Origin of the sequence: Campylobacter sp. CFSAN093238 (assembly GCF_012898015.1) — a bacterium.
GTDB classification, from domain to species: Bacteria; Campylobacterota; Campylobacteria; order Campylobacterales; family Campylobacteraceae; genus Campylobacter_D; species Campylobacter_D jejuni.
Genome location: NZ_CP040611.1, coordinates 228,889 through 286,559, shown reverse-complemented (window position 1 = coordinate 286,559; position 57,671 = coordinate 228,889). Strand labels below are relative to the sequence as shown.

The following is a 57,671-nucleotide window of genomic DNA, read 5'->3' as shown; positions in this document are numbered from 1 at the left end:
AGTTTTGATGATAAAGCATTTCCTTTTTTGCTAAAGCAAACTGTCTTTGAGTACCGCCATTTTTACGAAAATCAGGAGCTAAAAACTCTACTCCATAAGACTCACATTCTTTTTGTAAAGCATTTTTTAACTGTTCTAAATCTTTTTTAGGGCTGGTTAAAAGCGTAGTAGTAAGCTTTTTTTCTCCTATTTTAGCAGCAAATTTAACACTAGATCCCATTCTTACATCAAAGCAAATTTCACACCTTGCACCCTTTTCAGGCTCATCTTCATAACCACGCACAGCATTAAGCCATTTTTCATACTCATACTCACCTTTATAAAGCTTAATACCAAGTTTATCACAAGATCTTTTTACATCTAAAAATCTTAGTTCGTATTCGCTTAAGGGATGGATATTTGGATCATAAAAGTATCCTATAATTTTTTCATCAGGATAAGTCTTTCTAAGTTCTTCAATAAAATAATGACTATCCACACTGCAACAAATATGCACCAACATTAAAGACTTTCAAGCACTTTTAAAGCATGATCTTTTACACGAACATTACTATAAATTTGAGCAATCCTACCTATTTCATCAATAACAAAAGTAGAGCGAATAAGACCTTCGTATTCTTTTCCGTAATTTTTTTTAAGCCCCCAAGCTCCATAAGCTTTAGCAACTTCTTTTTCACTATCGCTAAGTAAAATATGTTTTAAATCAAATTTAGAGATAAATTTTTCATGACTTGCCACGCTATCAGGACTGATACCAATAATCACTGCATTTTTACCACCAAATTTATCATAATTTGCGCTAAAATCACAAGCCTCTGTAGTGCAACCTGGAGTATTATCTTTTGGATAAAAATACAAAATCACCTTTTTGCCAATAAAATCTTTTAATGCTATTTTTACCCCATCTTGATTTAAAAGCTCAAACTGAGGTGCTTTATCTCCTATGTTTAAACTCATTTAATTGCCTTTGCTTTGATAGCTTCAACGCTTTCTCCGCCAAAGCCTATGTCATAATTTTCTACATCTTCTAAAACCACCACAACTCTTTCTTTACTTTTATTATATTTCGTGCTTAAAAGTTTGGTAATATCAGCTATAAGCTCCGCTTTTTGTTCCTTGCTTAAAGACGGCTTTGCTAATTTAATATTTACTAATGGCATAATTTCTCCTTTTTAACGATAATTTTTCATAATTATTTCAAAAAATACCTAATATTTTTTTTAACAAAAAACCTTAATTTAATAAAAGCTTATTGTTAGTATATTTTTGATAAAATCCCGATTTATTCTTAAAATAATATTTTTTAAGAAATAAACAACTATAAAAGGTAAAAAAATGATCTCAGCAGATAAAATTTGGATGGATGGAAAATTAGTTGATTTTAAAGATGCAACTTTGCACTTTTTAACCCATTCTTTGCATTATGGCAATGCTGTTTTTGAAGGAACTAGAGCCTATAAAACAGATAAAGGCTTAGCAATTTTCAGACTTGAAGATCACACCAAAAGACTTTTAGAGTCTGCAAAAATTACTCTTTTAAATTGTCCTTTTTCTCAAAAAGAGCTTGAAAATGCACAAATTGAACTCTTAAAAGCAAACAATTTTAAAAGCAATGTCTATATCCGCCCTTTGATTTTCTTAGGCGATGGAGTTATGGGACTTTATCATATAAAAGCTCCTGTAAGAGTTGGAATTGCGGCTTGGGAATGGGGTGCTTACCTTGGAGAAGAAGGTTTAGAAAAAGGCATAAAAGTAAAAATTTCGTCTTTTGCAAGAAATAGTGTTAAATCATGCATGGGAAAAGCTAAAGCAAGCGCGAATTACCTTAACTCTCAAATTGCAAAATTTGAAGCTATTGAAGCAGGCTATGAAGAAGCTTTAATGCTTGATGAAGAAGGTTTTATCGCAGAAGGAACAGGAGAATGTTTCTTTATTGTAAAAGATGGGGTTTTAATCACACCTCCAAATGATTTTTCTTTAAAAAGCATTACTCAAGATACAGTGCTTAAAATCGCTCACGATCTTGGTATCACCGTGCTTCGCCAAAGAATTTCAAGAGATGAAGTTTATACTGCTGATGAAGCATTTTTTACCGGAACAGCCGCTGAAATCACACCTATTAACAACATTGATGCAAGAATAATAGGAAATGGTTTAAGAGGATCTGTAACTAAAAAACTTCAAGATGCTTATTTTGATGTAGTTTATGGACGCAATGAAAAATACGCATCTATGCTAACTTATATTTAAAAAAGGAAATAAATGCCAGCTGATTTAAATGATTATTTCAATAAAAAAAATAGAAATTCTAACAATAACGAAAACAACAACCGTCAAAATTTCAATTTCAAAGCACCAGAATTTAATTTTAAAGGTTTTGGAAAATTCTCTCCATTTATTTATGGGGTGATTATTATTATCTTATTTTTAATCGTTGCAAAACCTTTTATGGTGATAAATTCTGGGGAAATGGGAATTAAATCAACAACAGGTAAATATGACCCAAATCCATTAGAACCAGGACTTCACTTTTTCTTACCTTTTGTACAAAAAATAACCATAATCGATACTAGAGTAAGACAAATCAACTATGCTTCTATAGAGGGAAGTAATGAAAATTTATCTTCAGGTTCAGGTGTTATTAATAAAAATAGTATTTCTGTGCTTGACTCTCGTGGATTGCCTGTATCTATTGATGTTACAGTACAATACCGCTTAAATCCTCTGCAAGTTCCTCAAACTATAGCTACTTGGAGCTTAAATTGGGAAAATAAAATTATCGATCCAGTTGTTCGTGATGTAGTGCGAAGTGTTGTAGGAAAATATACAGCCGAAGAACTTCCTACTAATCGTAATACAATAGCCGCTCAAATAGAAGAAGGTATAAGAAAAACCATAGAAGCCCAACCAAACGAACCTGTAGAACTTCGCGCTGTACAACTTAGAGAAATTATTTTACCTTCAAAAGTAAAAGAACAAATCGAACGCGTACAAATTGCAAAACAAGAGGCTGAAAGAACTAAATATGAAGTAGAAAGAGCTAATCAAGAAGCCTTAAAAAAAGCTGCTTTAGCTGAAGGGGAAGCAAATGCAACCATAATCAGCGCCAAAGGTAAAGCTATGGCTGTTAAGATAGAAGCAGATGCACAAGCTTATTCTAATAAAGAAATCGCAAACAGCTTAAACACCCCTTTGCTAAATTTAAAACAAATTGAAACTCAAAAAGAATTTAATGAAGCCTTAAAAGTCAATCAAGATGCTAAAATTTTCTTAACTCCAGGTGGAGCAGTGCCAAACATTTGGGTTGATACCAAAGATGCTAAAAAGCAAAGTTCTGCCAACATAAACTAAAAGGATACGCAAGTGGAGAAACTAAGAGAAATTGTGCTTTTTTACACTACTCATTTATATTTAGTAGATTATATGCTGATTTTATTAGTTTTTTTTCTCTTCACTTGTGTTTTACTTCTTTGCGTATTTTTACGCCATAGACCTATAGCAGCACTTTTTATTATTGCATTTGATATTATTATTTGTTTTTTAGTTTATATCTATGGGTATAAACTAATAGACAATGAAGTAAGAACTCGAAAAATCGCTATTACAGATCAAAAAATGATACAAAGCTCAAATGATTTAATTGTTGATTTTAACATTACAAATAATTCAAAAAATAATTTTAAAGAATGTAAAATTACAGCTAAAATTTTTGCAGATAAAATACCTAATGATAATATCATAGAAGAATATAAAAAGAAATTTATCCCTTTTAGACAAAAAAGTAGAGAAATTAAAGATCTAAAGAAAAACGCAACCCAATTTCAAAGAATTGCTTTTGAAAATTTTAACTATGAAAATAACTATACCATACGCTTAGTTTCGGAGTGTTTTTAATGCATTTTACAATTTTTCATATTATAGTTTTTATCATTTTACTTATTTGCTTTGCCTTGATTTGTATTTTAATCTTTCTAAAAGTCAAACAAAAAGAAATGGCTTTGATTTCTTATACCATAGCTACTATTTTTACCGCACTTTTGATATATTCTATTTTTCTGACAATCAATCAATTCACCACTCAAGCCGATCTTAGCAAACTAACCTATACAAGAGATCTAAGACATGAAAGCGTTATAGTAAATGGAAAAGTTCAAAATCTTACTAAATTTGAAATCAAAAAATGCTATTTGATACTTAGCATATTAAACCAACAACAAGTAGGAGGTGAAATTTTCAATGATAAAAATATCCGTAACGCTAAAATGCAAAATACAAGTGTTTCTTATACTATAGAAATCATAGACACACTCCCGGGTAATACCTATAAAGAATTTAGAGCTAGCGTTCCTTTTCCTCCAACTTTTAATAATCCTGAATTTTATCACACCTTAAAATGTATTTGATATTGTTAAATAGTTTTAAAACATCTATAAAAAATAATTTTATATTAATTTTATTTTTTTTTGATATGCTAACGAGCTTTATTTAAATAAAATTTTTTATTACTTTTATATTTAAGTAAAAATCTAGATTTTTTAATTTATAATTCTAAAACTTTATGTAGATATCTCTATAAAATAATATTAGAAAGGAGCGCTTAAATTATGAAAAGTGTAAAATTGAAGGTTTCACTGATTGCAAATTTAATCGCAGTAGTGTGTTTGATAATTTTAGGTGTTGTAACATTTATATTTGTAAAGCAAGCAATTTTTCATGAAGTTGTGAATGCTGAAATAAATTATGTTAAAACGGCTAAAAATTCTATAGAGTCTTTTAAGGCAAGAAATTCTTTAGCTCTTGAAAGTTTAGCTAAAAGTATTTTAAAGCATCCTATAGAACAGTTAGATAGTCAAGATGCTTTAATGCATTATGTTGGAAAAGATTTAAAGAATTTTAGAGATGCTGGAAGATTCTTAGCAGTTTATATTGCTCAACCAAATGGCGAACTTGTTGTAAGCGATCCAGACTCTGATGCTAAAAATTTAGATTTTGGAACTTATGGAAAAGCTGATAATTATGATGCTAGAACAAGAGAGTATTATATAGAAGCAGTTAAAACAAATAAACTTTATATTACCCCATCTTATATTGATGTAACTACAAATTTACCTTGCTTTACATATTCTATTCCGCTTTATAAAGATGGTAAATTTATAGGGGTTTTGGCTGTAGATATTCTTGCGGCAGATTTGCAAGCTGAATTTGAAAATTTACCAGGTAGAACTTTTGTATTTGATGAAGAAAATAAAGTATTTGTTTCTACAGACAAAACTCTTTTGCAACAAGGTTATGATATTAGTACTATTGCAAATCTTGCTAAAACTAAAGAGGATCTTGAACCTTTTGAGTATACTAGACCAAAAGATGGTAATGAAAGATTTGCTGTATGCACAAAGGTTTCTGGAATTTATACTGCTTGCGTTGGAGAGCCAATAGAACAAATAGAAGCTCCAGTTTATAAAATTGCATTTATACAAACTGTGATTGTTGTTTTTGCAAGCATTCTTAGCGTCATCCTCCTTTATTTCATCGTATCAAAATACCTCTCCCCACTTGCAGCTATCCAAACAGGTTTAACTTCATTCTTTGATTTTATCAACTATAAAACAAAAAATGTTTCTACTATAGAAGTAAAAAGCAATGATGAATTTGGACAAATCTCAAATGCTATCAACGAAAACATTCTTGCTACTAAAAGAGGCTTAGAACAAGACAATCAAGCCGTTAAAGAATCAGTTCAAACCGTATCAGTTGTAGAAGGTGGTAATTTAACAGCAAGAATTACTGCTAATCCAAGAAACCCACAACTTATTGAACTTAAAAATGTTCTAAATAGACTTCTTGATGCTTTACAAGCTAGAGTAGGTTCTGATATGAATGAAATTCAAAGAGTATTTAATAGCTATAAATCTCTTGACTTTACTACTGAAGTAAAAGATGCCAATGGAGCTGTAGAGGTAACTACTAATGCACTAGGACAAGAAATCATTAAAATGCTAAAACAAAGCTCAGACTTTGCTAATGCTTTAGCTAATGAAAGTGGAAAATTACAAACTGCTGTTCAAAGCTTAACCACTTCTTCAAATTCTCAAGCTCAATCTTTAGAAGAAACTGCAGCAGCTTTAGAAGAGATCACTTCTTCTATGCAAAATGTTTCAGTTAAAACTAGTGATGTTATCACTCAATCTGAAGAGATTAAAAATGTTACAGGTATTATAGGTGATATTGCAGATCAAATCAATCTTTTAGCTTTAAATGCAGCTATTGAAGCAGCTCGTGCTGGAGAACATGGTAGAGGCTTTGCAGTGGTAGCTGATGAAGTTAGAAAGTTAGCTGAAAGAACTCAAAAGTCTTTATCAGAAATTGAAGCTAATACTAATTTACTTGTTCAATCTATCAATGATATGGCAGAAAGTATTAAAGAACAAACTGCAGGTATCACTCAAATCAATGATAGCGTAGCTCAAATTGATCAAACTACTAAAGATAATGTTGAAATTGCTAATGAATCAGCTATTATTTCTAGTACAGTAAGTGATATAGCTAATAATATCTTAGAAGATGTTAAGAAGAAAAGGTTTTAATTAATCATTCAAGCCCTTTCTTTGGGCTTGAATTTTAAAAATTTATGCTATGATTTTATATATTTTATAAATAAACACTTAAAAACAAAAAATAATTTTCAATATTCAAGTAAATTTAAACTTAAAGCCATTATTGCCATTCCTGCGATAAGTCCATATAAACTATCATGAGCCTTATCATAAGTTTTTGCAGCGGGCAAAAGCTCATCAAGAGATATAAAAACCATAATTCCTGCAATCACAGCAAAACTTATAGCTAAAGTAAGATCGCCTATAAAAGGCAATAAAATCAAAGCTCCAACAAAAGCACCCAAAGGCTCTGCAAAACCCGAAAGAGCTGAATAAATAAAAGCTTTTTTCTTATCTCCTGTAGCATGGTAAATTGGCAAACTCACAGCCAAACCTTCTGGGAAATTATGTATAGCAATAGCCAAAGCTGTAAAAATCCCTGTACGTTTTAAAGCTTTAGTATTGATCTGATGCAACTTTTCTCCAGGATGAAATTTCGGAGGATTTTGTCCTTTTTGAGGCAAGGGACAAATTTTTAACTCGCTTAAATCCTCTTTAGGCTCGTGAGGATTGACATCTTCGGGGATTAATTTATCAATCAATAAAGATATTAAAATTCCACCAAAAAAACAAGCCAATCCTAAAAGTTCGGCCCAATGTGAATTATAATAATTTTTAAAATCTTTAAGAGCAGTGGGTAAAATTTCCATAAAAGAAATGTATATCATTACTCCAGCTGAAAAACCAAGCCCTAAAGAAAGCACCCTTAAATCATCTTTTCTAGAAAAAAGGCTATTATAGAACCTATAGCCGTAGAAAAACCTGCAAAAAGAGTCAATAGCATTGCGATAAAAATTTGTTCAAATGTAAATTGCATTTATTAATTCTTAATATATAATTATAGTGTTTTATAATTATATATATGTAAAAAGTTAATAAATGGCAAAAAGTATAAAAAATACTAAAATTTTTAAGAATATTTATGTAAAAAAGTTCATTTTTATGCATTTCTTTCTCTATATTTCTGCTATAATAATAATTTTATTTCCAAAATATAAATATAGGAGTTATAATGCAATCAATAAATTCAGGCAAATCCGTTGGAGTTTCAGTCAAACTTACGCTGTGGGTTGGAATTTTAGTTGTATTAATTTTAGCAATCACAAGTACCGTTAGTTACTTTGATGCCAAAAATCACACATATGAATTGCTAAAAGAAAATCAATTAAAAACTATGGATGATGTTAAAGTAACTTTTGAAAACTATTCCAAAAGCAAGCAAAAAGCTATAGAGGTTCTAGCATATGAAAGTGCTAAAAAATTAGAAGATGAAAATATTTCACTGCTTCTAGATTCTTTTAAGAAGGCGTTTGATTTTGATATTGTTTTTATTGCGTTTGATAAAAACAACAAAATGCTTTTGTCAAATGGAACAATTTTAGATAAAAAATCAAATTTTGACATTACAAAACAAATTTGGTATCAAGAAGCAAAAAATAACAAAGGCATCACAATAACTCAACCATATAAATCCCCTATAGATCAAGAGATTGGTATAACTTATGTTTTCCCTATTTATAAAAATAATCAACTTATAGCTTTCGTTGGAGGCGATTACAATCTAGATAAATTTTCCAAAGATGTATTATCTTTAGGACACTCATCAACTACTTATGCTGCTGTTTATGACTCTGAAGGAAGAATTATTTTTCACGAAGTGCTTGATAGAATTTTAACAAAAAACACTTTAAGCGTTAATATTGCTAACGCCATAAAAGAAAACCCTGAATATATAGATCCAAATAAGAGAGATATTCTTTTTCCTGTATTTGATGATAAAGGTATCAAATATGAAACAATGTGCGATACAAGTTCCAATGGATTATATCGTATTTGTGCTGTAACTTTAGATAGTAACTATACTTCCGCTGTTAATTCCATTTTAATGAAACAAGCTATAGTCGGTATTATAGCTATAATCATAGCTTTAATCTTGATTAGATTTTTAATCAGCAGAAGCCTCTCCCCACTTGCAGCTATCCAAACAGGTTTAACTTCATTCTTTGATTTTATCAACTATAAAACAAAAAATGTTTCTACTATAGAAGTAAAAAGCAATGATGAATTTGGACAAATCTCAAATGCTATCAACGAAAACATTCTTGCTACTAAAAGAGGCTTAGAACAAGACAATCAAGCCGTTAAAGAATCAGTTCAAACCGTATCAGTTGTAGAAGGTGGTAATTTAACAGCAAGAATTACTGCTAATCCAAGAAACCCACAACTTATTGAACTTAAAAATGTTCTAAATAGACTTCTTGATGCTTTACAAGCTAGAGTAGGTTCTGATATGAATGAAATTCAAAGAGTATTTAATAGCTATAAATCTCTTGACTTTACTACTGAAGTAAAAGATGCCAATGGAGCTGTAGAGGTAACTACTAATGCACTAGGACAAGAAATCATTAAAATGCTAAAACAAAGCTCAGACTTTGCTAATGCTTTAGCTAATGAAAGTGGAAAATTACAAACTGCTGTTCAAAGCTTAACCACTTCTTCAAATTCTCAAGCTCAATCTTTAGAAGAAACTGCAGCAGCTTTAGAAGAGATCACTTCTTCTATGCAAAATGTTTCAGTTAAAACTAGTGATGTTATCACTCAATCTGAAGAGATTAAAAATGTTACAGGTATTATAGGTGATATTGCAGATCAAATCAATCTTTTAGCTTTAAATGCAGCTATTGAAGCAGCTCGTGCTGGAGAACATGGTAGAGGCTTTGCAGTGGTAGCTGATGAAGTTAGAAAGTTAGCTGAAAGAACTCAAAAGTCTTTATCAGAAATTGAAGCTAATACTAATTTACTTGTTCAATCTATCAATGATATGGCAGAAAGTATTAAAGAACAAACTGCAGGTATCACTCAAATCAATGATAGCGTAGCTCAAATTGATCAAACTACTAAAGATAATGTTGAAATTGCTAATGAATCAGCTATTATTTCTAGTACAGTAAGTGATATAGCTAATAATATCTTAGAAGATGTTAAGAAGAAAAGGTTTTAATTAATCATTCAAGCCCTTTCTTTGGGCTTGAATTTTAAAAATTTATGCTATGATTTTATATATTTTATCAAGGAAAATATATGAATTTATGGGATAAAAAGGCCAAAACTTACGCAAGATATCAAAACACTTTAAACACCATACAAAAGCAAACTTTTGAATATTTACAAAATTTAAATATTTCTTTTCAAAATAAAAGCATTATAGATATAGGATGTGGAACTGGGGTTTGGACTTTACACTTAGCTAAAGAAGCTAAAGAAATTTTAGCCCTAGATAGTGCAAATACTATGCTTGAAATTTTACAAGAAGATGCTAAAAAACTAAATCTTAACAATATAAAATGCGAAAATTTGAGCTTTGAAACTTGGATGCAAAACAATCCTAATGTTAAATTTGATCTTGCATTTTTAAGTATGTCTCCTGCTTTACAAAATGAAAAAGACTATAAAGCTTTTTTAAACTTAGCTTCTAAAAAAGTGTATTTAGGCTGGGCAAGTAGGCGTAAAAGTAGCTTTTTAGATCCTATATTTGAGCATTTTAACACTCATTTTAAAGGTTTTTATGAAAGTGATTTGCAAGGTTTTTTAAATACACAAAATATCCCTTATGAGTATGAAATTTTTAACGAAACTAGAGTGGTAAAAAGAGACAAACAAAGTGCGATAGAAAATGCTTTGTGGCATTTAAGTATGAATGGTATTAATACAAACAAACAAGAGTTAGAAAGCTTTGTAAAAGATGAAGTAGAAGAGATTATAGAAGCTAAGATAAAACTTTTAATCATTAGCTAGTTATACTAGCTAAGATTGATTTTTGAAATTTCATCTTGAATTTTTAAAGTTTCATCTAAGGTTTGTATGATCAAGGTAAAATGCTTATGATCTATGTCTTCTTCTTTGTGGCTTTTTAGGTATTTATCTAGCACAGCATAGCCGCCTATTTTAAACTCATAAATTTCAGGACTTACTTTATTAAAATACAAACTTTCGTTTATGAAAAGTTCTTTTACGTCTTTGTTGTATTTGATTTTTTGTATTTTGAAATTTTTATTTTTAATGTCTTTAAACAAGGCTTCACCTACATTAAAATCTAACTCATCATTTTTTAATAAATGTAAATTTACAAGTTTTAAGCCTAGTTTGCTTAAATTTTTAAAAGTATTTTTATCTTTTGTAAAAGGAATTTTTGGAAAATCAATTTTTAAAAAATCAAGATATTTTTCTCTATAAATTTTATGAAAAAGCACCGCATAAATATAGCCTAGTATGTCTTCTGGTGAGAATTTTTCTTTATAAAGCTCATCTATGAAAGTTCTAAAGCTTTCTTTGAAATTTTCTATTTTTGAGGTGAAATTTTCTTCGTTAAAATTTGGATTTTCTTTTTCTAGGAATTTTTTACTTCTAGTTGTAGGATAAAGATAAAGTGGAGAAACATAGCTATTTGCTCCGACTAAATGTTTATCTATAACTTTTGAGCTTATAAATAAATTTGAAATTTCTTTTAGATTAGTGCCTCTATCATAAATCAAACCTATGTTTTCATACCCCAAAAAATGTTCCATTATGTCAATTCTTGGTCTTTCCACTTTTTTTATATCATAATAAATTTTTTGCGTATCAAAAGGTTTATATGCTATTTCTTTGATGTATTTTTTATCAAATTCATTATAAAAATTATAAACTTGTTGTTCTAATTTTTTATTATTCGTTGAGATTAATATAGCATCCTTAGAGCTTGCAATTCCTACGCTTGAAAGCATAAAAATATCTTTTACGCTTATGCCCTTGTTGTATTCTTCTAATAAATCATTATTTTGTGGTAAGAAAAGATAAAAAGGCTCGTTGTTTTTTACCAAAGTCCATTTTATAGAATTTAAGTCATTTTCATATAAAAATTCGTATTTATCCTTTCTTTTGCCGTATAAATCATGATAATAAATGTTTGTATTTTTAGCTTTTGAATTTTGTTTTATAAAGATATTTATGCTCACACCTTGCATGATATCAAAGACATTATCATCTTTGCTTCCATCAGGAGCTTTTTCTTTTTTTCTAGTATCGCCGTGTAAATTAAGTATATAAATTTTATCAAAGCTTTGCATTAAAGAATATCTCATACCTCTAAAGGTAGGATTATCTAAAAAGCTATTATTTGAAATAAAAGCAAAAATTCCGCTTTCTTGAGAGTCGATTTTACTTTGGGCAAAGCGTATGAATTTTACATAGTCATCAAGCATTACTTTTGAATTTTTTTCATTTTCTAGTTTGTGTTTTTCATATATGGCTTTAAAAGTACTTGTGTTTTGTTTGGATTTTTCTTTAAAATACGAGCTTATCCACTTTTTTTGTTCATTATTAAGATTTGCTTTGCTTGGTTCTAAACCATAGCTTATTTTGATCTCATCTTCGTATAAGCCTTTGTTGCTACTTGCTCCACTATAAGGCGGATTGCCTGTGATGATTAGAATTTGTTCTTCTTTTATTTTTTGTGCTTTTTTGAATTCTTTTGTTAGATCAATGAGAGTAAAAAGCGTGTTTTGATCATTTTGTTCTTTGGATATGCTTTTAGAATATAAAGTATTTGTTAGTGCTATTTTAAGACTTTCATCATCGTTTAATGGAGAGTTAAATTCTTCTTTAAAACTTTGAGAAATTTTTAAATGTGCTATGGTGTAAGGGGCTATTAAAAATTCAAAACCACAAAATTTGTCTATCAAAACTTTTGGATTGTAATTAACGCTATTTTTGCTTATAGGTTCTAAAGCTTTTCTAAAAGCTTCAAGTAAAAAGGTGCCAGTGCCTGTGGCAAAATCAAGTAAGGTTATATTTTTATCTAAAGCTTCGCTTAAGCCTTTTTTGTGATTGAAATCTTGTTTTAAAGCTTCATCTATGGCATTTATGATGAAAATTACTACAGGCGCAGGAGTATAATACACTCCCCTTACTTCTCTAAGCTTTGGATCATAGCTTGCTAAAAATGTTTCATAAAAGTGCAAATAAGGATCTTTGTGAGTAGATAAAATAGTAGGACGATTAAATAAGTCTTTCTCGCCTGTTTTGTTTAATTCTTTAATAATGCTTGTAATGTCTATGTGATTTATAATGTTTATGATTTCTTCTAAAAGCCATTTTATATTTTCTAAATTTTCAAAACTATCATCTAAAAATCCACTCATAGAACGGATCAATGGAAATGATTTTGGTATGAATTTTTTAGCATTGTTTAGATCTATTTCTTTTGCGGTATCGTTATTTAATTTTGCTAAGAATAAGCTATAAGTTAAAGTTTGCGCAAAAGAATCGCGAAATTCTTCATAGGATAATTCTTTATAAAGTGTTTCTTTGAAAGTGTTAAATAAACTTAATAAAGTTTCATTTTTGCTTGATAATAAAAGCTCATCTTTTAAAATTCTTGTTCTTAGGCTTAGATGGTTTGCAAAATCTAAAGCTGAATTTATGGGATTTGGGATTTTAGAAAAAAATATGCTAAAAAGTTCGTTTAACTCTTGTGTTTTAGTATCTAGCAAAGATTGATTTTTAACAATGCTTTTAATCTCATCAAGAGAGCAAATTTTTACTTCTTTACAAATGATAATTTCATTTTTATCATTTAAACTTAATAATATAAATCTTAAATAATCTGTGAGAATGATATTTGGGCTTAATTTTGTGTATTTTAAAATTTGATCACTTGTTATGATGTTATCAAGATTTGCATTTACTCTTTTGTTTTCTATGTAACCTAGTGTTAAAAAATCTTTTGTAATCAAAAAATCCGGAGCACCTCTACCTTCTTTGTCGTTATTTGGTTCTTGTTTGATAGAGATTTTATTTTGCTTGTCTTGATTATCTTTTATAGCTTGCAATAAATTTTGCAAAGCTGTTCTATGGGTATGTTCTTTATCATTATATAGAAATATCTTTTATGTTTTCTAAATAAGTTTTTAGCATTAATTTCCTTTAATTTGCGACTTTGAAATTTAAAGTTTTCCCTGCCATAAATGGCACTACATCGCCGTATTTTTGCGCTACTTGCCATTCTTGTTTTTCTAAAGTGATAATTTTGTCATTTTCAAATTTAAGATTATGGATTTTGCAAGCATTATCTGAAATAAATTGTTGTAAATTTGTTTCATTTGAATGTTTTTCAAAAAGTTCAACTAATACAGGTAAAATCACCGGTGCGCTAAAAACTCCAGCCGCACAACCACAACATTCTTTAGTGTGCAATGGATGAGGCGCGCTATCGCTTCCAAACATAGCCTTTTCATAGCCACTAAAAGCAAGCTCACATAAAGCGTCTTTATCTTCATAGCGTTTTGCAATAGGCTTGCAAAATAAATGTGGATCCATTTTACCACCCACTACATCATCAAGCGTTATCATTAAATGATGCAAAGTGATAGTTGCGTATAAATTTTCATAATCTTTTAATAAATCACACAAAACCTTAGTGGTAATATGCTCCATTACAATTTTTAATTTTGGAAAGTTTTTAGCTAATTTTTCATATATTTTAGCAAAATTTGCTTCTCTATCCATGACAAAATCATTGGTTTCTCCATGCACAAGTAAGGGTATGTTTAATTCGCTCATAGTAATTAATGTAGGTTTTAACTTTTCTATATCAAAACTTGAAATTCCATTATCTGAGTTGGTAGTGATACCTGCAGGATAAAGTTTGATAGCAAAAAGCTCGTCTTTAGCTTTTTCTAAAAATTGCTCATCATAGTCTTTGAAAAACAAAGTCATCAAAGGCGTAAAATCTTCATTTTTACATGCTTTTAAAATGCGTTCTTTATAAGCTTTTAATACATCTATTTCAGTAAGTGGGGTGATTAAATTTGGCATGATAACCCCTGCCTTAAAGTCTTTTGCACTAAAAGGAGCTACAAGCGCAAGCATACTTTCATCGCGTAAATGTAAATGCATATCCAAAGGGTTTTTAAGTTTCATTTTATCTCCTATATTTTTAGCTGATAAAATCCATTTTTAAGACGCTTAAAAAGCTTTTTTTCTTCTAAAAATTTAAAAGTAGCGATGATAGTGGGCTTGCTTTGGTTTAATTTTTCTTCAAGCTCACTGATTTTAATCATAATAAAACCATTTTCATCGGCATTTTCGCATAAAAATTTTAACAATTCAAAACGCTTTTTTCCCAAAATTTCTTGTATTAATTTTTCAAATTTCATAAGTAAATGCTATATAAAATAAAACTCCAAACAAAAAGAGCTAAAAGCACACTAAAAAACACTGCCGTACTCGCACAATCTTTAGCAATTTTTGCCTTTTCATGCCATTCATTTGTAATCAAATCAACACAAGCTTCAATAGCCGAATTTAAAGCCTCTATAATTAAAATAAGCATTAAAACACTTACCAATAATAAATGCTCCAAAAAACTAACTTTTAAGAAAAAACTAAAAACTATCGCAGGGATAATAATACAAAGTTCAATTCTAAACGCCATTTCATTTTTAAATAAAGCAAAAATCCCTTCTAAAGCATATCTTGCATTATTTAAAAAATGATATTTAGGCTTCATGGATTTGCCTTAAGTTTAGGATTTAATAAATCATATTCTGGCTCATAAACACTTGTTTTTACATCAAAATATCCTAAAAGAGTACTAAAAAGATTATCTTGAGAAAGTTTTAAACCTTTATGCTCTTTAGCTAAATTCATTAATTTTTCATCATTGCTCCAAAAAATAGCAGGAATACGGGTTTGATAACTTGGCGCTATAGCATAAGGCATACCATGAAGATAAATACCATTTTCACCCAAACTTTCACCATGATCTGAAAGATAAAACAAAGAACTTTCATAGCTTTTTTGCTCTTTTAATAGTTTTATAATCTCACTTAAAAGATAATCTGTATAAAGTAAAGTATTGTCATAAGTGTTGATTAAAGCCTCGCTATCACATTTTGAAAGCTCATTAGTATCACAAGTTGGAGTGAATTTGTTAAATTCACTTGGATAGCGTTTATAATAAGTTGGCCCATGAGAACCTTGCAAATGAAGAACTATTATATTTTGATCACTTAAATGATTTAATTTTTCTTTAAAAGGAGCGAGTAAATTTTCATCCAAATCACTAGAAAGCTTTTGCTTATAAGCTAATCTATCACAAACCCCTTTACAACCACCAGAATTATTATCAAACCATGCAGTATCTACACCTGTTTTATAAAGCACATCCATCGCATTTTCTTGAAATTCTGAACTTGAATAATTTTCACGCTTAGAAATAGAAAACATACAAGGTAAACTTACCGCTGTTGCTGTTCCACATGATGAAAAATTATCAAAAAACACTACATTATCTTTTTTGGTATAAAAATTGGTATCATTTTTAGCATATCCACCCAAAGAGTAATTTGCCGCTCTAGCGGTTTCACCCACTACCAAAACCAAAAGTTTTTTAGTGTGATTGTTTTCTCTATAAGCATCATTAGCTATAGTTTTAAATTCTGGCTTAGCTTTTACAAAACGAACATAATAGCGATATACGGCATAAATTTGATAAAAAGGGGTATTATACATTCTTATTTCATTATAGTTTCTAAAAAAAGGCAAGAAAGTTTTACTTAAAGGGATTAAAACCGCACAAACAACAATCAAACCTGATATTATATTGATAATTTTAATTTTTAGATGGGATTTAAAACTACCATAATAATCAATTTTTACTTTAACAACATAAAAAACCAACAATAAAGCCAAAACAACAAATAAGATCAATTTTAAATTTAACAAATCTTTTACTTCTTTGATATCTGTTTGAACAACATTTTGTATCATATCAGAATCTATAAGCACCCCATAAAAACTAATAAAGTAAACACTTAAAAAAGATGATATTATAAATAATATAGAAAAAAATTTAGTAAAAAACTTTATAAAAAGCAAAGAGCAAATCACGTGAACAAGGGCAAAATAGGCCACAATAAAAACAAAAGTTATAAACCAGTTTTGTGTATTTTTTTCATACACAAAATAAAATAAATTAAAATTCAACAATACAATCATCAAAGAATTAAAAAAAGTAAACTGAAGCCAAGTTAATCTAAGCATATAAATCCCACCTCCAAATTTAAGCTTTTAATTTTATTGAATTTTTTTAAATGGATTGTAGTTTTAAATCTTTTTATGTTATGATTTACACTTTTAATGAAAATTTTAAGGAAAATAATGAAACTACTTTCATGGAATGTCAATGGCTTAAGAGCTATTTGTGATAAAAATGCACTTGATTGGATAGCACAAGAACAAATTGATTTTATAGGTTTTCAAGAAATCAAAGCACATGAAGATAAATTTCCTAAAAAAATTTATGAATATCCTTTTAAACACATGTATTTTAATTCTGCTAAAAGAGCGGGGTATTCTGGGGTAATGAGTCTTTGTAATTTTAATAGCGAAGTAAAAAAATGCGAATTTTTTGATGATGAAGAAGGTAGGGTTTTAGAACACCGCTTTAAAAATATTGCACTTTTTAATATCTATTTTCCAAATGGTCAAAAAGATGAAGAGCGTTTAAATTTTAAGATGAAATTTTATGCAGATTTTTTAGTGTATTTGGATAAGCTTTTAAAGGATGGATTTGAAATTATCATTTGCGGTGATGTCAATACCGCTCATAAAGAAATCGATCTTACTCATCCAAAAGCCAATGCCAACACTTCAGGTTTTTTACCTATAGAAAGAGCTTGGATTGATGATTTGCTAAAGCTTGGTTTTATAGATACTTTTAGAGAAATTAATGGTGAAATCAAAGAAAAATACTCGTGGTGGAGCTATAGAATGAAAGCAAGAGAAAGAAATGTAGGCTGGAGGATTGATTATTTTTTCATTTCAAAGGGTTTAAAAGATAAACTTAAAAACGCTTTCATAAGAGATGATATTTTTGGCTCTGATCACGCACCTGTAGGTATAGAAATAGATATTTAATATCCCAAAAATGGGATATTATTTTTTAACGAATTTTTTTGCTTTTTCCCAAAGTCTTACACCAAGCTTTTTAGCTTTTTTGGAATTTAAATCTTTGTATTTTTCACTAGCAATTTTTTCTAATTCAAAAATTTCTTGTTTAAAACGATTTAATTTTCTTTGAGTAAGTTTGTTAAAATCATTAATCTTTGGATTTTTCTTAATATCATTTAAAACTAATATTAGTTGCTCTCTGCTTTCACCTGCAAGACGTCTAAATTTAGCAAAAAGATTATCAAGTTCATGTTCTAGCAAATTCTCAACTATACTCTTACAAGGATCATTTTGTAATTGAATCTCTTTTTTTAAAAGAGCAATAAAATCATCTTCTATACCTATTAGTTCTTTGCTTTTTAAACTAACATCTTCTTCAAAATTTGCATAAGTTAATGAAGCTTTAAATTTTTCCATTGCCAAAACAATACCATCCCTTGTGCCTTTAATCACGCCTAAACAAAGATCTTTTGCATAAGCCATAGATTCATTAGCTATTTCAAAAGCGGTATTTAAAATAATACTTGAAATTTTTAAAATTCTTTCTTTTTCAAAATGAGCTTCACAAATGGCATTATATACGAGATTTTTAGCTATTTCACTACTTGTAAGTTCTATATCTTCAGCCTTTTCTAATGTAGTTAAAAAAGCACTTTCAGCGGTTTCTTTTAAAATTCCAAGCATTTCTATATCAAATAAAATAGCATCATTTAAACCACCACTAAATTCATCACAAAAAGAACATTCTTGTAAAATATTCTCGAATTCAAAAAAATTATCGCTGATTTGATTTTTAATCAAATTCTTTTGATTTTCAATCTGTTTGTTTAATAATTCAGCTTCGCTAATATACTCATAAAGTGAATTTTGAGCATCTACAATACTCGCCTTAACCAAAGCTTTGATAACCTTTGTAACATTTTCATCATCAAAAAAATCAAGTTTTTTCAAAATGGTTAAAAATTCAACCAAAAGAGAATTTAAAACTTTTTTTGTTTCATGAGGATTATGTGAAATTTGCTTATACGCAAGATTAAAACTCAAGTCTTCAAGTAAATCACTTGCTTCATCTTTACCGAGATTTGATAAAGAATTTTCAAAAATAATTAAAGTATTTTTCATTTTTCCTCCTTTCTTAAAGTACAAATTTTGCTTTAGCTTTTAATTTATCAAATATATCCAAACGATCTTTTTTGCTATCAACATAAACATTTAACAAATAACTTTGATATTTTCCACTCGCACTTGAATTCGAATGTTCAAATTTATATTCTCTTTGACCTAAAATTTCTTCAAAAATTTCACTTGCCTTAATATGCACCTCAAAAATCACCTTATAATCCCAAAAAGTAGGATAATTGATCTGAGGTTCTTTTTTAAGATCGCACAAATTTACCACTTTTACCTCCTTCTTTGCTTTCAAGCACTATATCCGTAATTCTCATTGATTTATCTATAGCCTTGATCATATCATATATAGTTAAAAGTCCTATACTAACTCCACTTAAAGCTTCCATTTCAACACCTGTTTTACCTTCACACTTAACTGTTACAATAAGCTTAAATGCACATTCTTTAACAAATTCCACAATATTAGTTTCAACTTTAGAAAGCATCAAAGGATGGCACATAGGAATAATTTCACTTGTTTTTTTAGCCCCCATTATAGCCGCAATAATAGCTGTTTGAAGAACAGGACCTTTTTTTGCGGTATTGTTTTTAATTACATCAAAAGCTTCTTGACTCATATATATTATACCACTAGCTGTGGCTATTCTTAAAGTAATATTTTTATCGCTTACATCTACCATTTTAGGATGATTTTTTTCATCTAAATGACTTAATTTCATAAATTCACCTTTTAAAAAATTATAAAAATTATAGCAAAACTAAACAAATTTAAGATAAAATAAGCTTTGTATTTTTATTTAAGGAGAAAACAATGGCTTATGAAGATGAAGAAGATTTAAATTACGATGATTATGAAAACGAAGATGAAGAATATCCACAAAATCACCATAAAAATTATAATTACGATGATGATGATTATGAATACGATGATGATAACAATGATGATGATTTTTATGAGATGGATTAAGAATGAGCAAAACCCTTAACCAAAAAGATATAAAAGTTTTAGGACTTTCATCATTAGGTGGAACTTTAGAATTTTATGATTTTATTATTTTTGTATTTTTTGCAAATTATATTTCAACAAACTTTTTTCCAAAAGATTTAAGTAGTTTTTGGCAAATGTTTAATACTTATGGAATATTTGCAGCTGGATATTTAGCACGTCCTTTAGGGGGTGTGATACTGGCACATTTTGGAGATAAATTTGGACGCAAAAGAATGTTTATGATTAGTATTTTGTTAATGGTTATTCCAACTTTTACTCTAGCTTTTATTCCAAATTATGAAAGCATAGGTTTTCTTTGTATTGTGCTTTTAGTTTTTATACGCATTTGTCAAGGCATTGCTATAGGCGGGGAACTTCCTGGAGCTTGGGTTTTTGTATACGAACACGCACCACAAGGTCAAAAAAGAACTTATTTGGGAATTTTAACCGCTTCGGTTGTAGGTGGAATTTTATTAGGTAGTTTAGTTTTTTTAATTATGAATAAAATTTATACCCAAGAAGAACTTCATGAATGGGCTTGGAGAATTCCATTCTTTTTAGGTGGAATTTTTGGGATTATTTCTGCTTATTTGAGAAAATTTTTAAGAGAAACTCCTGTTTTTGAACAAATGAAAAAAGACAAGACTTTAGAAAAATTTCCTTTAAAAGAAGTGTTTAAAAAAGCTAAAATGGGAATTGTTCTTTCTATGATGATTGCTTGGGTTTTGACAGGTTGCATTGTTGTAATGATTTTGCTTATGCCTAGCTATATGGCAAAAATACTTCAAATTAACACTTCTATACAAACCTATCTTCAAATAGGTGGAATTTTACTTATTTGCCTAGGGTGTATTATAAGTGGAATTTTAGCGGATAAAATAGGCATTATCAAATCTTGTGTATTTTTTAGTGTTTTTTTTGGAATTGTAAGCTTGCTTTATTTTAATACTCTATATAGACAAAATGCTGATTTTAACCTAGTAGCTTGCTTATATTTACTTGTATGTTTTTTTAGCGGAGTGATGAATTTTTGCCCTTTAATAATGAGTGAAGTATTTGATGCAAAAATTAAATTTTCAGGACTTTCTTTTTCATATAATATTGCTTATGCTATAGCTGGAGGTTTAACTCCGCAACTTGCTTTTTTCTTGCATAGTTTTGCCTTAGATAATTTAAGTAATTTTTGGCGTTTTTCTTTGGGAATTTATGTTTTCTTTTTGGCTATTATAGCTTTGCTATGTGCATTTATTTTTTCTTATCTTAATAATACCCAACGCACATACTCTCAGTGATTTTAATACGCTTTTCAAAAGGAGCTGGGCTAAAAAAATGGCATTTTTCTATATAAATATGCTGATGATAATTTAGCCCTAAAAAATCATAAAATTTTTTTAGATTAACAAATTTAATCCCACAAATCTCCTTAAGCTCTAAAAGTTTGTAAATAGAAGAATTATTTTTTTCCACTAAATGAGAGGGGGCTAATCCAGTAAAAGAACAAAAAGCACTTGCCAATACAAAACCATTTAAACCACTGCATTGCCTTAAAGCTTGCTGATGTTTTTCTAAAATGCAATTTCTATGCAAAAATATAATTCTTGTTCCTTGATATCTGCCTATTTCTACATTTTTCCAAAATTTATAAGCATTTTTTGAAATTCCAGCAAAACGATGAAATTCAGCGTTTAAAATATAGTGATCTAAAAATTCATTAGGAGGCAAGATTAAACTTTTCATCACTACAATTTAGAGCCTTAAAAAGGCTCTTTAATCTTCTTTGTTTAAATTTTCCTTAGCTTTGTTAGGAAGCTTAGATAAAAGATTGTTTAAATCAAAATTAATTCCTTGAGTTTTTGCCTCTTTAAGTAAAGCAACTGCAGCTTTTGCGTTAAATGGAGAAGAGCCATCATGCGGAGCAAAAAGATGATCTGTTATTGCTAAAGCATAAGCGGATTTTTTCACTTTTTCACGAGCAGCATGAGGAGTGCGAACAAAACATATACTTTCAATCAAAACATCATCAAAATTCCAACGATGTAACAAAAATCCCAAGAAAGAAATATGATCTACGCCTAAAAATTCATTCTCCGCTAAAGCAAGATTTTCACTTTTATTTAAAAAAGCTAAAAAATCCTTATCCTTATGATTTTGTATAAGAAAATTTGAAAAAATAACAATACCAAGCCTTAAAAGCATTGCACAAGGAACTAAAAGATGAGAAAGTTTTTTATCTTCATCATTAAGCCAATTTGCGATAAAAGTTGCCTCTTCATTGCACGTTTTTAAAAAATTTTGAGTATTTAAACCATAAGGTGAAACGTCTATTTTAAAATTATCTCTAATGGAGTCAGCCATAACTATATTGATGATATTACCAACGCCTAATAAAGTAATCACTTGATTTATGGTTGTAATTTCTCTTGTAAAACCATAATAAGGAGAATTTGCTAATTGCAAAAGCTTAGCCGTCATCAACGGATCGCTTGAAATGATTTCAGCAACTTTCATAGTTTCTATATTTGAATTAGCCTCGCTCACATATTTTCTTAACTTACTTACAGTATCAGGTAAAGGTGGCAATACTTCAACGCTTTTTAATAAAAGCTCATTCATATCTCCAATCATATTTAATTTATCCTTAATTAATATTATTATAATTTGCAATTATATCTAAATTTTAATTTACTTATTGCATTTTTTATGACTTAAGGTATAATAAAAATTACAAATAAATGCCGAATTTATGGTGTCTTGATTTAGTTAACTAGTAATTAAAAAATAGTTTTAATGGAGTTAAATTGATGTTTTTTTAATTTTAAAAATAAAAGCTCAACAAAAAAAGAAGAAGTAAAAAAGTTTTAGAAGCTCCATATCTTCAATAAAATGAACTTGAAGAAAAATTAAAAAAAATAAACATCAAGCCAAAATTAATTATAGGCTTTGTGTCAATCAACTTAATCTAGCGATCATAGGAAATAAGATTCAAAATTCCATAAATGAGCAATGTGATATCATCTTAAGCAGTGCTACTGATTTATTATGCAACCTTGATTCTAACTCAAACATTGAAAACAGTCCTTATAAACAAAATATCCAAGGAATAAGCTTGATACTTTTTAGTGAAGATATGATAGAAAATCTTTGCACAAATAAAATCAAGCTTTTTAGTGATATAAAAGATTATACAGAAAGAAAAAAACTGATAGAAAAAGAAGTTTTATTTATAAATATACCTTTTGAAGCACACTGCATAAATACTTTGCATTATTTAATTTATGATGGTTTAAGTCAAAGCGAAAGTTCTCTTTTAGAACTTTTGTACAAACACAACCCCTATCCTTGTGCTTTAGTAGGGGGTGGGTCTAGCGGAAACATGGACTTTAGCGGAGCATTTATATTTTATAACGGAGAAATATTAAAAATCAAGCTTTAAGCATACATGTTCAATTTAAACCTAAATACCGTTTTAATTTAATGAAGTCTAAAAATTTCAATCCTCAAAGCAACATTACTTTTACCATACTTGATGTAAGCTTATATGATAAAACCGTACGCGAATTTATTAATAAAAAACCTTTCAATCCATCAACGCGGTTGAAGTTTTATGTAATTATTTTAACTGCACTTTTGAAGAACTTAAAAATAAAATGCAAGAATATACTTTTGCTTTAAAAATTGGAGAAGACTATCTTATTTCCCCTATGAAAATCAACCCAAATAAAACATTATTTAGTTATTGTGATATAGAAAGCGCTCAGGAATTAAGCTTGCTTAAAAAACAAATTTTATTGAAGCTATAAAAAAAGATTATGAAAAATTTTCTCTTAATAAACCAAAACCACTAGGAGCAATTTTTAATGATTGTATCTTAAGAAGACTTCACAACAAAGAACATTTAAATCAAATCCATTTTAATAATTTTCCCATAGTTGGTTTTTCTAGTTTTGGAGAAATTTATGGAGCGGGAATTGCAAAAAGTTTAGTGGCAATATTTTTTATGAAGTTGAAAATTTTAATGATTTCAAACCTAGATATTTAAAAACTTTCATACAAAAATACAGTGATTTTAAATACTATTATCTTAATATAAAAGGTCAAAAACTAGAAATGACAAATGAGATTAATAAAATAATCTTAAATCAACTCAAATGTTATGAAGATGTTCTAGCTAAACTAAATTAATACTAAAAAATTAAGAATTTCAAGAAATCAAAAATCTTGAAATTCTTACACTAAAAAATCAAAGTGCTTTTTTTGCGGCCTCTGCAATTTTTGCAAAAGCAGCAGCATCATTCATAGCTAAATCTGCTAGAATTTTTCTATCAAGTTCAATGCCTGCTTTTTTAAGACCATTGATAAATCTTGAATAACTTAAATCATTGAGTCTGCAAGCAGCATTGATACGCACAATCCAAAGACGACGGAAGTCTCTTTTTTTACGGCGTCTATCACGATAAGCATAGACTAGACTTCTTTCTAATTGTTCTTTTGCCTTTCTAAAATGTTTGCGGCGTCCACTATAAAAACCACGCGCTAATTTTAAAACTTTTTTATGTCTGCGGCGTCTAACAACACCTGTTTTTACTCTTGCCATTTTTATTTCCTTTCATAAAGTGGCGTCCAAATTTGGAGCTTGCCCTTGAAATTTTATCTCAGAGGGGAGTTTGAATGACTTTTAGTCAAAAACTTAAATTCCTAGCATTTTTTCAACAGCTTTTACATTTGTGCTATGCACATATTTAGCTGTGCGAAGATCACGCATTCTTTTTGCAGGTTTTTTAGTCAAAATATGACTTCTAAAAGCTGAGCCTCTTTTGATTTTATTTTTACCTACTTTGAAGCGTTTAACTGCGCTTTTAACGCTTTTCATCTTTGGCATACGCTTTCCTTATTTAGATAAATTTTTATTTTTCAAACTTTAAAAGAAAAGATAAATACTATCAAATTTTTTCTAATTTTTGACTGAATTTAATTTTTAAAAAACTTGGCACACATTTTGCTTATAAAAAAATCAGCAATATTTTGGAAAGATTTAAAATGACTATAAATTCGGCAAATCCATATCAAAATTTAACCTTATCTAATCCTTTGCAGAATAGCTCTGCTCTAAATTTGATTAAAGATAGCAAAGCCTTAGATCAAAAAGGAAATGAAAATAGCTTAGAACAATTGAGTTATATTTTTAATAATATCACTTATGCTAGTGAATTTGGATTTAGAATCAATGAAGAAGGTTTTTTTGATAAAGATTTAAATAAAATTGCAAATATACCAGAATCTTATGATATCAACATTAAAAGCGTTAGAAGCATAGCGAAAGAACTCGCAAAACAAGATGAAAATTTAAACTACAATAAAATTGATCTACCTTATCTTTTAAACAGCTATCATAGTTCATTAAAATCTATAAATTCAGAATTTTTACAAGATGATAATGCTTATTTAAGTCGCGATCTTATTTCAAAACTATCATCAGGTTTTTCAACAGATAATGGAGAATTTTTAGGCCAAATTTCAAGAATTTACAACAATCAAGAAGAAATTGATTTGGCATTAAGTAATATCACAAATTTAAATACTTTAATGTTAGATAATAAAATAACTAATTTTCACTTTGATAAAGCCATAGAAAACACTTCTTCTAATGAAATTTTAAAACCTTATTTAACTAAAAATGCAGAAGTATCAAAATCTGGTCTTTTAATGAATTTTATCTACCATGATATAAAAACTCAAAACGAAAAAGAATTTAACTTTTTTATGAAACCTGCCACTTTAGAACTAAGCTCTCATCAAAATTTACAAAAAATTCTCAAGGGTGAAACAGATATAGAAGATTACATCAAAAAAGAAAATGAAAAAAAGATGAGTTTTGATCTTTATCTTTATGTGAATGGCGTAGATAAAAAAACAAGTACTCAAGATAAACTATCTGTATTTTTTCAACAATATATTAACTACCAAAAAGATATGGATTTAAGAGAATTTGCAAATTCAAGTTCAATATTTCAAATTTATATCGATCAAAATCGCAATGATTTTGATGCTCTTAAAAAACAATATCAAAACCAAAGTCAAGATACGCAAAGATTAGAAGAAGCAAATCAACTACGTTCTAGCTCTATAGAAAATTTTTTAGATCGTCGTCAAAAACAAGCAAATATAAATAAAATTTTAAACTCTTATATGTCTGTGATGGTTTAAAATAATTTTTTAAAAAATATATAAATTATAAATACTTTAATAATAATAATTTTTATATAATTAATTAATAAAATTTTAAGTATTATAGCATTATAATCCGTTCTCGAAAAATATAAATATAAAAGTACTCAAAACCATGATTTATAATGAAAAAATTATTTCAATGAATAATGATCTTTTAGATCATCAACATAAAGAACTTTTTGAAATTTCTAAAAAACTCTCTTTAATGAACCAATATCATGTTGGAACAAAAGAATTAAAAATTGTCTTAAGAGAGTTGTTGATAATGATCAATAGACATTTTTCAGATGAAGAAGCCTTTATGAGAAAAATAGAATATCCTTATATCAACCATCATACAAGAATTCACAGAAAAATTATCTTAGAAATTGAAGAAATTATCATCAGTGAAGCTAAATTTGTAAATATAATGACCGAAAAATTAAATCTCGTTGTTCAAGATTTTATCTTTAAACATACAGCCAAAGAAGATTCAAAAATAGTAAAGTATTACGAAGAAAAATTTAAGAAATAGTATTTCTCATTTTTGCTATATAAAATTCACAAAATATTTCACTTTAAAATTTTACTTTAGCATTTTATTTTTGTTATAATTTTTAACCTAATTTTTATAAATTTTTGTTATTATCCATTTTCAAATAAAGATAAAAAATATCCTAATTAAAATTAAGGATAAATTAAGGATTTTAAAGTGAAAGTATATTTAGATAACAACGCAACGACAATGCTTGATCCTAATGCTTATGAGTTGATGCTACCTTTTTTAAAGGATATGTATGGAAATCCAAATAGCCTTCATCAATATGGTAGCGCAACACATCCTGCCTTAAGAGAAGCTTTGGATAAACTTTATGCAGGACTTGGAGCAAATGACCTAGATGACATAATTGTAACCTCCTGTGCGACAGAAAGCATTAACTGGGTGCTTAAGGGTGTGTATTTTGATCATATTTTAGATAGAGAGCGCAATGAAGTGGTTATTTCTAGTGTAGAACACCCTGCTGTTGCTACTGCTGCTTATTTTTTAAAAAGTCTTGGAGTAAAAGTCATAGAACTTCCTGTAAACGAAGAAGGAGTTTCTACTGTAGAAGATTTGCGTAAAGTGATTAGCGATAAAACAGCACTTGTAAGTGTTATGTGGGCAAATAATGAAACAGGTATGATTTTTGATATTAAAGCGATGGCAGAACTTGCGCATGAATTTGGTGCTCTTTTTCATACAGATGCTACTCAAGCAGTAGGTAAAATAAAGGTTAATTTAACTCAAGTAGGAGTTGATTTTGCTTCATTTTCGGCACATAAATTTCATGGACCAAAGGGTGTGGGTGGACTTTTTATAAAAAAAGGACTTAAGCTTACTCCACTTTTACACGGTGGAGAACACATGGGTGGTCGTAGAAGCGGGACTTTAAATGTGCCTTATATAGTGGCTATGGGCGAGGCTTTGCGTATTGCAAATACTATGCTTGATTTTGAAGATTCTCATATACGCCGTTTAAGAGATAAACTAGAAGATCAAATTTTAGCCTTGCCTGATACAACAGTGGTTGGAAAAAGAGAACACCGTGTGCCTAATACAATCTTAGCAAGTATTAAAGGAGTTGAAGGCGAAGCAATGCTTTGGGATTTAAATAAAAATGGTATAGCTGCAAGTACGGGCTCAGCCTGTGCAAGTGAAGCTTTAGAAAGCAATCCTATTATGGAAGCTATCGGTGCGGAACATGATTTAGCACATACAGCTTTAAGGCTTTCTTTGTCACGTTTTAACACTGAAGAAGAAATTGATTATGCAGCAAAACAAATTAAAAATGCAACACAGAGATTAAGAGCAATTTCTTGTACTTATGCTTATAATCCAAATAATTACAAATAAGGATGAAAAATGGGAAAAAATAGTTTAATTGGTGGATCCATTTGGGATGAGTATTCACAAAAAGTTCAAGATAGAATGAATAATCCTCAACATATGGGAGAATTTAGTGAAGAAGATGCTAAAGCACGCAATGCAAAATTGATCGTAGCTGATTTTGGCGCAGAAAGTTGCGGCGATGCAGTAAGACTTTTTTGGCTTGTAGATGAAAAAACTGATAAAATTATCGATGCAAAATTTAAAAGTTTTGGTTGTGGTACAGCTATAGCAAGTAGTGATACTATGGTGGATCTTTGTATAGGAAAAACTGTAGATGAAGCAGTAAAAATCACAAATTTAGATGTGGAATTTGCTATGCGTGATAATCCAGAAACTCCAGCTGTTCCACCTCAAAAAATGCACTGTTCGGTTATGGCTTATGATGTAATCAAACAAGCAGCAGCGCATTATAAAGGCATAAGTCCTGAAGATTTTGAAGATCAGATTATAGTTTGCGAGTGTGCTAGGGTAAGTCTTGGAACTATTAAAGAGGTGATTAAACTTAATGATTTGCATAGCGTAGAAGAAATCACACAATATACTAAAGCGGGTGCTTTTTGCAAATCCTGTATCAAACCAGGCGGACATGAAAAAAGAGATTATTACCTTGTAGATATTTTAGCTGAAACTAGAGCTGAGATGGATAGAGAAAAACTCAAAAATACAATGAAAAGTGATGTGGCTTTTGATGAAATGACTGTAGTAGGACAATTAAAAGCAGTTGAAAGTGTTTTAGATGCTGAAATTCGCCCTATGCTTCATAATGATGGAGGGGATTTAGAAGTGATTGACATACAAAAGGCTGAAGGTGCAGCAATTGATGTTTATATTCGTTATCTTGGTGCTTGTAGTGGTTGTTCTAGTGGAAGTGGTGCAACACTTTATGCTATTGAAACGATTTTACAAGAAGAATTAAGCCCAAATATACGCGTTATGCCGGTTTAAAAAATAGCAAGATAAAATCTTACTATTTTATAGCTTTTGCTTGCAAATCAAGGGGTGGTAAATTTTCTATATAAATACTACGACTTGGGAAAGCAAAGGTTAAACCATTTTTTTCAATTATACGCATAAACTCAAGCATTAAACTTTGTCTAGCTTCTCTAAAATCTTTTCCACCTATTTCTTTGATATAAAAATAAAGCTCTATATTAATACTACTATCTGCAAATTCACTTAAAGCCACATAACAAGCATTTTTATAGCCTTCTAAATCATTAATAGATACAAGATTTTGACGATATTTTGTTGTATGATCGCCATATTTTAATGCGCTATCCTCATCGTGAGCTACTAAATCACTTGTATGCAAAAATTCTCTTAGATCTTTTACACATTGTTCTAGTTTTTCAGGAGTAGCATCATAACCAACACCCAAATACATTCTAACATGGCGACCCATGCGTCTTTTGCTCCAATTTTTGATATTAGCTCCCATAATAGTTGAATTTGGTAAAAATACAAGACAATTATCAAAAGTTCTAATAGTAGTTTTTCTAAGTCCTGTTTCAACCACGGTTCCTTCTATGCCTGAAACCTCTACCCAATCTCCTTGATTAAAGCTATTATCAAAAAGTAAGAGTATAGAAGCAAAGAAATTTGCAATGATATCTTTCGCCGCTAAAGCAACAGCTAAACCACCAATTCCCAAAGATGCAATAATAGCCGAAATATTAAAACCAAGTTGAGCAAGAATATATAATAAAGCTATAATAATAATGACAAAATATAAAATTTTAATAATTAAATTTACAACTTCTTTTTTTCCACTTTTTTGAGCAAGTTTAGAAACCAATACCACGCCATAACCATCAAGCATTCTTAAAATAAGCCATGCAATTAAAACTGCATAAACTATATGAAAAAAATTACTTAAATTTACACTCAAAGGTGCAGGATAAGTTGCTATAGTAAGACAAAGAGAAATAGCATAGACAATCAACAAGAAGCCTACGGGTTTTTTAATATTCTCAATAAAAATGACTTTAATATCATCTACATCATTTTTATTTCTATAAAAAAACTGAACAAGGAAAAAATATACTATATTTGCAAAAAAACGTCTTAAAGATATAAAAAATACTAAAACCAAAGCAGAAATTACTATTTTTCCGATATTAACAAAACTTACCCCAATTGCCTCATTTATACGATCTATCCAAACTTGAAGCTCGAGTAATGAAAAAATATAATTACTTTCAAGCAAATCTGCATTTGAGCGTAAATACTTAAGAATTTCAGAATAAGAATCTACAGCATTACTGATATATCTTTCTTTTAGGGTAATTTTTTCTAATTCTTCTGAATTTGTAATTTTGCTTTTAAAACTATCTAAATTAACATTAGAAGAATTTTGTAAATTTTCCATTGCCTTATCAACAGTAGCAATCAAATCTTCACTGCTTGCTGTATTTTTAAAAAGTTTTTCCACTTCAAACAAAGAAGAATAAAAACTTTCCACAATATTAAAATAAACTAGATTAAGAGTGGCATCTGTATAAATATAAGGCTTATTAATATTCTTTTTTTGAACATCTAGTAATTTTTCTTTTGCTTTTAAAAATCTAGCCACTGCCTCTTCATTAATCTTTTGTCCTACTATCATATCGGGTATTTTTGCTAAAATAGTCTTTTTGTCTTTTTCAAATTCACTTAAAATACCATTAAAAGTGCTTGAATTTTCATCATTGTTTTTCTTAAATTCTTTAATTTGATTGTTAAGATCAACATATTTTTCAACTAAAGCATAAATTCCTTCATCCTCTTTACTCATATTTGCATCAATAAATTTAAATTCTTGTGCTCCAAGGTATAAAATAAAAAAACATAAACTAAAAATAATTTTTTTCATTGAACTTTCCTATCCTGTATTAAAGTAAAAATTTTTGCTTTAAAATCATACTCATAAATTTCACCTGTCTCTATAATATAATACCAAGCATGTACTTCTATTTTTCCTTCATCTAAAGCTTCTTGCACGCCTGGATAAGTAAGTATATTTTGCAAAGAATTTACTAAATTTAATTTTTCTGTAAGCCATGAACGCATAGCCAAATCGTCTCTTGCAAAAATCATTACATCTTTTTTTATCGGATCTAACATAGTAAGCCATTTTTTCACATTAGGAATTTTATTTAACTCTTCATCAGAATAATAAAGAGCATTGCAACCTCCACAATTACTATGGCCACAAACGACGATATTTTTAATATGCAATGAATTTAAAGCATACTCTATTGCTGAAGTTGTCGCTAAGTAATCTTCCCCAATGCGATAAGGTGGAACTATATTTGCAATATTTCGTATTACAAAAAGCTCACCTGGACCCGTATTGGTGATCAAATTTGGAATTACTCTAGAATCAGAACAACCTATAAAAAGAGTATGGGGATTTTGCTTATTTTTTAGACTTTCAAAAAGTTCTTCATGCTCCTTAAAGTCTTCTTGCATAAACTTAATCGCACCACTAATAAGATTTTCCATAAAACCAACCTGAAACTAAAATCTTGAAATTATAACAAAATTTCAGCAAAGATTTCATTTAATCATAAAGATATTATATAAATTAACTTTTTATTTAGTCTAATATGTTAGATTTCGCTCAAGATTTTAAAAAATCTAACAATTTTGCAAGGAGAATTTTATGAGTCTTTATGATAGAGACTACTCAAGATCAAAAGAATTTGAAAATACACGCTCAAGCGAATTAAGTATTTTTATTAAACAAACTTATCAACTTTTTGCTGCTTCATTATTAGCTGCAACAGTAGGTGCGTATGTAGGAATTTTTGCTTTAGCATCATTTTTTATACAATCACAAGTAACTTTTTGGATCCTTTTTGCTGTTGAAATCGGACTTTTATTTGCTTTGCAATGGAAAAAAAGAGAGGCTCCATTAAATCTTGTTTTGCTTTTTGGTTTTACTTTCTGCTCAGGTTTAACGCTTACACCTTTGCTTATTTCAGTGTTAGCTCTACCAGCTGGAGGAATTATCATCGCTCAAGCTTTTGCTTTAACAACAGTTGCTTTTGCAGGACTTAGTGTATTTGCTATGAATACAAAAAAAGATTTTACTGTTATGGGTAAAGCTTTATTTATAGTATTAATCGTTATTGTAGCAGCATCTTTACTAAACCTTTTCTTCCAAAGCAGTATAGTTAATCTAGCTATTTCAGCAGTAGCTGCAATATTATTTTCATTTTACATTCTTTATGATACGCAAAATATTATCCGCGGAAATTATGAAACTCCAATCGAAGGTGCAGTAGCACTTTATCTTGATTTTGTTAATCTTTTCGTATCTTTACTTAATATCTTAAGAAGCTTCAATAGCAGATAAATTTTTGTGGGATTTTTCTCACAAAAACTTTTCAAGTTTCAAAACTTTTCAAGTTTTATTTAGCTAAAATAATCATTTAAAAATTAACTTTTAGGAATTTTCAATGATCACTCTTTTAATCATTTTACAATTTATCATCGTTGTAGTTATTTGTATAGCAGTTTTACTTCAAAAAAGTTCAAGTATAGGACTTGGAGCTTATAGTGGAAGCAATGAAAGTTTATTTGGCGCCAAAGGACCAGCTGGATTTTTGGCAAAATTTACCTTTGTTATGGGAATTTTACTTATTGCAAATACTATTGGTCTTGGTTATTTATACAATAAAGCTAGCAAAGACTCTCTAGCAGAGAAAATTAAAGTAGAAAACAACAATACTACTATTCCAAGTGCTCCTATTGTGCCTGCTACCCCAAACACAAATTCTATCGCTCCAAGTGCACCACAACTTCCAAGCGATGTTAATTCAAGTAAATAATCAAAGGAAATGATAATGCTAAATGAAATTTTTAACAAACAAAAAACCCAAAGTGAAAAATCTTTAGAAGCCTTAAAAAAAGACTTCACCACTTTAAGAACTGGAAAAGTTAATACCCATATTTTAGATCATATTACAGTGGATTATTATGGAACTCAAACTCCTTTAAATCAAGTAGCAACTGTTTTAGCAAGTGATGCTTCAACTATTAGCATCACTCCTTGGGAAAAACCTTTACTAAAAACCATAGAAAGCGCTATTGCAGCTGCAAATATCGGTGTAAATCCAAACAATGACGGCGAAAGTGTAAAATTATTTTTCCCTCCGATGACTAGAGAGCAAAGAGAAGAAAATGTAAAACAAGCTAAAGCTATGGGTGAAAAGGCAAAAGTTTCTATAAGAAATATACGCAAAGATGCCAACGATGCAGTTAAAAAACTAGAAAAAGATAAGGCAATAAGCGAAGATGAAGCAAAAAAAGCTTATGATGAAGTGCAAAAACTTACCGACACCTATACAACAAAAATTGATGAGAGTGTAAAAAGTAAAGAAAGTGAACTTTTAAAGGTTTAACGATGAATTTAGAGCAAATTTATAAAGGTTGTGGTGCTTATTTAGAAGGGCATTTTTTACTAAGTTCAGGTAAACATTCGCAATTTTATCTTCAAAGTGCAAAAGTTTTAGAGAATCCAAAATTAGCAGCAAAACTTTGTGATGAACTTGCAAAGATTATTGCAAGCTATAAGATAGAATTTGATAGCATTTGTTCTCCTGCTTTAGGTGGAATTTTAGCAGGTTATGAGCTTGCGAGAGCTTGTAGTAAACGTTTTATCTTCACTGAAAGAGTAAATAAAGAAATGACTTTAAGACGTGGTTTTGAGGTGAAAAAGGGTGAAAAATTTATAATTTGTGAAGATATCATTACTACAGGTGGTAGTGCTTTAGAGAGTGCAAAAATCATTGAAAGTTTAGGTGGCATTGTTGTAGGTTTTGCAGCATTGGCAAATCGTGGTTTTTGTGCAGTAGAAAATTTAAAATCTCCAAGAAAAGATAATGCGAAATTACCTGAAAATTTACCACTCTTTACTCTAGGAAATTTTGAATTTGAAATTTATGATGAAACAAATTGTCCACTTTGTAAAAAAGGGAGTAAAGCTATAAAACCAGGAAGCCGTGGAAATTAAATGAAAACTAAAGCAAAAATTAGCTCTAGATGGCTAAGATTTAGAGCTTTGCTTATAGATATTTTTCTTATTTATGTTCCTATTTTGTATTTATTTTATTTTCTATTAGGCTCTAAAGAAGCTTTTTTAAACAACCATTTTATCACAACTTTATGTACTTTTTTATTTGGTTTGATTCAAGCTATTTTTTTAACAAAAAAGGCACAAAGCCCAGGTCTTAAAGCATATGATTTATATCTTATTGATATAAAAACGGGAAAGAAACTAAGTTTTCTTAGAATTTTACTAAGATATGTGATATTTATTATAAGTTTTGGCTTACTCTTTGGTTTATTTGTCAGTTTTGTAAGAAAAGATCGTTTAAATTTACACGATATTTTAACTCAAAGTTGTATAGCTACTAAAAGCATAAAGAAAGGTTAAAAATGCAAAGAAAAAGAATTTACAATCCAAGTTCAAACGAAACCCTAGGAGATCGTAAAATTTTTGATGGTAACCCACATGGAATTTTAAATTTCACTAAGGCAAAATATACCTGGGCTTTAAAACTTTGGGATTTAATGGAGGCAAATACTTGGTTTCCAAAAGAAGTGGATACAACTAAAGATGCACTTGATTATCGCTGTAATTTAACTGTAGGTGAAAAAAGAATGTATGATTTGGTTTGGAGTCAGCTTATTTCTATGGATAGTTTTCAAACCAATAATTTAGCAGATAATATCAACCCTTACATCACAGCTCCTGAAATCAATGCGGTTTTGGCACGCCAAGCTTATGAAGAGGCAAACCATTCAAAATCTTACGCTGTTATGGTAGAAGCGATTTGCGATAATACAGATTTGATTTATGAAATGGAAAAGCATGATGAAACTTTGCGTGAAAAAAATGACTTTATTTCAAGCATTTATGAAGAATTAGCAGGCGATGTAGATGATAATAAACTTCTTTTGGCTATGGTGGCAAATCAAATTTTAGAAGGAGTATATTTTTATAGTGGTTTTACTGCCATTTACGCACTTGCACGTGCAGGAAAAATGCTAGGTTCAGCACAAATGATCCGCTTTATCCAAAGAGATGAAATCACACATCTTTTATTATTTCAAAATATGATCAATTCAGTACGCAAAGAAAGACCTGATTTATTCCATGATGAAAATATCAATAAAATTTATGATATGTTTAAAAAAGCTGGAGATCTTGAGATCAAATGGGGTAAATACATCACTCAAAATCAAATCATGGGCTTTACTGATGATATCATAGAAGAATATATCCATTATCTTGTAGATCAAAGATTAAGCGCGATCAATTTAGATAAGTTATACAATGCAAAACATCCTATTAAATGGGTAGATGATTTTTCAAAATTTAACGATCAAAAGAGCAATTTCTTTGAAAGTAAAGTAACGAATTATTCTAAGGGTAGTATAAGCTTTGATGACTTCTAAAACTTCTTTAACCTTGCTTTGTGATTTTTATGAATTTACAATGTCTCAAGGCTATTTCAAAAACAATAAAAAAGATCAAATTTGTTATTTTGATATATTTTTTAGAAAAATTCCAGATTCAGGATCTTTTGCTATTTTTGCAGGTCTTGAAGATATTTTAGACTTTGTTGAAAATTTGAGTTTTGATGCAGAAGATATAGAATTTTTAAGAAAACAAGGTATTTTTGATACAGAATTTTTAGATTTTTTAGCTAACTTTAAATTTAAGGGTGAAATTTATGCTATGCGTGAAGGAGAAGTGATTTTTCCAAACGAACCTTTGCTATGTATTAAAGCTACAACCATAGAAGCACAGCTTTTAGAAACTTTTTTACTTTTAAGTTTAAACCACCAAAGCCTTATTGCTACCAAAACCAATCGTATCGTGCGTGCAGCTAAAGACAGTAAAATTTTAGAATTTGGTTCACGCAGAGCACAAGGAAGTGAAGCAGCCTTAAAAGGAGCAAGAGCAGCTTTTATAGGAGGTTGCATAGGAAGTGCTTGTACTTTAGCAGGAAAAATTTATAATATCCCTATCAATGGAACTATGGCACATTCTTGGGTGCAAATGTTTGAAAATGAACTTGAAGCTTTTAAAGCTTATGTGAAAATTTATCCAAAAAATCCTGTTTTTTTGATCGATACTTATGATTGTCTAAATAGCGGACTTAAAAATGCGATTAAAGTTTTTAAAGAATTTGATATTCAAGAAGGCGGCGTGAGAATAGATTCTGGAAATTTACTTGAGTTGAGTTTGAAAATCAGACAAGAACTTGATCAAGCAGGACTTCAAAAATGTAAAATCATAGTTTCTAACGCCCTTGATGAATGGAGCATTAAAAAACTTAAAGAACAAAATGCACCTATTGATATCTTTGGTGTAGGCGAAAGATTGATCACTGCTTCAAGTGACCCTATTTTTAGTTGCGTTTATAAACTCGCAGCCTTAGAAGATCAAGGCATAAAACCTAAAATCAAAATTAGCGAAAATAACGAAAAATCAACCCTACCTCATTTTAAAAAGCTTTTTAGGGTTTATGATAAAAACACGCAAAAAATCCTTTTTGATGAGCTTTATGTTTTTGACGAAAACCCAAATCAAGATGAAAATTTAGAACGCAAAGAACTTTTAAAATTAGTCTACAAAGAAAAAAGACTTCTTAAAAAGTCATCTTTAAATACTATTCAAGATTATACAAAAGAGCAAATTTCAAAACTCGATGAGAATTTTTTAGATCTTGATCGTTTTGTGAAATTTGAAGTAAAACTCTCGCCTAAACTTCAAAATATCACTGAAGATCTTTTAAAAACTCGTTTTTAAAATCCACATAATTTAAAGCGGATTGTTTTAGAAAGTTTATTTCTTCATTATTTAATTCACGCACAAATTTTGCAGGATTTCCAAGTATCAAAGAGCGTGGCGGAAATTTTTTACCCTTTGTTACAACGCTTCCAGCACCCACTATGCTATCTTCTTCTATCAAAGCACTATCCATGATAACAGCATTCATTCCGATTAAAACACGATTTTTTATCACACAAGCATGGATAACGCAATTATGTCCTATAGTTACATCATCTCCTATTATCGTAGGAAAACCAGTATCTTTTAACTTTCCTTTTTTATCAAATTCCCTATGCCAAACATGAACTGTGCTAAGATCTTGAATATTGGTTCTTTTGCCAATTTTTATAAAATTAACATCGGCTCTTAAAACACAATTAAACCAAATACTACTTTCATCTCCTATTTCTATTTCTCCTATGATTTTAGCGCCCTCTGCAACAAAAACATTTTGACCTAGTTTGGGACTATGATTTTTAAATTTTATAAGCATTTTTTTCCTTTTTATTTAAGTATAGCTAAGTTTAACTCTATTTCAACTTTTTTAGTTACAATTTTTATTTAAATTTATAGGAGAAGTAATGAACGCATTTGAACAAAAAAGATGTCAAAATATGGCTGAAGAAATTGCACAAAAAGTTTTTATCAATGAAGAGCTTTTTAATGCTTTTTGTCAAATTCCGCGTGAAATTTTTTCTCCTTTAAAAGCCCATGCTTATCGCCTTGATGCTTTGCCTTTAGCAAATTCTCAATGGATTAGTTCACCTTTAACTGTAGCTAAAATGACTATGGCTTTAGATTTTAAAAATGCTGATAGTATTTTAGAGATAGGTTGTGGAAGTGGCTATCAAGCTGCGATTTTAAGCAAAGTCATAAGGCGTGTTTTTACCATGGAACGCATAGAAAATTTAGCCAAAAAAGCCGCTCAAACTTTCAGAGAATTAGAACTTTTTAATATCAATGTAAAATTTGATGATGGACAAAATGGCTGGAAAAATTATGCTCCTTATGATAGGATTTTATTTTCTGCTTATGCGACACAAATTCCTGAAATTTTACTCGATCAATTAAGCGATGATGGTATTTTAGTTGCTCCTATTTTACACAATGGCAAACAATTCATCACACGCCTTAGAAAAAATGGCACAAATTTACAAAAAGAAATTTTAGAAGAATGTTTATTTGTGCCTATAGTAGATGGGAAAGAATAAACTTTTTTTACAAAATTTATCAAAAACTCTTTAGAGCCTTTCTTAACTTTTCACTCATTTCATCAATATGTTCTTTTTGCAAAATCAAAGGAGGTAAAAATCTCAAATCATTCTCCCCGCAACTTATCAGTAAAAGTGCATTTTCTTGGCATTTTTGAATGACCTTAGCTACTTTTACATTTTTATCAAGACTCAGCCCTTGCATAAACCCTAAGCCTTTGCGTTTTTTACAAAAATCAAATTCATTTATCAACTCATCTAAACTTTGCTCTAAATAAGGCGTGAGTTTATTGACATTTTCTAAAATTTTTTCTTCTTTAAAAATTTCAAAAACTGCATTCACTCCTGCACAAACTAAAGGATTTCCACCATAAGTACTACCATGATCGCCTGCTTCTAAAGAATTGCTTGCTACCTTTTGATTTATTACAAAAGCACCCACACTAAGCCCACAACCTAAGGCCTTAGCTGAAGTCATGATATCAGGCAAAATTTGTGCGTGCTCATAGGCAAAAAATTTTCCACTTCTACCCATGCCACATTGAATTTCATCAGCGATTAATAATATATCTTTTTCATCGCAAAGCTTTCTTAAGGCTTTGTAAAAATCTTTATTTGCAGGATTTATCCCACCTTCTCCTTGCACGCTTTCTAAGATAATGGCACAAGTTTTTTCATTCACCAGTTTTTCAACGCTTGAAATATCATTATATTTTGCAAATTTAACCCCTGAAATTAAAGGTTTAAAAGGCTTTTGATATTTTTCATTAGCAGTAAGCGATAAAGCCCCTAAAGTACGCCCATGAAAAGAATGCTTAAAAGCGATAAATTGTCCACCCTTAATACCTTTGTTAAAGGCGTATTTTCTAGCTGTTTTCATCGCTCCTTCTATACTTTCTGTACCAGAATTTGTAAAAAAAACACGCTCTAAAGCACTAGCTTTGGCTAAATTTTTAGCTGCAGCGGCTATGTTTTCATTATAATATAAATTGCTAGTATGTAAAAGTTTATCCACTTGAGCTTTGATTTTAGCATTAAATTTAGCATGATTATATCCTAAAGCACAAACACCTATACCACTTGAAAAATCAAGATATTTTTTAGCCTTATCATCAAAAAGATAAACCCCCTGCCCTTTTTCTAAAACTATATCAAAACGCTTATAAGCAGGGACAATATGACTTTGTTCTTTATAATCCATTTTCATCCTTTAACCCACCAAAGTGCCTATACCTTCATCAGTAAAAAACTCAAGCAATAAAGAATGCTTCACGCGTCCATCTAAAATATGCACCTTTTTGACTCCATTTTCACAAGCATCAATACAGGATTTTAATTTTACATGCATACCACCTTCTATTTTAGGAGCTAAAATTTTAGCTTGTTCAAGGCTAATTTTAGAAATCAAAGAATTTTTATCACTAAAATCCTCATAAAGTCCTGCAGTATCGGTTAAAAAAGCAAGTTTTTCAGCCCTTAAAGCCTTGGCGATCGCACAAGCTGCGTCATCAGCGTTGATATTATAAGTATTAAAATCCTCATCCATGCCAATAGGAGCAATGATAGGTAAAAAATCCTTTTCTAAAAGCTCTTCTAAAATTTTCGAATTTACCTTTTGTATCGTGCCAACAAAAGCTAAATTTTCATCTTTTTTCACACATTCTAAAAGCGCGCCATCTTTACCACAAAGCCCTATGGCTTTAACTCCTAAATTTTGCAAACTATGGACTAAATTTTTATTGATATGATTTAAAACCATACTGGCTACTTCAGTAGTGGCTTTATCACTAACCCTAAGGCCGTTTTTAAACTCACTCTTTACGCCCAATCTTTCACACATAGCAGAAATATCTTTTCCTCCACCATGTACAATGATAGGCTTTAAACCCACAAGTTTTAAAAGAGCTATATCTTGCATCACACAATGCTTTAGCTCTTCATTTTCCATAGCTGATCCGCCGTATTTTATAAGTATAATCTTGGAATTAAATTTGCGTATATAAGGCAAAGCTTCGATTAAGACATTGGCTTTTTCTAAATATTTTTGCATGATCATTCCTTAAGCATTAAAGCTGGTTTGATTATACTCATTTAAAGAAAGATCGTAATAATTCGCATCCTCTCTTAAAGTAAAACCATAATGTTTCCAAAACTCATTGCCTAAATCATTGTTTTTAAAAGCGATTAAGGCGATTTTATTAATCTTTTGAGCTTTTAAAGCCTCAAGACAAAATTTAGTCATCTCGTGTGCTATACCCTTTTTTCTATGATCTTTATGTACACATACATGATAAAATCCTCCTATGCGTCCATCATGCCCGCAAAGTATGCTTCCTACAATTTCTTCATCAATCACTGCTACAACGCTAAGATTTGGGTTTCTATCTAAAAAATTTTCTATATTTTCTTTGCTATCATCAATGCTTCTTATCCCAAAGCCTTTTATCTCACACCAAAGCTTATAAACGGCTTCATAATCGCTTTTTTGCATAGCTCGTATTAACATTTTTATCCTTTACAAATTTGCAAAGAATTTAAGTCCTTCATCTTCATCAAAATCAAACATTAAATTCATATTTTGAACAGCTTGTCCTGCTGCACCTTTGATTAAATTATCAATAGCACCAAGCACAATAACACGCTTTGTGCGTTGATCTATACTAAAATTTATATCCGCAAAATTGCTTGATTTAACCCACCGAGTCTGCGGAAGCGACTGCGGCGGTAAAAGCCTTATGAATTTATTGTTTTGATAGTATTTTGTATAAATATCGCGTATATCTTGTTCTTGCAAGTCCTCTTTTAAATTTGCATAAGCACTGATTAAAATTCCTCTTTGCATAGGCACAAGATGAGGGGTAAATTGTAGAGTGATTTTCTCTTTGGCCGCATAGCTTAAATGCTCTTCAATTTCAGGAGTATGGCGGTGCGAAGCTAAACCATAAGCTTTGATATTTTCATTAACTTCACAAAAAAGATTTTCCACCTTAGCACTTCTTCCTGCTCCACTTACTCCACTTTTTGCATCAATGATAACTGAGTTAAAATCAATGATCTTTTCTTTAAAAAGCGGATAAAGACTTAAGATAGAACAGGTGGTATAGCAACCTGGATTTGCCACCAAACTTGCTTTTTTTATCTCTTCTTTATAAAGCTCGCAAAGTCCATAAACTGCATTTTGCAAAAGATCTTGATTAGGATGAGTGAATTTATACCAAAGCTCGTAATCTTTAGGATTTTTAAGACGAAAATCCGCACTTAAATCAATGATTTTCATCTTTTTTAATAAATTCTCATTTAAAAGCTTAGCACTAAATTCATGCGGAGTAGCCAAAAACAAAAGATCAAGCTCAAGTTCATCTAAATTTTTGTTTTCAAAACATAAATTTAAAGGGGTATTAGGATAAAGATCTTGATAATTTTGCCCCACGCTAGAACTCGAACCTAAATAAGAAATTTCAACTTTGGGATGATTAAGCAAAATGCGTACAAGCTCATTGCCTGCATAACCACTCGCTCCTAAAATCCCAACTTTTATTTTCATCTTTATCCTTTAAATGTAAAAGCAAGTATTATAAACAAAAAAGCTTAAAATAAAAATACAATTTTTAAATTATTTTTTATTTAAAAACTATATCTTAAATTAGCATTTGCACTCCAATCTACATTTAAATCGCCAAAAAATGTCTTTTCAAATTCAAAACTAAAGCGTGTTTTATCGTTAAGCTTATAATCATTTCCTAAATTTATAAACATTCTTTGATCTTTTTTCCTTCATATCTTCTCTGACTTGCTTGATCCTCCAAGATTTGATCTCCTGCTTTAATCGGATCCACATACAAACCAAGTCCTGTTCTAAAATTTAAATTTTAATTTTGACTTCCTATAAAAAATGCTGTTTTTACGACTAAAGGAATATAAGAAAATCGTTTTAAACTAGCAATATCTCCTTTTAGATCCATAGCTCCTACATAACCACTGATAAATTCCAAATCGGCTCAAGATAAAATTTATCATAAGCTTTTCTATAACCTAACTCAGCACTTAAGATAATATTATGCGAACCATCATTATCATCTAATCTACCTTGATTTCCTGGAATAAAATTTGCATTTATTTCATTTTGATAATAAATATATCTAAAACAAAATCACTATAAAAACCCTACTCCACTGTAAAGCTCGAAATTCGAATACTCGTTTAATTTATCATGTCCGCTTTGAATTTCAAAGTATTTTCCACTATTATACTCATCACTCGTACCCCATCCAAAAGTTCTTAACCATACACCACTTTCATAAGGATTATTGCGTAATTCCCCCATTCTTTTATGCATATTATTCCACTCCTATCATGGAGCCTAAAATAGCTTGAGCAAGTATAGATTTAGTTTTTACAATAGCTTGAGTATTATCATTAGTAAAAAAATATTCATCTTTAATCTTAGAATCAATTTTTTCTAAATTCCACTCTGGGCAAAATTTTCCTCATTATGAGAAAAAACAACATTTGGGGTATACGTACTAAAACCTTGCTCACATTTGGTATAGTAAAAAATTCCTTTGTTAAATGTTTATTTTCATCTTTTAAATGAGCTAGCAAGATATTTAACCCGCTTTTTACTAGGATTATTAAGAAAAAATTAATACTAAAGTATTATTTACTCCTTGTGTGCTTTCCTTAGAATTAATATAATCTGCTTTAGAATTTTCAAAATCCACATTGATTTTAAATATTGTATTATTTGCACTTAATTTTTTTTGCATCAACTTTCCTATAAATAGCACTTTTTTCTACTTGAAGATTGCTCATTTGTATATGAGACTCAAACAAAGAATCTTTAATCGCAAGATTTTTTTGCGTATCATTGATACCTTTGATATTACCACTAAAAAATGTGTTTTGCAAAGTAACATCAGAATGATCAAGATTTAAATTTACACTAAAATAAACCTTTTCTATCTTAGCATTTTGGGTATTTTAAAGCTTTTGCTCAAAAGCCATTTCTTTGCCAACTCCTGTTTATACAACATCTCCATAAGAATAATCATCAGTCTTATTAATAATATTTTCCCCATCTTTTTCATCGATCCGCAAATTTTTACTTCCAAGCTCTATTTTGGAATTTTTAGCATTAAGGTTTTCTACTTTTAAGCTTACATTAACGCCCTAAATAAAACTCGCTTTTTTTCTAAATTAAGCTCTTTTAAAACAAAAACCCAATCTTCTTGTGTAAAACTTACAGGCTTAGTTAAAGCACTTAAACCATGTTCTTGAAGTTTTTTAGCTTGTTCTTTGCTTACATAAGCGTGTATTCTAGCATGTCCTTGAAAATTTAACTTGGCATTTTCTGTCCTAAAAACACCTTCTTTATTGTAAATATTACCATCAAAAATCAAAGCTTTGTCTGTATTGGCACTCATTGTTACAGCTTCATCTGAAAAGATATTGCCATGATAAAGATAATCTTGCTTGTTTTCTAAATTTAAATGTATTCCTGATTAAGAACTTGTGATAAAAACATTATTAGAGTCAGTTTTAATTTGATCAAAATTTAATGTTAAGCCTGATAAATCCAAAGTTCTGCCATTCATATAAATTTCGCCAAAACTTAAACCTTCACCCTCAAGACTTACCTTGGTCCTCACCCATTCTAAGTCCTGTATCCACACTTTGACTTTTGACAACAAGCTCTCCTTCACCCATTTTATAAAGAAAATCATCTTTTTTGGTTTTAACATTATATTCTACCTTGAACCTTATCAGCATAAATTCCGCCATGTATAAGCCATTTATCGCCTGTTATTTGCCAATTTAAATTTTTATCAAATTTAAAACACTAGCGCCTAAATCCACATCGCTATTTAAATTTATACTTCCATTTTGAGAAAAATACAAATCCTTGCTATTTTGCATTTCTTCAATTCTCTTATCACAATTATTTTTATCATCAAAAGAATTTTTATAGCTTACATAACCCACATTAGTCTTAGAAATCAAACTTACATTTTCTATTTTTTTACCATCTTTCACCAAACCATCGCTACTAAGTGTATAAGTTCCAGATCCTATGGCTACTTTATGAGCATTTTAAAATTCATTGATCTTTACTTGATTGATCAAAGCATAATCAACCTGTAAACAAGTATATCCATAGTAAAATGGACATTACAATTACTCGTACTTACCACACCCACTAAATACCATTTTTATCCATCTTATCATAAACATAAACTCCACTTCCAGAATCCCAGGATATTGAAGAACTTGTAAAAGAATTTCTTTTATCATTGGTATAATTAAGAAATTGCAACTTAAAACGCTTATCTTCAGTATTTTTAGGAGTTAAACTGACAAAACCTCCTAAATTGATTTCATTAGAATCAAAAATCTTAATGGGTACTTTATTTGTATCTTCAAAACCTAAAGCTACAATACCACTTCCCTCTCTTGCAAAGTACTCATAACGCGAACTATCAAAAAGCTTGCCTTTACCTTTTGAATAATCACATTTTCCACTTTGACAACTATCCCAAAATGGATCCTTGTATTCATAAAATCTCCACCATCGCCAGAATTTTTTTCAATAAGATTTAAATCTTTACTCAAATTTGCACTTTTATTGAGACTAATCTTACTCATTTTTAAAACAGCAAAATCCACATTTTCTTTTTTGTAAGTAAAATTATCACTTGAGCTTACGATTCTATTTGCTACCCCTCCAAAGTGTAAAACACTACCTTGTTTCACATAGCCTTTATTTACTTCCCAGTATTTAAACTTGTACTCATATGAGAAGCGCTGACTATATAAGATTGTCCTATATTGGTAAATTCTCCTTGGAATTTTCCTCCACGATTTGAAGTAGAAAAATCAATCATAGACACATTAAAAGAGATATTTTGACTAGGATTTTTGCTAAAATTTAAAAGCCAATTTGACCTACTTGAAATTTGCCTTTATTACTGGCAAAATCAAGATATTCTTGAAAATAACTTTGGATCAATAGCTGAAGCAAAAAGATAGTTAGAAAAACCAAATGCCATTAATGTACAAAAAGATAATTTTAGTTTCATAAATCCCTCCTCATTTTTAAGTGCAATTTTAGCACGAAAAACTAATTTTTAACTAAAATATAAAGTTGCTCATGAAGATGGATGTTGCGATTTTTAAGATTGCGAGAAGCTCTAAAAGTATTATATTTTTGCTCTAAAATCCGGCATTTTCCAAGAGTGCTTAAGCGCTTTAAAAAAATTTCTTTTTTTACAAAACCTTCACAATTATAAGAAAGTAAAATCACTCTTGCTTTTAAATCATTAATAAGTTCAAATAAAGCATCTTGGGCAAATTTTGACTTATTAAAAGTACTGCGGTTCCAATCCTTTGGAATGCCACTGATTTTAGAAATTTCTTCAGGTTTTTTATAATTTGCAATTAAATTTAGCATAAAATAATTAGAACTATAAGGGTGCTGATTATAAGGGGGGTCAAGATACACTACATCAAAAAAATCAAGTTCTTTTGCAAGCATGTTTGCATCCTTTTGCATCACTTCAAATTCACAAGAAAAATTTGAAAAAATAGGCATTTTAAGCTCTATTTCTCCTTTAATGCGTTTAAGTGCATTTTGTCCTTCGCCACCAAATTTTCCGATGCCATCCTTACCCTTATAAAAACCTTTAAAAACTCCGCTAGTATTTGAATGAACACTGGCTTCATAAATCAAAGGAGCTATAAAGAAATGCCTCAATTCTTTTGGAATTTCATTTTCGATTTTTTGCCTTATAGTATCAAGATATAAAGCATTTTTAAAAGTATAAAAAACCCTTTCATTTTTTTTAATATCATCATCATCTTTTGGAGCATAAAGCTCACTGATAAAACCTTTTTGAAAATCTAAATTTTGGATTAAATTTTTATAATACTTTTTTATATTTTGAAGTAAATCTTTGTCTTTATTAGCAAGATAACACTCATTGATGAGTTTTGAATAATCTTCTAAATCATTGGCTAAAATATAATTTGAGTGTGCTTTTGCAAAACGACTTACAACACCTGAGCCACTAAATATATCACAAAAACTAAATTTATCTTTACCAAGTTCTTTTTTAGCTACCTTAAAGCCCTTATTTAAAAAACTTAAAAGTGCTCTTTTATTTCCAAGATAAGTTATAATTTGCTCTTTTAAAAAAGAAGGATTTTCTTTCAAAATTTAAAACCTTTAAAAGCCTTATCCACAAAAGTGGATTAAGCTTTTTTTGGAGTTACAAGCATATTTACATAACGACCTTCAAAATTTGGCTCTTTGTCACGATTAGCTTCATTTTCTATCATAGTCCAAATTTTTTCAAGCAAAGCTACACCTGCTTCAGGAGTTGCCATTTCACGTCCTTTTAAGAACACACGAAATCTCACATGCTTACCTTGTTCTAAAAATTCTAAAGCATGTTTTACCTTGTAATTAATATCATTTTGAGCAATTTTTACAGAAAGTTTGATTTCTTTTATATCAATCACTTTTTGTTTTTTCTTTGCTTCTTTTTGTTTTTTCTCTTGTTGATAACGGAATTTACCATAGTCCATGATCTTGCAAACAGGTGGCTTAGCATCTGCAGCTATCATTACAAGATCAAGTCCTAAACGATTTGCAATTTCTAAAGCTTCATCACTACTGATAATACCATAAACTTTGCCATCATCGCCAACACATCTGATTTCATCCGCTCTTATTTCTTCATTGAGCAATACTTCTTTTTCTTTACTCAAAAGTGTACCTCACTCATTTTCTCCTTAACTAATTTAATAAATTCGTCCAAGCTAAGATTTTTTTGTTCTTTAGCTCTTCTATCTCTTAAAGCAACGCTACGCTTTGCCACCTCATCATCGCCTAAAACTAAAATCATAGGTAATTTTTGCTTTTCAGCGATACGAATTTTTTTACTTAAGCTCTCATTTTTTTCATACACCTCGCTATCGATATTAAGCTCTAATAATTCTTTTTGAATTTCTTTTGCGTAAGCAATATGTGCTTCGCCTATTGGCACTATACCCACCGCAGTTGGTGCGATAAAAAACGGAAACTCACCCGCACAATGCTCGGTTAAAATTCCTATAAATCTTTCAAAAGAACCTAAAATCGCACGATGCAACATTACAGGTTGTTTTTTTTCATTATCACTATCAGTGTATTCAAGTTTAAAACGACTTGGCAGGTTAAAATCTACTTGTATGGTTCCACATTGCCACTTTCTTTTTAAAGCATCGGTGATTTTAATATCAATCTTTGGCCCATAAAAAGCCCCGCCACCTTCATCGATGCCGTATTTTAAACCTTGTTCATCTAAAGCTTCTTTTAAAGCCTTAGTCGCTATTTCCCAAATTTCATCATCACCTATGGCTTTTTCAGGTTTAGTTGAAATTTCCATTTCATAGCTAAAATCAAATAATTTCATCAAATTATCCACAAAAGCTAAAATTTCTAAAACCTGCTCTTTAATCTGACTTGGCATACAAAAAATATGTGCATCATCTTGAGTGAATTCTCTCACTCTAAAAAGTCCATGCAAAACGCCACTTTTTTCATGACGATGTACCACGCCGTATTCAAAAAATTTCAAAGGCAAATCACGATAACTTCTTACATCACTTTGATAAATTTTAATATGTCCCACACAGTTCATAGGCTTAATGCCATATTCTTGTTCATCAATTTGTGTAAAATACATATTTTCTTTATAGTTTGCATAATGCCCACTGATTTTCCATGCATCTGCTTTTAAAAGTTCAGGCCCACGCACAGGCTCATAACCACGTAAACGATGGATCTTATAAAGCATATGTTCAAGTTTAGATCTAAGTCTTGCACCGTTACTCAACCAAATAGGAAGACCTCCTCCGATCTCATCATCAAAAGTAAAAAGCTTAAGCTCTGTTCCAAGCTTTCTATGATCGCGTTTTTTAGCTTCTTCAATAATGGTTAAATACTCTTTTAAACTTTCCTTATCTGCAAAAGCGGTACCATAAATTCGAGTAAGCATTTCTCTTTTTTCATCGCCACCCAAATACGCTCCTGCAACACGAGTGAGTTTAAAAAAGCGTAAAAATTTCGTATTTGGCACATGAGGACCACGACACAAATCTTCAAATTCACCTTGTTTATAAATACTTACAGCTCCATCAGGAATACGCAATAAAACTTCTTGTTTTAAATCATCATTTTGAAATTTAGCCAAAGCTTCGCTTTTTGTGATTTCATATTTTAAAATTTCAATCTTTGCTTCAGCAAGTTCTTTCATCTTTTTTTCAATTTTTACTAAATCTTCTTCGCCAATCTTACTTTCCACACGAAAATCATAATAAAATCCATCTTCTATAACAGGACCAACGAAAAATTTAGCCTCAGGATACAAACTCTTAATCGCCTGTGCCATTAAATGCGCACAAGAATGACGGATTACTTCTAAACTTTCTTTAGAATTATCAAAATAAATTTCTTTTAAATTTGTATTTTTCACACTTTGAGAGTCAATTATTGTCTCATTGTCCAAATACGCAATAACTTCTTTTTCCATATTTTTAACCCTTTGTCGCTCACTTACCCTGTGAGTGTTTATAAAGTTCTAATTTTAACTTTCTAAGACTTAATTATTTTTGAAATTCAGCTTATTTTTAAAAAAATCTTAGAATAAATTTAATATTTATTTATAGCTTAAATTCACTTCCAGCATTTAAAATCCCACTATAATACAAATAAAAGAAAACAAATCCTAAAATAATACGATAAATTCCAAAAGGGATAAAGTCGAATTTAGAAATAAATTTTAAGAAAAATTTTATAACTAAAACTGCAACAATAAAAGCAGTGATAAAACCTATGCCTAAAGGAATTAAAGAATTTGCATTGCTAAGAAGCTCAGGCTCTTTATAAATGCTATAAGCTGTAGCGATAATCATCGTTGGAATGGCAAGCAAAAAACTAAACTCAGCCGCAACTTTTCTATTAAATCCTAGCAAAAGTCCACCAATAATACTTGCTCCACTTCTTGAAGTACCAGGAATCATGGCTAAAGATTGAAAAATACCTATGCAAAAAGCTTGTTTAAAACTTATTTCTTCTAAAGAATTGATACGATATTGTTTATTTTTATGTGCAAGTTCTATAAGAATAAACACAACACCGCCAAAAATGAGCATTCCAACCACAACCCAACCATTAAATAAAGCATTTAAGTATTTTGCCACAAAAAGCCCTATAACTCCGGTAGGAAAAAATCCAACTGCAAGTTTTAACCAAATATCAAGCCCTTGAAACAATTTACGCCAAAATACAAAAATGACCGCCAAAATAGAACCAAGCTGGATGATAATCAAAAAGCTTTTCCAAAACTCATCTATATCGATACCTAAAATAGTCGTACCTAAAATCATATGTCCTGTTGAAGAAATAGGTAAAAACTCAGTCAGACCTTCTATAATTCCAAGTATTAAAGCATATAAACTTTCCATTTTAATCCTTGAATGATAATTGCAAAAGAAAAATTATATCAGAATGGATTAAATGGGGTTTTAACCCCAAAAATTAAGCATCTTTTTTAACAATACGCTTAATGAAATATAATACAACTCCCACAAAAAAGATAAGTGCGAAAAGCTCGCTATCATGAAAATTTGCTAAATTTAAAGCTAAAGGATTTTCACTACCACCCATACTTACTGAAAATACAGTAATTCCTGCGATAATTACCCCAAAAATACTTTCACCCACTATAAGTCCTGAAGCAAAAAGCGTGCCTCTTTGCTCACAACTTGCAAGTTTTTCTTCTTTATGAGAATTTTTTGCATATTTTTTAGTCAAGTGTTGCATTACAATATATTTTAAAATTCCACCTATAACTAAAGGTATATTTACAGCAGGGGGAAGGTAAATACCTATTCCAACGGCTAAAGGCGGCAAAGACATTTTCTGTGTTCCTTTTAAAATTTTATCTATAATAATCATTAAAATTCCTACAAATACACCAAAAGCCATATAACCCCACTCTATATTGTGATGAAAAATTCCTTGGGCGATAGTGCTCATTAAATTTGCTTGCGGTGCTGCTAAAGCTGATGAAGCATCCATACCTTCTCTTGGCATTGCTCCGACAAAACCATAGGCTTGATAAAGCAAATTTAAAACAGGAACTATAGCCAAAGCACCAAAAACACAGCCTACAAGTAAAGCAACTTGTTGTTTCCAAGGAGTAGCTCCGACTAAATGTCCTGTCTTTAAATCTTGTAAATTATCATTCGAAATAGCAGCTGTAGCTAAAATAACACTAGTAGTAAAAATAGCTAATGCTACTGCAAATTTAGAAAGCATAGGATCTTGAAAAAGTTCCACACCTAAAACCAAAAAAACAATAGAAGAAATAATAACACCAATAAGTCCGATTCCAGAAATAGGACTAGAAGAAGATCCTACAAGTCCTGCCATATATCCGCAAGCTGCTGCAACAAAAAAACCTATTAAAACAGAAACTAAAGTTCCAACAAATGAAAATAGCATTTGATAATAAATACTTAAGTTAGCATCTTCAACAAAACTATAAAAAGTAATAAATAAACCCACAACCATTAAAACAAAAAGTATAAAAATACTTTTTAAAGAAAGGTCTATATTTGTTCTTTCATTTTTTTCTTGATTAGTAATTTTAACATTTTTAACAATTTCTTTAATACCTTCAATAACGGGTTTTAAAAGTTCTATTAAAGTCCAAAGCGCTGCTATAGCAATAGCTCCTGTTCCTATAAGCCTTACTTTAGAACTCCATACACTAGAAGCTAAATCTACGGCATTTTTTGCACTATCGAATTCAAAATTTGAAAGATAGGGAGTAAAAATACCCCAAGCTAAAAACATACCTACAAAAAGAGCTATAGCACCTGCTAAACCAACTAAATAACCTGCCCCTAAAAGTGCCAAAGAATATCCCATAGAAAAACCAAAAGCCATTTTATTCCAAATAAAAGCAAAATTACTCTCACTTGCAGCGAGTTTAAAACCATTGCTTAACAAACTAAAAATAGCAGCTATAAAAGAGCCTAATGCTATTTCTTTAATGCCTTGTTTTCCTTTTTTACTACTCTGATCTTTATTGGCTACTTTTAAAATTTCAGCTGCAGCTCTACCTTCAGGATAAGCAAGCTTGCTTTCAACCACCATAGTCCTTCTTAATGGTATAGTAAAAAGCACTCCAAGTCCGCCACCACAAAGACATATCATAAAAGTTTGCCAAAGTGGAAATTCACTCCAATACCCACACATAAAAAGCCCTGGGATAACAAAAATAACTGATGATAAAGTTCCTGCTGCTGAAGCTTGAGTTTGAACCATATTATTTTCTAAAATATTTGAAGTCTTAAAAAGACTCAAAACCGCCATGGAGATGACCACAGCTGGAATTGATGATGAAAAAGTAAGTCCCACTTTTAACCCTAAATATACATTTGAAGCTGTAAAAATAATAGTTAAAATACTTCCCAAAACCAAACCCCTTAAGGTAAGTTCTGGTAAATTTTGTTTTTTGTGCATCATTTCTCCGTTTTAAAATTTTACTTTCAACTTAAAAAATATTCTTATAAGTTTAAATTTATAATTTTTCTCTAAAGCAAAATAAAATAATACAAAAAAACGCTTATATTTTTATAAATTTTTGACTCAAAAATATCATAAAACAATGAGCTAATCATTGAAAAATCAAAAGTTCTTTTATTTTAATTATATTATCCCAGCTACCTCAGCAAAAATCAAGCAAATAATACTTATACCCCATATATAAAAAAAGCTTCTTTTGATATGATCTCTAATATTAACCTCTGCTAAACCACAACCTAGCAAAGTTGCAGGCACAACAGGAGAAATAAATGTCGCACAATTTCTTGCTATCACCATGATAATAGCTATAGTCAAAGGTTCAGCACCAAAAGCCTTAGTTACACTCAAAACTATAGGCATCACTCCATAAAAATAAGAATCCGTACAAAAAATAATTGCCATTGGAACAGCCAATATCCCTACCATTAAAGGAATATAAGTACCTAAATAATCTGGAACGAAATTTAAAATCAAAACACCCATTTTCTCCATAATACCACTTTTATCAAATACGCCTATTAATATCCCAGCACCAATTAAAGTAATATACATAAGCATTGCACCAGCACTTGCACGATCTAAAACTTTTTTAGCTATTTTTAAATTAGGATAATTAAGCGGTAAAATTATTACAAGCCCTATCATAAAGCAAATATAACTAGGAATAATACCACTAATTAAAAGCCCAATAACCCCAATAGTTACAAGTAAATTTAACCAAAACCATTTTTCATTATGGTGCTCGCTTTTTTCTATATTTAATTTTATTCCCGACAAGTTACCTGCGCCTGCGCCTCTTTTTATTTCTATCTTAGCAATCCAAATTGCCAAAAGAAGGGATAATACTAAACCTACAATCTGAATAGGTATAATATGGTGCCAAAGCAAATTTGCATCCATTCCTATATTAGTAGCCGCTCTTAAAGTAGGACCACCCCAAGGAATAACATTCATAACCCCCATAGCTGAAGTAATAATCAATAACATTGAAGTCTTTCTTATACTTAAACGCTCATAAATAGGTAATAATGCAGGTATTACAATAAGAAAAGTAGAAGCACCCGAACCATCTAAATGTACAGCAGCAGCAATAAAAACAGTAAGAATGCAAACTTGATATATATTAGCTTTCATTTTTGATAAAAATGCATTTAAAATTTTAGTAAAAAAACCACTTGCATTTAAAACACTAAAAAAGAGTATAGAAAAAACAAACAAAGCTGCCGTATCCGTTACGCTTTTGACTCCATCTTTAATAAAAACAACCAATGTTTTAATATCAAAAACACCTCCTTTAACCCCTAAAGCTACACCCACGCCAAAACCAAGCCGTTCAAGAATAAGTAAAATACAAGCTACACTAATACTTACACTTATAAAAGCTAGTGCTGGAGTAGTATAATCTTTTAGCAAAAGCCAAACTATCAATCCTAACGAGAAAAAACCCAATAAAGCTAAAAAAATTTCCATATCCTATCCTTTTGTATCATTTTTATTCGATAATAAAATAGGATATTTTAACTCCAACTTATATGTGTTTAAATTTATAGCTTTTTAAAAAAAATATATTTTCTAATGTAACCATTATAAACAAGAATAAAAAAATAATTTTGAATTATTTTGCTATAATTATGAATATTTTAATTTATACTATCAAAAGAAAAAAATGAAATTTTTTAAACTTTCTTTCTTGGCTTTAGTTGCCTTTTTTTAGTGGCTTGCGGTTCTTCAAATCCTGAAGATTTAGCTAAAAATTTTACAAAAGATCTTTACAGTGGTAATACTAAATCTGTTATGAGTTACATTGATCTTAGCGAAGCTAAAAGCGATGAAGAAAAAACATTTGTTAGTGATAAAATCACTCAAGTTGTTGCTGAAAATGCAGCCAAAGCAAAAAGAATGGGTGGTGTTAAAAATATTCAAATTGAAGAAAAAACAATCAATAAAGATTCTGCTAAAATCAGAGTTTTAGTGTTATTTAACAATGATAATAATCAAAGCAGCAATGTTTTTCTTGCTAAAAAAGATAGAAAATAGCTTGTTTTACTTAAATAAAATTTTATATTTTTTCTTAATTTTATTTTTATTGATTGGAATTTTGGGTTTCTTTATAAATTCCAATCCTTCAAATCAAATCATCAAAAAACCCTATCTACCTTTTCTTGAAATAGGTGATCTTGTCTTTCGTGCAGGAATAGGAAGTGAAAGTTTTTTAATAGAAAATTTAAGTCAAAGCCCTTATTCTCATATCGCTATGGTAGTTAAAACTTCTCCAACTATACTCATACATGCTACAACAGATGATGACAAAAATGCTAAAGACCAAGTTATCTTAAGCTCTATGGATGATTTTTTAAAACTGAGTCATAAAATTGCTATTAAAAGATTAAAATTTGATGAAAAAACCAAACAAAAAATAGTTGCTAAAGCTTTGGAACATTTAGGCAGAAAATTTATCATAAGTACAGATAAAGATGCTTTTTACTGCACTACTTTTTTTAGAACAATCTATTAACTCCATTACCCCATTTCATCTTCAATATACTCTAATCAAAGCTCCTTTTAATGAAGGTTTATATCTTTTTCCACAAGCTTTTTTTGAAAATAATTAAAGCGTATTAATTTTATGAAAGTCAAAAATTTTTAATTTCACATTCACTTCACTTAAAAATTTTATAATGTCATCACTTTACATTAAGGAGAAATAATTATGAAAAAAAGTATTTTATTCACATCAGCACTTTTAGCTAGCTCAATGCTTTTTGCAGATAGTCTAAAACTTGAAGGTACTATTGCGCAAATTTATGATAACAATAAAACCTTGCTTATTGACTCTATTTATGGCGGACAAATGGCTATAAAAGTTCTACCAAATACCGAAATAGAAATGGATGATTGTGGTATTTTTGGAACAGATAAAGATGGAACTTTTAAAGATTTACAGGTTGGAAATTTTTTAGAAAGTAAAATTTCTTATGGAATACCTGCTACACCAAATACTCAGGCTATTCCAGTAGCTAGAAAAATTGAAATTCAATGTTATAAAAAAGCTTATTAATATAAATCCCTTAACAAGGGATTTATAAAAATCATTCTTCGGCAAACTACTTCATTACTCTTAAATAAAAATTTAAACTCTTTTTTAACAAGCAATTTATAAAATAACACTTATATTTTCATCTAAGGCAAATAATGAAAAAATGGATTTTTATTGTTTTTTGTTTTATATTAGGTTTTATTATTCATATATTTTATATAGGATACACTAACGAACTTTTATTTAATAAATTTATTAAAAACAGCAATCCTGATTATACAATTACAGATATTTACTTCAAAAAAGGTTTTTTAACTTCTAAGGGAAGTTTTACTTTAAATCACTCTCATACACAGCTTTCAACCAAAATCGACCTTAAATTTAATAATTATTTTTTGTTAAATAAAATTATAAAAGGAAATTTTACAAATCCTTTTGATTTTTTAGATAAAGTGTTAAAAAACAATAAATTAGGAACTTTTACTCTCAAATTACACGATAACAACTCTAAAATATTTCTAAATATTAAAGATATAAATTTAAGCAATGAAGGTGGAGATACCATCATAAACGGCGGATATATTGAAGCTTTAATGAATAAAAATTTAGAAATTAAAAACATTAAAATACATTTTGATATGATTAATTTTTCTCAATTTTATACTAAATTTGTGTTGCAAAATTTAAATTACGAACAATTTTTTAACAATCCTGTACAATTTTATGAATTAAATTTATTTAGCAAAAGCCAACAACAAATCAACTTTGATTATCTTGTGTTAGATAACAATAAAATCAATTCTTTTTATAGCAAAAATCTAGTAAATTTTAATGAAGAAAATTCAACAATAAACTTAAACATACAAGGAAAATCCAATGAAATTGATATTGATCTTAAATCTTTATTGGGTCAGAATTTAAATTTTGACAAAACAAAATTTAATATAACCATAAATAAATTTCTTAACTCAAATTTCAATATCTCTCATTTTATTCAAAAAAATCTTGATCTAGAAATACAAAATTTAATTCTTGAAAAAAATAAACAAAATATCAGTCTACAAGGCAATTTAAATATTAACAACTCTTATCAAGCAAAATTACAAGTTATCAGTTCAGATGAGCCTGATGAAATTTTTCCTTGGACAAAAGATTATGGAGGTTTAAATCAATATTTTTTAAAAGAAAATAATAACTTTTTTCTAAATTTATCTTATGATAGCTTAGCCAATCCTCAACTAAAAATTAATGGTAGTGAATTTTCAAATATGGATTTAAATTAATGAGCCTAGCTTTGACCTTTCGCCCTGAAAATTTTGATGATATTTTAGGACAATATGAGCTTATAGAAATTTTCAAAAAATTTACTGCTTTACAAAAACTTCCTCATAGTATTTTTTTTGGAACGGCAGGTTCTGGAAAAACAACTTTTGCTAGAGTTGTAGCCAAAGAATTTGGCTTAGATTTTTATGAATTTGATGGAGGAAATTTTAAACTCGAAGAACTAAGAAAAATTTTAGATAATTATAAAAATAGTCTTTATAAGCCTTTAATTTTTATTGATGAAATTCACCGCCTTAGCAAAACCCAACAAGAAATGCTTTTAATTCCTATGGAAAATTACCGTTTAATTTTAATCGGCGCAAGCACTGAAAATCCCTATTTTGTTCTAAGTTCTGGTATAAGAAGTCGTTCCATGCTTTTTGAATTTAAATCTTTAGGGGTAAAGGAACTTGAAACTTTACTCTTGCGTGTACAAGAAAAAATGAAATTTAGTATTGATAAAGAAGCTAAAGATTTTCTACTGAAAAGTGCTGATGCAAGAGCTATGCTAAATTTGCTTGAATTTGTCTTGGTTTTAAATGAAAAACATATCAGTCTTGAAAATCTTAAAAAACTTCGCAACACCATAAATAGTGAAGGTGTTAGCTCAAAAGATACACATTATATTTTAGCAAGTGCAATGATAAAAAGTTTACGCGGAAGTGACGTTGATGCAGCTATTTATTATCTTGCAAGACTTATTGATGCAGGAGAAAGTGCGGATTTTATCGCTAGGCGTTTGGTGATTTTTTCAAGTGAAGATATCGGAAATGCCGATCCAAATGCTTTAAATTTAGCGGTTTCGACTCTAGAGGCTGTTAAAAATATAGGTTATCCTGAAGCAAGAATTATCCTAGCCCAATGCGTAGTTTATTTAGCAAGCACAATCAAATCTAATGCAAGCTACAAAGCTATCAATGAAGCTTTAAACTATGTAAAAAATAATGAAGCTTTAGAAATACCTAATTATCTTAACAACAATCATCAAGAAAAACAAAACTATCTTTATCCACATGATTTTGGTGGCTGGGTAGAGCAAAAATATCTTAGTAAAAATTTAAAATTTTATCATAGCAAGGGCTTAGGAGAAGAAGCAAAATTGTTAGATAATTTATATAAATTAAAAAACCATAAAGCTTAATTTTATTATTTAAAATTTACAAAATAAATGCTAAAATCAATATTTTATTTTCAAGGAAAAAGATGATTAAAATAGGAATTTATGGCGCTAAAGGACGAATGGGAAAACAGATTGAAGAATGTTTAAAAAGCGAAACACAAGCACAAATTTCGATACTTTATGATAAGGGTGGAAATTTAGGAGAGCTTTTTGAAAAAAGCGATGTGATTATTGATTTTTCTTCCCCAAGTGGAACTCATGAGCTTTTAAATTATGCAAGAACTATACCTAAACCTTTGGTAATAGGTACAACAGGGCTTGATGAGAAAATTTTACATTTGATGCAAAGTGCTAGTGAAGTGATGCCGATTTTTTATGCGACCAATATGTCTTTAGGTGTTGCGGTTTTAAACTATCTTGCTAGTAAAGCCAGTCAAATGCTAAGAAATTTTGATATAGAAATTTTAGAAATGCATCATCGCCATAAAAAAGATGCACCAAGTGGTACAGCTATGACTTTAGCTCAAAGTGTAGCAAAAGCTAGAAATTTAGAACTTGAAAAAGTAAGAGTAAGTGGAAGAGATGGCATTATAGGTGAAAGAAGCAAAGATGA

At 29.7% G+C, this 57,671-nt stretch carries 54 protein-coding genes and 5 pseudogenes (2 of these 59 only partly in view); 29 read left to right on the top strand and 30 right to left on the bottom strand.

What is annotated here, in order from left to right; translation table 11 throughout:
- The 3 genes in view from FBF21_RS01555 to FBF21_RS01545 are tightly spaced (each overlapping or abutting the next) and all read right to left on the bottom strand, a layout consistent with a single transcriptional unit that may run on beyond the window.
- Positions 1–502: the 5' end (the start) of an epoxyqueuosine reductase QueH gene (locus FBF21_RS01555; RefSeq protein WP_168985424.1), read on the bottom strand. It extends 590 nt beyond the left edge of the window; 502 of the gene's 1,092 nt are visible here — the first part of the coding sequence; the start codon lies at positions 500–502; its stop codon lies off the left edge, out of view.
- Positions 502–957: a thioredoxin-dependent thiol peroxidase gene (bcp, locus tag FBF21_RS01550; protein ID WP_002876230.1), complete on the bottom strand. Its 456-nt coding sequence runs from the start codon at positions 955–957 to the stop codon at positions 502–504. Before bcp ends, FBF21_RS01555 begins: the two co-directional genes overlap by 1 nt.
- Positions 954–1,160 (bottom strand): 4-oxalocrotonate tautomerase family protein, encoded by a 207-nt coding sequence (locus tag FBF21_RS01545; RefSeq protein WP_002826901.1) that lies wholly within the window; start codon positions 1,158–1,160, stop codon positions 954–956. The genes bcp and FBF21_RS01545 overlap by 4 nt, the downstream gene beginning before the upstream one ends.
- Positions 1,161–1,335: 175 nt before the next feature.
- Between FBF21_RS01545 and ilvE the strand changes: the two genes are divergently transcribed.
- From ilvE to FBF21_RS01520, 5 genes are all read left to right on the top strand, one after another.
- Positions 1,336–2,250, top strand: a complete 915-nt coding sequence (gene ilvE / locus FBF21_RS01540; protein WP_002851928.1) for a branched-chain-amino-acid transaminase — start codon at positions 1,336–1,338, stop codon at positions 2,248–2,250.
- Positions 2,251–2,262: 12 nt separating this feature from the next.
- Positions 2,263–3,351, top strand: a complete 1,089-nt coding sequence (locus FBF21_RS01535) for a prohibitin family protein (protein ID WP_002886093.1) — start codon at positions 2,263–2,265, stop codon at positions 3,349–3,351.
- A gap of 12 nt (positions 3,352–3,363) precedes the next feature.
- Positions 3,364–3,894 (top strand): DUF2393 domain-containing protein, encoded by a 531-nt coding sequence (locus tag FBF21_RS01530; RefSeq protein WP_002867732.1) that lies wholly within the window; start codon positions 3,364–3,366, stop codon positions 3,892–3,894.
- Positions 3,894–4,403, top strand: a complete 510-nt coding sequence (locus tag FBF21_RS01525) for a DUF2393 family protein (protein WP_002867731.1) — start codon at positions 3,894–3,896, stop codon at positions 4,401–4,403. Before FBF21_RS01530 ends, FBF21_RS01525 begins: the two co-directional genes overlap by 1 nt.
- 201 nt (positions 4,404–4,604) lie before the next feature.
- Positions 4,605–6,584, top strand: a complete 1,980-nt coding sequence (locus FBF21_RS01520) for a methyl-accepting chemotaxis protein (protein WP_052791709.1) — start codon at positions 4,605–4,607, stop codon at positions 6,582–6,584.
- Between the two features lie 98 nt (positions 6,585–6,682).
- Here FBF21_RS01520 and FBF21_RS01515 read toward each other — a convergent pair.
- Positions 6,683–7,470, bottom strand: a pseudogene (locus FBF21_RS01515) (zinc transporter ZupT).
- A gap of 195 nt (positions 7,471–7,665) precedes the next feature.
- On the opposite strand from FBF21_RS01515, the gene FBF21_RS01510 reads away from it, so the two are divergent.
- Together FBF21_RS01510 and FBF21_RS01505 are read left to right on the top strand one after the other, a co-directional pair.
- Positions 7,666–9,654 (top strand): methyl-accepting chemotaxis protein, encoded by a 1,989-nt coding sequence (locus tag FBF21_RS01510; RefSeq protein WP_042635812.1) that lies wholly within the window; start codon positions 7,666–7,668, stop codon positions 9,652–9,654.
- A gap of 80 nt (positions 9,655–9,734) precedes the next feature.
- Positions 9,735–10,448, top strand: a complete 714-nt coding sequence (locus FBF21_RS01505) for a class I SAM-dependent methyltransferase (RefSeq protein ID WP_002870138.1) — start codon at positions 9,735–9,737, stop codon at positions 10,446–10,448.
- Positions 10,449–10,453: 5 nt separating this feature from the next.
- Here the strand turns inward: FBF21_RS01505 and FBF21_RS01500 are convergent.
- The 5 genes and pseudogenes from FBF21_RS01500 to eptC form a co-directional block, all read right to left on the bottom strand.
- Positions 10,454–13,607: pseudogene (locus tag FBF21_RS01500) on the bottom strand (type ISP restriction/modification enzyme).
- Positions 13,608–13,616: 9 nt separating this feature from the next.
- The gene (pyrC, locus tag FBF21_RS01495; protein WP_002870140.1) at positions 13,617–14,612 is read right to left on the bottom strand and encodes a dihydroorotase; all 996 of its coding nucleotides are present in this window, start codon (positions 14,610–14,612) and stop codon (positions 13,617–13,619) included.
- An 8-nt stretch (positions 14,613–14,620) separates the two neighbouring features.
- Positions 14,621–14,848, bottom strand: coding sequence for a replication/maintenance protein RepL (locus FBF21_RS01490; RefSeq protein WP_002870142.1), 228 nt, complete (start codon positions 14,846–14,848; stop codon positions 14,621–14,623).
- A complete protein-coding gene (locus FBF21_RS01485; protein WP_002859416.1) occupies positions 14,845–15,201 on the bottom strand; it encodes a diacylglycerol kinase in 357 nt (118 codons plus the stop codon). The genes FBF21_RS01490 and FBF21_RS01485 overlap by 4 nt, the downstream gene beginning before the upstream one ends.
- A complete protein-coding gene (gene eptC / locus FBF21_RS01480; RefSeq protein WP_168985423.1) occupies positions 15,198–16,736 on the bottom strand; it encodes a lipid A/FlgG phosphoethanolamine transferase EptC in 1,539 nt (512 codons plus the stop codon). The genes FBF21_RS01485 and eptC overlap by 4 nt, the downstream gene beginning before the upstream one ends.
- A 117-nt stretch (positions 16,737–16,853) precedes the next feature.
- Here eptC and FBF21_RS01475 point away from each other — a divergent pair, with 117 nt between their 5' ends.
- Positions 16,854–17,612, top strand: coding sequence for an exodeoxyribonuclease III (locus FBF21_RS01475; protein WP_002867799.1), 759 nt, complete (start codon positions 16,854–16,856; stop codon positions 17,610–17,612).
- Positions 17,613–17,630: 18 nt separating this feature from the next.
- On the opposite strand, the gene FBF21_RS01470 is transcribed toward FBF21_RS01475, so the two are convergent.
- The 3 genes from FBF21_RS01470 to moaC are packed head-to-tail and all read right to left on the bottom strand — an operon-like array spanning position 17,631 to position 19,495.
- Complete coding sequence (locus tag FBF21_RS01470; protein WP_079264535.1) at positions 17,631–18,791, bottom strand: hypothetical protein; 1,161 nt, start codon at positions 18,789–18,791, stop codon at positions 17,631–17,633.
- Positions 18,781–19,044, bottom strand: coding sequence for a DUF493 family protein (locus FBF21_RS01465; protein ID WP_002867797.1), 264 nt, complete (start codon positions 19,042–19,044; stop codon positions 18,781–18,783). The genes FBF21_RS01470 and FBF21_RS01465 overlap by 11 nt, the downstream gene beginning before the upstream one ends.
- Positions 19,022–19,495 (bottom strand): cyclic pyranopterin monophosphate synthase MoaC, encoded by a 474-nt coding sequence (gene moaC / locus FBF21_RS01460; RefSeq protein WP_002872171.1) that lies wholly within the window; start codon positions 19,493–19,495, stop codon positions 19,022–19,024. Before moaC ends, FBF21_RS01465 begins: the two co-directional genes overlap by 23 nt.
- 92 nt (positions 19,496–19,587) lie before the next feature.
- Between moaC and FBF21_RS01455 the strand changes: the two genes are divergently transcribed.
- The gene (locus FBF21_RS01455) at positions 19,588–19,743 is read left to right on the top strand and encodes a highly acidic protein (protein WP_002851965.1); all 156 of its coding nucleotides are present in this window, start codon (positions 19,588–19,590) and stop codon (positions 19,741–19,743) included.
- A gap of 2 nt (positions 19,744–19,745) precedes the next feature.
- Positions 19,746–21,056, top strand: coding sequence for an MFS transporter (locus tag FBF21_RS01450; protein ID WP_032582902.1), 1,311 nt, complete (start codon positions 19,746–19,748; stop codon positions 21,054–21,056).
- Here the strand turns inward: FBF21_RS01450 and cheQ are convergent.
- Positions 21,025–21,504 (bottom strand): cheVAW transcriptional regulator CheQ, encoded by a 480-nt coding sequence (gene cheQ / locus FBF21_RS01445; protein ID WP_002854628.1) that lies wholly within the window; start codon positions 21,502–21,504, stop codon positions 21,025–21,027. The two genes, FBF21_RS01450 and cheQ, sit on opposite strands and share 32 nt — an antisense overlap.
- A 27-nt stretch (positions 21,505–21,531) precedes the next feature.
- The gene (cheP, locus tag FBF21_RS01440) at positions 21,532–22,389 is read right to left on the bottom strand and encodes a cheVAW transcriptional regulator CheP (RefSeq protein ID WP_002860614.1); all 858 of its coding nucleotides are present in this window, start codon (positions 22,387–22,389) and stop codon (positions 21,532–21,534) included.
- 481 nt (positions 22,390–22,870) lie between these two features.
- Here cheP and FBF21_RS09415 point away from each other — a divergent pair.
- A pseudogene (locus FBF21_RS09415) lies at positions 22,871–23,436 on the top strand (FIST N-terminal domain-containing protein).
- A gap of 568 nt (positions 23,437–24,004) precedes the next feature.
- Here FBF21_RS09415 and rplT read toward each other — a convergent pair.
- Positions 24,005–24,358 (bottom strand): 50S ribosomal protein L20, encoded by a 354-nt coding sequence (rplT, locus tag FBF21_RS01430; RefSeq protein WP_002851731.1) that lies wholly within the window; start codon positions 24,356–24,358, stop codon positions 24,005–24,007.
- A gap of 93 nt (positions 24,359–24,451) precedes the next feature.
- Complete coding sequence (gene rpmI, locus FBF21_RS01425) at positions 24,452–24,643, bottom strand: 50S ribosomal protein L35 (protein WP_002777995.1); 192 nt, start codon at positions 24,641–24,643, stop codon at positions 24,452–24,454.
- A gap of 158 nt (positions 24,644–24,801) precedes the next feature.
- Between rpmI and FBF21_RS01420 the strand changes: the two genes are divergently transcribed.
- The 4 genes from FBF21_RS01420 to FBF21_RS01405 all read left to right on the top strand — a co-directional run bounded on the left by FBF21_RS01420 (position 24,802) and on the right by FBF21_RS01405 (position 28,846).
- Positions 24,802–25,968: a hypothetical protein gene (locus tag FBF21_RS01420; protein ID WP_002860616.1), complete on the top strand. Its 1,167-nt coding sequence runs from the start codon at positions 24,802–24,804 to the stop codon at positions 25,966–25,968.
- Between the two features lie 136 nt (positions 25,969–26,104).
- Complete coding sequence (locus FBF21_RS01415) at positions 26,105–26,506, top strand: bacteriohemerythrin (protein ID WP_002875905.1); 402 nt, start codon at positions 26,105–26,107, stop codon at positions 26,504–26,506.
- Positions 26,507–26,683: 177 nt separating this feature from the next.
- The gene (locus FBF21_RS01410; RefSeq protein WP_002875908.1) at positions 26,684–27,865 is read left to right on the top strand and encodes a NifS family cysteine desulfurase; all 1,182 of its coding nucleotides are present in this window, start codon (positions 26,684–26,686) and stop codon (positions 27,863–27,865) included.
- Between the two features lie 9 nt (positions 27,866–27,874).
- Positions 27,875–28,846: an iron-sulfur cluster assembly scaffold protein NifU gene (locus tag FBF21_RS01405; RefSeq protein WP_002861028.1), complete on the top strand. Its 972-nt coding sequence runs from the start codon at positions 27,875–27,877 to the stop codon at positions 28,844–28,846.
- A 22-nt stretch (positions 28,847–28,868) separates the two neighbouring features.
- Here the strand turns inward: FBF21_RS01405 and FBF21_RS01400 are convergent, their stop codons facing one another.
- Both FBF21_RS01400 and FBF21_RS01395 read right to left on the bottom strand, forming a co-directional pair.
- On the bottom strand, positions 28,869–30,752 hold the full coding sequence (locus FBF21_RS01400; RefSeq protein WP_002871842.1) for a mechanosensitive ion channel family protein: 1,884 nt from the start codon (positions 30,750–30,752) through the stop codon (positions 28,869–28,871).
- A complete protein-coding gene (locus tag FBF21_RS01395; protein WP_002859401.1) occupies positions 30,749–31,384 on the bottom strand; it encodes a carbonic anhydrase in 636 nt (211 codons plus the stop codon). The genes FBF21_RS01400 and FBF21_RS01395 overlap by 4 nt, the downstream gene beginning before the upstream one ends.
- Positions 31,385–31,544: 160 nt before the next feature.
- Here FBF21_RS01395 and FBF21_RS01390 point away from each other — a divergent pair, with 160 nt between their 5' ends.
- From FBF21_RS01390 to FBF21_RS01360, 7 genes are all read left to right on the top strand, one after another.
- Complete coding sequence (locus tag FBF21_RS01390) at positions 31,545–32,240, top strand: Bax inhibitor-1/YccA family protein (RefSeq protein WP_002851668.1); 696 nt, start codon at positions 31,545–31,547, stop codon at positions 32,238–32,240.
- 103 nt (positions 32,241–32,343) lie between these two features.
- Positions 32,344–32,715 (top strand): preprotein translocase subunit SecG, encoded by a 372-nt coding sequence (gene secG, locus FBF21_RS01385; RefSeq protein WP_002854650.1) that lies wholly within the window; start codon positions 32,344–32,346, stop codon positions 32,713–32,715.
- A gap of 9 nt (positions 32,716–32,724) precedes the next feature.
- Positions 32,725–33,288 (top strand): ribosome recycling factor, encoded by a 564-nt coding sequence (gene frr, locus FBF21_RS01380; RefSeq protein ID WP_002860618.1) that lies wholly within the window; start codon positions 32,725–32,727, stop codon positions 33,286–33,288.
- 2 nt (positions 33,289–33,290) lie between these two features.
- Positions 33,291–33,899 carry an orotate phosphoribosyltransferase gene (gene pyrE / locus FBF21_RS01375; RefSeq protein ID WP_002869477.1) on the top strand — a complete coding sequence of 203 codons (609 nt, stop codon included), beginning with the start codon at positions 33,291–33,293 and terminating at the stop codon, positions 33,897–33,899.
- Complete coding sequence (locus tag FBF21_RS01370; protein ID WP_002859398.1) at positions 33,900–34,322, top strand: RDD family protein; 423 nt, start codon at positions 33,900–33,902, stop codon at positions 34,320–34,322.
- A 2-nt stretch (positions 34,323–34,324) separates the two neighbouring features.
- On the top strand, positions 34,325–35,347 hold the full coding sequence (locus tag FBF21_RS01365) for a ribonucleotide-diphosphate reductase subunit beta (protein ID WP_002860621.1): 1,023 nt from the start codon (positions 34,325–34,327) through the stop codon (positions 35,345–35,347).
- Complete coding sequence (locus FBF21_RS01360; protein ID WP_079263601.1) at positions 35,334–36,707, top strand: nicotinate phosphoribosyltransferase; 1,374 nt, start codon at positions 35,334–35,336, stop codon at positions 36,705–36,707. Before FBF21_RS01365 ends, FBF21_RS01360 begins: the two co-directional genes overlap by 14 nt.
- Here FBF21_RS01360 and FBF21_RS01355 read toward each other — a convergent pair.
- Positions 36,676–37,224: a gamma carbonic anhydrase family protein gene (locus FBF21_RS01355; RefSeq protein WP_002869479.1), complete on the bottom strand. Its 549-nt coding sequence runs from the start codon at positions 37,222–37,224 to the stop codon at positions 36,676–36,678. The genes FBF21_RS01360 and FBF21_RS01355 overlap by 32 nt on opposite strands.
- A gap of 88 nt (positions 37,225–37,312) precedes the next feature.
- Here FBF21_RS01355 and FBF21_RS01350 point away from each other — a divergent pair, with 88 nt between their 5' ends.
- Positions 37,313–37,942, top strand: a complete 630-nt coding sequence (locus FBF21_RS01350) for a protein-L-isoaspartate(D-aspartate) O-methyltransferase (protein WP_002869480.1) — start codon at positions 37,313–37,315, stop codon at positions 37,940–37,942.
- A gap of 19 nt (positions 37,943–37,961) precedes the next feature.
- On the opposite strand, the gene FBF21_RS01345 is transcribed toward FBF21_RS01350, so the two are convergent.
- From FBF21_RS01345 to FBF21_RS01270, 11 genes and pseudogenes are all read right to left on the bottom strand, one after another.
- Positions 37,962–39,149, bottom strand: coding sequence for an aspartate aminotransferase family protein (locus FBF21_RS01345; RefSeq protein ID WP_079263602.1), 1,188 nt, complete (start codon positions 39,147–39,149; stop codon positions 37,962–37,964).
- Positions 39,150–39,152: 3 nt separating this feature from the next.
- Positions 39,153–39,998, bottom strand: coding sequence for an acetylglutamate kinase (argB, locus tag FBF21_RS01340; RefSeq protein WP_079263603.1), 846 nt, complete (start codon positions 39,996–39,998; stop codon positions 39,153–39,155).
- 3 nt (positions 39,999–40,001) lie between these two features.
- A complete protein-coding gene (locus FBF21_RS01335) occupies positions 40,002–40,448 on the bottom strand; it encodes an N-acetyltransferase (RefSeq protein ID WP_002869483.1) in 447 nt (148 codons plus the stop codon).
- A 9-nt stretch (positions 40,449–40,457) separates the two neighbouring features.
- Complete coding sequence (argC, locus tag FBF21_RS01330) at positions 40,458–41,486, bottom strand: N-acetyl-gamma-glutamyl-phosphate reductase (protein WP_002869484.1); 1,029 nt, start codon at positions 41,484–41,486, stop codon at positions 40,458–40,460.
- Positions 41,487–41,566: 80 nt separating this feature from the next.
- Positions 41,567–45,018 (bottom strand): annotated as a pseudogene (locus FBF21_RS09065) (S6 family peptidase).
- Positions 45,019–45,059: 41 nt separating this feature from the next.
- Complete coding sequence (locus FBF21_RS01295) at positions 45,060–46,151, bottom strand: DNA adenine methylase (protein WP_002869494.1); 1,092 nt, start codon at positions 46,149–46,151, stop codon at positions 45,060–45,062.
- 38 nt (positions 46,152–46,189) lie between these two features.
- Positions 46,190–46,708 (bottom strand): translation initiation factor IF-3, encoded by a 519-nt coding sequence (gene infC, locus FBF21_RS01290; RefSeq protein ID WP_002851726.1) that lies wholly within the window; start codon positions 46,706–46,708, stop codon positions 46,190–46,192.
- Positions 46,705–48,513, bottom strand: a complete 1,809-nt coding sequence (gene thrS / locus FBF21_RS01285) for a threonine--tRNA ligase (RefSeq protein ID WP_002869495.1) — start codon at positions 48,511–48,513, stop codon at positions 46,705–46,707. Before thrS ends, infC begins: the two co-directional genes overlap by 4 nt.
- Before the next feature lie 130 nt (positions 48,514–48,643).
- Positions 48,644–49,447: an undecaprenyl-diphosphate phosphatase gene (locus FBF21_RS01280; protein WP_002869496.1), complete on the bottom strand. Its 804-nt coding sequence runs from the start codon at positions 49,445–49,447 to the stop codon at positions 48,644–48,646.
- A 73-nt stretch (positions 49,448–49,520) separates the two neighbouring features.
- Positions 49,521–51,518: an oligopeptide transporter, OPT family gene (locus FBF21_RS01275; protein ID WP_165433041.1), complete on the bottom strand. Its 1,998-nt coding sequence runs from the start codon at positions 51,516–51,518 to the stop codon at positions 49,521–49,523.
- A gap of 183 nt (positions 51,519–51,701) precedes the next feature.
- Entirely contained in the window at positions 51,702–53,048 is a 1,347-nt protein-coding gene (locus tag FBF21_RS01270) for an SLC13 family permease (protein ID WP_002854418.1), read from the bottom strand.
- 243 nt (positions 53,049–53,291) lie between these two features.
- On the opposite strand from FBF21_RS01270, the gene FBF21_RS01265 reads away from it, so the two are divergent.
- The 6 genes and pseudogenes from FBF21_RS01265 to dapB form a co-directional block, all read left to right on the top strand.
- Positions 53,292–53,615, top strand: coding sequence for a DUF4878 domain-containing protein (locus FBF21_RS01265; protein ID WP_002854421.1), 324 nt, complete (start codon positions 53,292–53,294; stop codon positions 53,613–53,615).
- A gap of 1 nt (position 53,616) precedes the next feature.
- Positions 53,617–54,190: pseudogene (locus tag FBF21_RS01260) on the top strand (YiiX/YebB-like N1pC/P60 family cysteine hydrolase).
- A 98-nt stretch (positions 54,191–54,288) separates the two neighbouring features.
- A complete protein-coding gene (locus tag FBF21_RS01255) occupies positions 54,289–54,636 on the top strand; it encodes a hypothetical protein (RefSeq protein ID WP_002854337.1) in 348 nt (115 codons plus the stop codon).
- A 134-nt stretch (positions 54,637–54,770) separates the two neighbouring features.
- Complete coding sequence (locus FBF21_RS01250; protein ID WP_002869499.1) at positions 54,771–55,898, top strand: hypothetical protein; 1,128 nt, start codon at positions 54,771–54,773, stop codon at positions 55,896–55,898.
- Positions 55,898–57,079: an AAA family ATPase gene (locus tag FBF21_RS01245; protein WP_002860636.1), complete on the top strand. Its 1,182-nt coding sequence runs from the start codon at positions 55,898–55,900 to the stop codon at positions 57,077–57,079. The genes FBF21_RS01250 and FBF21_RS01245 overlap by 1 nt, the downstream gene beginning before the upstream one ends.
- A 62-nt stretch (positions 57,080–57,141) precedes the next feature.
- Positions 57,142–57,671 carry the 5' portion of a 4-hydroxy-tetrahydrodipicolinate reductase gene (dapB, locus tag FBF21_RS01240; protein ID WP_002860637.1) on the top strand. It continues 199 nt past the right edge of the window, so 530 of the gene's 729 nt are visible here — the first part of the coding sequence; its start codon is at positions 57,142–57,144; the stop codon falls past the right edge of the window.

Excerpts from the sequence above, each read along its gene's own strand:
- bcp (WP_002876230.1), bottom strand. The coding sequence starts at position 957 with ATGAGTTTAAACATAGGAGATAAAGCACCTCAGTTTGAGCTTTTAAAT.
- FBF21_RS01545 (WP_002826901.1), bottom strand. The coding sequence starts at position 1,160 with ATGCCATTAGTAAATATTAAATTAGCAAAGCCGTCTTTAAGCAAGGAA.
- ilvE (WP_002851928.1), top strand. The coding sequence starts at position 1,336 with ATGATCTCAGCAGATAAAATTTGGATGGATGGAAAATTAGTTGATTTT.
- FBF21_RS01535 (WP_002886093.1), top strand. The coding sequence starts at position 2,263 with ATGCCAGCTGATTTAAATGATTATTTCAATAAAAAAAATAGAAATTCT.
- FBF21_RS01525 (WP_002867731.1), top strand. The coding sequence starts at position 3,894 with ATGCATTTTACAATTTTTCATATTATAGTTTTTATCATTTTACTTATT.
- FBF21_RS01520 (WP_052791709.1), top strand. The coding sequence starts at position 4,605 with ATGAAAAGTGTAAAATTGAAGGTTTCACTGATTGCAAATTTAATCGCA.
- FBF21_RS01510 (WP_042635812.1), top strand. The coding sequence starts at position 7,666 with ATGCAATCAATAAATTCAGGCAAATCCGTTGGAGTTTCAGTCAAACTT.
- FBF21_RS01505 (WP_002870138.1), top strand. The coding sequence starts at position 9,735 with ATGAATTTATGGGATAAAAAGGCCAAAACTTACGCAAGATATCAAAAC.
- pyrC (WP_002870140.1), bottom strand. The coding sequence starts at position 14,612 with ATGAAACTTAAAAACCCTTTGGATATGCATTTACATTTACGCGATGAA.
- FBF21_RS01490 (WP_002870142.1), bottom strand. The coding sequence starts at position 14,848 with ATGAAATTTGAAAAATTAATACAAGAAATTTTGGGAAAAAAGCGTTTT.
- FBF21_RS01485 (WP_002859416.1), bottom strand. The coding sequence starts at position 15,201 with ATGAAGCCTAAATATCATTTTTTAAATAATGCAAGATATGCTTTAGAA.
- eptC (WP_168985423.1), bottom strand. The coding sequence starts at position 16,736 with ATGCTTAGATTAACTTGGCTTCAGTTTACTTTTTTTAATTCTTTGATG.
- FBF21_RS01475 (WP_002867799.1), top strand. The coding sequence starts at position 16,854 with ATGAAACTACTTTCATGGAATGTCAATGGCTTAAGAGCTATTTGTGAT.
- moaC (WP_002872171.1), bottom strand. The coding sequence starts at position 19,495 with ATGAAATTAAGTCATTTAGATGAAAAAAATCATCCTAAAATGGTAGAT.
- FBF21_RS01455 (WP_002851965.1), top strand. The coding sequence starts at position 19,588 with ATGGCTTATGAAGATGAAGAAGATTTAAATTACGATGATTATGAAAAC.
- FBF21_RS01450 (WP_032582902.1), top strand. The coding sequence starts at position 19,746 with ATGAGCAAAACCCTTAACCAAAAAGATATAAAAGTTTTAGGACTTTCA.
- cheP (WP_002860614.1), bottom strand. The coding sequence starts at position 22,389 with ATGATTGGAGATATGAATGAGCTTTTATTAAAAAGCGTTGAAGTATTG.
- rplT (WP_002851731.1), bottom strand. The coding sequence starts at position 24,358 with ATGGCAAGAGTAAAAACAGGTGTTGTTAGACGCCGCAGACATAAAAAA.
- rpmI (WP_002777995.1), bottom strand. The coding sequence starts at position 24,643 with ATGCCAAAGATGAAAAGCGTTAAAAGCGCAGTTAAACGCTTCAAAGTA.
- FBF21_RS01420 (WP_002860616.1), top strand. The coding sequence starts at position 24,802 with ATGACTATAAATTCGGCAAATCCATATCAAAATTTAACCTTATCTAAT.
- FBF21_RS01415 (WP_002875905.1), top strand. The coding sequence starts at position 26,105 with ATGATTTATAATGAAAAAATTATTTCAATGAATAATGATCTTTTAGAT.
- FBF21_RS01405 (WP_002861028.1), top strand. The coding sequence starts at position 27,875 with ATGGGAAAAAATAGTTTAATTGGTGGATCCATTTGGGATGAGTATTCA.
- FBF21_RS01400 (WP_002871842.1), bottom strand. The coding sequence starts at position 30,752 with ATGAAAAAAATTATTTTTAGTTTATGTTTTTTTATTTTATACCTTGGA.
- FBF21_RS01395 (WP_002859401.1), bottom strand. The coding sequence starts at position 31,384 with ATGGAAAATCTTATTAGTGGTGCGATTAAGTTTATGCAAGAAGACTTT.
- FBF21_RS01390 (WP_002851668.1), top strand. The coding sequence starts at position 31,545 with ATGAGTCTTTATGATAGAGACTACTCAAGATCAAAAGAATTTGAAAAT.
- secG (WP_002854650.1), top strand. The coding sequence starts at position 32,344 with ATGATCACTCTTTTAATCATTTTACAATTTATCATCGTTGTAGTTATT.
- frr (WP_002860618.1), top strand. The coding sequence starts at position 32,725 with ATGATAATGCTAAATGAAATTTTTAACAAACAAAAAACCCAAAGTGAA.
- pyrE (WP_002869477.1), top strand. The coding sequence starts at position 33,291 with ATGAATTTAGAGCAAATTTATAAAGGTTGTGGTGCTTATTTAGAAGGG.
- FBF21_RS01370 (WP_002859398.1), top strand. The coding sequence starts at position 33,900 with ATGAAAACTAAAGCAAAAATTAGCTCTAGATGGCTAAGATTTAGAGCT.
- FBF21_RS01365 (WP_002860621.1), top strand. The coding sequence starts at position 34,325 with ATGCAAAGAAAAAGAATTTACAATCCAAGTTCAAACGAAACCCTAGGA.
- FBF21_RS01355 (WP_002869479.1), bottom strand. The coding sequence starts at position 37,224 with ATGCTTATAAAATTTAAAAATCATAGTCCCAAACTAGGTCAAAATGTT.
- FBF21_RS01350 (WP_002869480.1), top strand. The coding sequence starts at position 37,313 with ATGAACGCATTTGAACAAAAAAGATGTCAAAATATGGCTGAAGAAATT.
- FBF21_RS01345 (WP_079263602.1), bottom strand. The coding sequence starts at position 39,149 with ATGAAAATGGATTATAAAGAACAAAGTCATATTGTCCCTGCTTATAAG.
- argB (WP_079263603.1), bottom strand. The coding sequence starts at position 39,998 with ATGATCATGCAAAAATATTTAGAAAAAGCCAATGTCTTAATCGAAGCT.
- FBF21_RS01335 (WP_002869483.1), bottom strand. The coding sequence starts at position 40,448 with ATGTTAATACGAGCTATGCAAAAAAGCGATTATGAAGCCGTTTATAAG.
- argC (WP_002869484.1), bottom strand. The coding sequence starts at position 41,486 with ATGAAAATAAAAGTTGGGATTTTAGGAGCGAGTGGTTATGCAGGCAAT.
- thrS (WP_002869495.1), bottom strand. The coding sequence starts at position 48,513 with ATGGAAAAAGAAGTTATTGCGTATTTGGACAATGAGACAATAATTGAC.
- FBF21_RS01280 (WP_002869496.1), bottom strand. The coding sequence starts at position 49,447 with ATGGAAAGTTTATATGCTTTAATACTTGGAATTATAGAAGGTCTGACT.
- FBF21_RS01275 (WP_165433041.1), bottom strand. The coding sequence starts at position 51,518 with ATGATGCACAAAAAACAAAATTTACCAGAACTTACCTTAAGGGGTTTG.
- FBF21_RS01270 (WP_002854418.1), bottom strand. The coding sequence starts at position 53,048 with ATGGAAATTTTTTTAGCTTTATTGGGTTTTTTCTCGTTAGGATTGATA.
- FBF21_RS01255 (WP_002854337.1), top strand. The coding sequence starts at position 54,289 with ATGAAAAAAAGTATTTTATTCACATCAGCACTTTTAGCTAGCTCAATG.
- FBF21_RS01250 (WP_002869499.1), top strand. The coding sequence starts at position 54,771 with ATGAAAAAATGGATTTTTATTGTTTTTTGTTTTATATTAGGTTTTATT.
- FBF21_RS01245 (WP_002860636.1), top strand. The coding sequence starts at position 55,898 with ATGAGCCTAGCTTTGACCTTTCGCCCTGAAAATTTTGATGATATTTTA.